This window comes from Streptomyces drozdowiczii (genome assembly GCF_026167665.1).
Classification (GTDB): Bacteria; Actinomycetota; Actinomycetes; order Streptomycetales; family Streptomycetaceae; genus Streptomyces; species Streptomyces drozdowiczii_A.
The window spans coordinates 2,698,488-2,755,717 of sequence record NZ_CP098740.1 but is presented as its reverse complement, the minus strand read 5'-3'; the positions used below and the strand labels follow the sequence as shown (position 1 = coordinate 2,755,717).

Below are 57,230 nucleotides of genomic sequence, written 5' to 3'. Positions count from 1 at the left end.
CCGCAAGGTGGTCGTCGCGGCGGGCACGTACGGCACCCAGACCCTGCTGCACACCATGAAGGACAAGGGGCTGCTGCCCCGGCTCTCCGCGAGGCTCGGTGAGCTGACCCGTACCAACTCCGAGGGCCTGGTCGGCGCCCAGACCTCCGACCGGCGCTACCGCAAGAGGCACGGTACGAAGCCCGACTTCACCAAGGGCGTCGCCATCACCTCGTCCATCCACCCGGACGCCAACACCCACATCGAGCCCGTCCGCTACGGCAAGGGCTCCAACGCCATGGGCGGCCTGACCATCGTCCAGGTCCCCTACAGCGCCCACCGGGTCCGCGCCTGGCTCGCCAACCTGGTCAAGCACCCCACGATCGCCGCCCGCTCGCTCTCCAACCGGCGCTGGTCGGAGCGGGTCATCATCGGGCTCGTCATGCAGTCGCTCGACAACTCCCTGACCGCCTACCGCAAGCCGCGCGGCATCGGCAAGGGCCTGCTCACCGCCCGCCAGGGCCACGGCGCGCCCAACCCCACGCAGATCGCGGAGGCGACGCAGAGCGCGACCCTGCTCGCGGAGGAGATCAACGGCTTCCCCGGGTCCAACATCGGTGAGCTGATGGGCACCCCGCTCACCGCCCACTTCCTCGGCGGCTGCCCGATCGGGGCCACCGCGGACGAGGGCGTCATCGACCCGTACCACCGGCTCTTCGGGCACCCGGGCATCTCGGTGGTCGACGGCTCCGCGGTCTCCGCGAACCTCGGGGTCAATCCGTCGCTGACGATCACCGCCCAGGCCGAGCGCGCCATGTCCTTCTGGCCGAACAAGGGCGAGCCGGACCCGCGCCCGGCGCAGGGTGAGGCATACGAGCGGCTGGCGGCGGTGGAGCCGCAGGCACCGGCGGTCCCGAAGGAGGCGTTCGGCGCGCTCAGGCTGCCGTTCCTGGGGATTCCGGCGGTGCCGCCGAAGGAGAAGGCGTAACGGCACGGGAACAGCAGAAGGGGCTGCACCCCCCTCCCAGTGCAGCCCCTCACGCTGTAACCGGTCCGTCGTTCAACAACCGACAACCGGTGTTCCGCATGCATGACCTGCCGGACCCCCGGATGGTTGTCCTCGTACTGATGAAATCCTTATGTGAGGTGGATCACTCCGCTTGTCGTGCCTGATCCGTGATCTGATTCCGGGCAACTTTTCCGGGTCGCCCCCGGTCGTACCCGCTGTCGCCGCCCCAGCGGTCACACAGCTCCCGACGACCCCGAAGGCCCAAGATGAGAAGCACGACCCCGTTCCGCCGTGCGGCGGGCATCGTCGCCTCGGCAGGCCTGCTGGCGGGCGGTCTGCTCACGCTGAGCAGCCCCGCGCAGGCCGCCGACCCCGAGTTCACGATCGGCGGCCCCGCCGAGACCGCCCTGCACCCGTATCCGGCCACGGGCTCCCCGCGGAAGTCGAGCCTGGACATCACGGTGACCAACCCGTCCGAGGACGAGGAGAACGGGGACTTCGCGGAGGAGTTCACCGTCCGCTTCGACTTCGGGAAGCTGGCGGGCGTCGCGGATGTCTCCTTCGACAAGGAGGGCAGCCCGGACTGCGAGCGGACCGGGACCACCGCCGTCTGCCACGACTACGGGATCCGGCCCGGCCTGAACACCCTCGCCGAACTCCAGGTCAGCGCCGCCGAGGGGAGCGAGGACGGCGACTGGGGCACCATCGAGGTCACCGCCGAGGCGGAGGGCGCCACCTTCCGCCCGTTCACCGCGCGGGTGTCGATCGGCGGGCCCGACCTGTCGATGAAGCCGCTGCCGCTGAAGACGGAGCTCAAGCCCGGCGACAGCCAGCCGGTCCCGGTCACCTTCACCAACAACGGCACCCGCGCCGCCCAGGGCGTCCTGCTCACCCTGCGCAACACGCGCGGCCTGGAATTCACCGAGCGCTACGAGAACTGCGAGTACAGCGAGGAGGACCTGGGCATGGGGCCCGGCACCTGGTCCACCGCGCTCTGCACCTTCCCCGGCAGCTACGAGCCCGGCGCCACGTACACGCTGGAGGTGCCGCCCACCCTGCGGGCCACGGAGCGCGCCTTCTACGACACCCTCCTCTACCGGATCAACGAGGACGGCACCGACGCCCGCGCGGCGCTGCGCTCCGGCGCCCGCTTCAGCCCCGGCAAGGGCGCGAAGCTGGCCCTGCGCGAGGCCCCTGCCGTCCGCTCGGCCGACCTGGACCCGACGGACAACCAGCAGGAAGCCGACTTCCGGACCGCCAACACCGCCGACTTCGCGGCCTACGGCGACAAGGCCGCGGGCAAGCCGGGCGACACCGTGGACGTGACCCTGGGCTTCCGTAACGAGGGCCCCGCCTGGATCGGGTACATCCGCTCCGGCGAGCCCGTCGCCACCGTCGACTTCACCGTGCCCCGCGGCAGCCAGGTCGTCTTCAAGCCGGACATCTGCCGGGGCGTGACCGCGACCGGCGAGTACCGCGAGAACCAGGAGGGGGCCCCGCGCTACTTCTGCTCCACGCCCATGTCCGTGCTGGAGGACGCCGACTTCGCCCTGCCCTTCCGGCTGAAGCTCGTCTCGGCCGACCCCGGCAGCAAGGGCGCGGTCGTCGTCCGCAACACCCACCTCCAGGCGCCCCCGCTGCCCTTCGACCCGGAGCCCGCCAACAACGCGGCATGGGTGGAGCTCAACGGCGAGGACACGGACGCCACGACGGGCGGCTCCGACAACGGCGGCTCGACGGCCACCGGCGGCTCGACCTCGTCGGGCACGAGCGGTACGAACGGCACGAGCGGTACGAGCGGCAGCACCGGTACCTCCGGCAGCACCGGCACCTCCGGTACCTCCGGCTCCGGTGGCGGCTCGCTCGCCTCCACCGGCACCGGCACGCTCGCCGCGTCCGGCGCGGCCCTCGTCGCGCTGCTCGCGGGCGGCGCCCTGTTCACGGTGTCCAGGCGGCGCGCGACGCGCTGACCCGTACAAGGAGAAAGCCGTACAAGGAGAAACGGCCGGCCCCGGGCGTCCCCGGAGCCGGCCGTTTCCCTGGAGAGACCTGGCGGTCCCTCCGAGTGACCGGGCTGCTGTCCCCTGCCGACCGGTCACGCACGCCGGTGCGTGGTCCCACGGCGTACACGCGGTACGCCACACACCCCGGCGGAGCCACGCGTGGTTCCCCTGACGATCCGCACCTGGCCGACGCGGACACCGGGACCAACGAAGCCGCGCGGGACCCGGTCACGCGCCGTACGGGTGAGACTCCGCCCGAACTGGGATACGGCGGGGGAGCGCCGTTCAGACCCGGCCCCGGCACAGCTCCAGGAGCGTCATCGCCAGCGAGGTGCCCGGCTTGCCCAGCGCCTCGCGGTAGCGGACCAGGATCTCCGTCTCGCGGGACAGGTTGACCCGGCGGCCGCCCGACGTCATGCGGGCCTCCTGGATCACCGCCGAGACCGCCATCCGTTCCTGGACCAGCCCGATGATCCGGTCGTCCAGGGAATCGATACGGGTACGGGCGTCGCCGATCAGGGACGCGGCCTCGTCGGTGCGGGCGCCGGTGATCTCGGTGCCGGTGGTGCTGCTCATGACGGTCTCCCGGTGAGATGCGGCACCCCGGGGCCGGACGGGCCCGGAACGCAGAACGCCCCGGGCCTTTCGGCCCGGGGCGCCTGGAACGTTGCTTGTCAGTTGCTCAAGCAGCACGACCATGGCAGCCGGCGGGCCGGATGCCATAGGTAAAGACGGAGGTCGTGTGCTGACGCATGGGGACAGTATGGCCCCCTCGCCCCGGTGGGCTCACACCCGGCCCGGATCGTGAGACGGCGCACACCCGGGGCGGCGGCCCCGGACCGGGGCAGGCCACTTCCGGCCGCCGGTAGAATTGGAGGACCGACCCCTCTCCACCGCCGGAAGGCCGCCCGTGCCAGCAGCACCCCCCGCCGCCCCCGACACCGCCACCGACGTGGTCCTGGTAGTCGACTTCGGCGCGCAGTACGCCCAGCTCATCGCCCGCCGCGTCCGTGAGGCCCGGGTCTACAGCGAGATCGTGCCGTCCACGATGCCGGTGGCCGAGATGCTGGCCAAGAACCCCCGCGCGATCATCCTCTCCGGCGGCCCCTCCTCCGTCTACGCCGAGGGCGCGCCCTCGCTCGACCGCGCGCTCTTCGAGGCCGGGGTCCCCGTCTTCGGCATGTGCTACGGCTTCCAGCTGATGGCGACCACGCTCGGCGGCACCGTGGACGACAACGGCGCCCGCGAGTACGGCCGCACCCCGCTGACCGTCTCCAAGTCCGGCTCCACCCTCTTCGAGGGCACCCCGGACGAGCAGTCGGTGTGGATGTCGCACGGCGACGCCTGCTCCGCCGCCCCCGAGGGCTTCACCGTCACCGCGTCCACGGACGTCGTCCCGGTCGCCGCCTTCGAGAACGACGAGAAGAAGCTCTACGGCGTCCAGTACCACCCCGAGGTCATGCACTCCACGCACGGCCAGCAGGTCCTGGAGCACTTCCTGTACCGGGGCGCGGGCATCGAGCCCACCTGGACCACGGGCAACGTGATCGAGGAGCAGGTCGCCGCGATCCGCGCCCAGGTCGGCGACAAGCGCGCCATCTGCGGCCTGTCCGGCGGTGTGGACTCCGCCGTCGCCGCCGCCCTCGTCCAGAAGGCCATCGGCTCGCAGCTCACCTGCGTGTACGTCGACCACGGCCTGATGCGCAAGGGCGAGACCGAGCAGGTCGAGAAGGACTTCGTCGCCGCGACCGGTGCCAAGCTCAAGGTGGTCGACGCGGAGAAGCGCTTCCTCGACGCCCTGGCCGGCGTCTCCGACCCGGAGCAGAAGCGGAAGATCATCGGCCGCGAGTTCATCCGCGTCTTCGAGCAGGCCCAGCTGGAGATCCTCCAGGAGGACGGCCCCGAGGTCGCCTTCCTCGTCCAGGGCACGCTCTACCCGGACGTCGTGGAGTCCGGCGGCGGCACCGGCACCGCCAACATCAAGTCCCACCACAACGTGGGCGGCCTCCCCGAGGACATCGAGTTCGAGCTCGTCGAGCCCCTGCGCCAGCTGTTCAAGGACGAGGTCCGGATGGTCGGCCAGGAGCTCGGCCTGCCGGACGAGATCGTCCAGCGCCAGCCCTTCCCCGGCCCCGGCCTCGGCATCCGCATCGTCGGCGAGGTCACCAAGGACCGCCTCGACCTGCTCCGCGAGGCCGACGCCATCGCCCGCGAGGAGCTGACCGCGGCCGGCCTGGACCGCGACATCTGGCAGTGCCCGGTGGTCCTGCTCGCGGACGTCCGCAGCGTCGGCGTCCAGGGCGACGGCCGCACCTACGGCCACCCGATCGTGCTGCGTCCGGTCTCCTCCGAGGACGCCATGACCGCGGACTGGTCGCGCCTGCCGTACGAGACCCTGGCGAAGATCTCCACCCGCATCACCAACGAGGTCGCCGACGTCAACCGCGTCGTGCTCGACGTGACGAGCAAGCCGCCGGGGACGATCGAGTGGGAGTGACCCTCCCCGCGAACCCCTGACGATGCCGCCGCCCGACGAACCGGGCGGCGGCATCGCCGTACCGGAGCTCCGCCGCAGGCGCATCACCCCCGCAGCCGCGCCCCCGAAAACGCGTGGCGCGCGCCGAGGCGCCCGTGGCAGGCTCCGCCCCCATGCCGTCCGAAGAGATCCGCGCCCTGATGTCCGCCGCCCACAACGACCGCCTGACCTGGAACACCCCGCTCTCCGACGAGCACGCCGCCCGGCTCGTCGCCGCCTGCGCACCCGCGCCCGGCGCGCGGATCGTGGACCTCGGCAGCGGCTGGGGCGAGCTGCTGACGCGCCTCGTGGAGTCGGCGCCCGGCAGCACGGGCGACGGCGTCGAGACCGATCCGGAGGCCGTCGCGCGCGGCCGGGCGCTCGCGGGGGAGCGGGGGCTCGCGGAGCGCGTACGGTTCCACGAGGTGCCGGCCGCCGAGTGGCCGAAGAAGGACTACGACCTGGCCGTGTCCATCGGCGCCTCGCACGCCTGGCCCGGCGGGACCGCCGAGGCGCTGGCCGCGCTGCGGGCGTCCGTACGGCCCGGGGGCCGGGTGCTGTTCGGCGAGGGCTTCTGGGAGCGGGAGCCGGACACGGCAGCGCTGGTCGGGCTCGGCGCCGAACCCGGCGACTTCGGCTCACTGCTCGACCTGATCCGGCAGGCCGAGACGGCGGGGCTGCGGGCGCTCCAGGTAACCGTCGCCGACCAGCGGGAATGGGACCTCTTCGAGTCGCACGCCAACATCGGCCGGGGCGAGCGCTGGGCACTGGCGCACCCGGACCACCCCCTGCACGACGGTGTCGTCGCCGCCGTCGATGAGCGGCGCACCGGCTACTACGGCGGCTACCGGGGCACGTTCGGGCTCGCCTACCTCGTCCTCGGGACCTGAGCGAAGCCCTCGGGGCCCGAGCGAATTTCGAACGCGCTGGCGAAGGCGCCCCTCCGGTGCGCCCCGATGCGGCAGCCCTCCGCCCCGTACGGCACAATTCGCAGCGTTCGCAGACGAGTTGGACCGCCGACGGCGGTAACAGGGGTGGGAAAGGGCGGCGTTCTCCGTGGCGTTGGACGAGGCACGACAGGGCGCGCACGGCGGCGGCTGCACCTGCGGGGACTGCCCGCACGGGGCGCGCCAGGGACACCGGCGCGCGGTGGCCGCCTTCCTGGCCAAGCGCGACGGGTTCGCCGCCGGACAGGGGCTGCCCGCCGGGGTCGCCCAGTCGGCGTCCGCGACCCGGCAGTGGGTCTCCGACGAGCTGACCGAGTCCGCCCGCGAGGTGGCCGACCGGGGCCGCGAGGCCGGGGACGCCTGGCTGTACCGGGTGTGGCAGCGCACCCTGGTCGTCGTCTGGGGCGGCCTCGCCGTCCTCGCCCTCGCCGAGGCCGCCACCGCGATCGGGGCCGGGTGGACCCATGCCCGTACCGCCGGACTCGTCGCCGGACTGGTCACCGCCGTGCTGCTGACCGCCGCCGCCCATGTCCACCGGGCCCGCGGCGGCCTCCTCGCCCCGCTGATCGGCGAGGACAACCGGCTCTCCACCTCACGCGCGGTCGCCGCCTCCTGGGTGCTGCTCGCCGTGTTCTCCGTGCTCGTCCTCGCCCTCGAACTGGCCGCGGCCTCCGGGCACGCCCGGCGCGACGAGCTGATCGAGGGCCTGGACCTGGCGCGCGGCGCGGGCATCGTGGCGGTGCTCGCGCTGGTGTGCGCCGTGGCGGTGGCCGTGCGCCGGGTGGTGAGCGTACGGGTGCTGTCCGGGCGGCTCCAGAAGCTGCGCGCCGACCGGCCGCGCGCGGCGGACCTGCTCACCGACGACTCGGGGCGCGGCGGCTTCACGGACGTGCAGTACGTGCTGGTGTCCACGGTCGCCGTGGTGTTCGCCGCCGTCCGCCTCGCCCGCAGGCCCGAGCAGCTGCCCGACCTGCCGTGGGGCCTCGCCCTCCTGGTGGCCGTCTCGGCGGCCGTCTACTTCACCGGCAAGTTCGGCGAGGGCGGCCGGCCCGTCGTGCTCTCGGTCGTCCGGGCCCGCGAGGCGGGCGACCTGGACGCGCCGATCCGGACCGGCGACGACATCGAGATCCGGGGCGCGGGATTCGTGCCGCCCGGCGCGGGGGCCCCGGACCGGCTGGCCCGGGTCGTGGTGCGGATCGGGACCGTGCACGTCCATGTCCCGCTGGTGCCGGTCCCCGGGGGCTTCGCGAACCCCTCCGACACGCTGCTGACCGTGCCGGTGCCGGTGGAGGTGGAGCCGGGCGTGGTCGAGGTGCAGGTGGTGACCGCCGCCGGGACGGAGACCGCCCCGGTGGCCATCGACGTCACGGACTGACCCGCTCCCCGCGAACCCGCACCGCGCTGAACGCCTTCGCCGCGTTCGTACGTAAGGTCGGGTGACGGGCCGTACGGTCCGGAGGCGCACGGCACGGCCGCGGAAGGCGGGAGCAGCATGTACGGGTACGGCGGTAACGGGCGGGGCCTGGGACGGGTCCAGGGCGAGGGCAGCAGCCTGCGGGACCTGGCGCGGGAGCACGCCCTGCTGCCGCTGCGGATCTTCCTCGGCATCACCTTCGTGTACGCGGGGCTCGACAAGCTCACCGACAGCGCGTTCTTCCACGCCTCCGGCCCGGGGTCGATCGGCGAGCAGATGCACGCCGTCCGCGACTCCGCCGCCATCCCCGGCCTGGTCGACCTGGCGCTGAACGGCCCGTCCGGCTTCGGCTACGCGATCGCGATCGGCGAGCTGGCCGTCGGCATCGGCACCCTCCTCGGCCTGTGGACGAGGATCGCCGCGCTCGGCGGCGCCCTCATCTCGCTGAGCCTGTGGCTCACCGTCAGCTGGCAGGTCTCCCCGTACTACCTCGGCAACGACCTGATCTACCTCATGGCGTGGCTGCCGCTGCTGCTGGGCGGGGCCCCGTCGCTCTCGCTCGACGCGCTCCTCGCCGCGCGCCGCCGCCGGATCCGGTAGCCGATCCACGTCGCCCACGCGGCCGTGAACAGCCCGCCGCAGAACAGCACGACGAAGAACTGCGGCGGGGCGTCCCAGGCGCCCGCCGCGTCCGCCGCGTATCCGGCGGCCAGGGCCAGCATCGCCAGGCCGGTGACGGCGCGCCCCGGCCGGAACTCATGACGCGGCACGGTTGACCTCCACCTGTCCGTAGTCCACTTCCAGATCCAGGTCGACCGTGCCGCCCGGGGTGCTGCCCTCGGCCGGTGACAGCGTCTTGCGCTGGTCCTGCGTGGCGCGGATGTCCAGATCGCCCTTGTGCCGCCCGTCCACCACCACGAGCGCCCCGAACCGGGTCCGCGCGTGCACCCGGACGGTGACCTCCGGCGGGACGTGCACCAGGACCCGGCCCGCCCGGGCCGCCACCCGGGTCCGCACGGTGTCGCCCTTGGGCACGGTGACCCGGGTCAGGTCCAGCTCGGCCTGGCCCGAGCCGATCGCGTACACCGGCCGGACCGCGGCGACGGACGCCGGGCGCCACTCCTCGCGCACCCAGTGCGTGCTGATGTCCTTGGGCAGCGAGGCGGCGCCCACCAGCAGCCCCGACGTGATCATCGCCAGCAGCAGCGTGCCGAACCCGGTCCGCCCGACGAACGCGCTCACCAGCATCGCCAGGCCGAACACCCCGAGCGCGGCGGCGAGCCCGACCTCCAGGCTGGTGCCCAGCGGCTGGGACCCCCAGGTCAGCCCCGTACCGAGACCGCCCGCGAGCAGGGCGCCGAGGAACGCGAGGCCGGCGATCGACCGCGGCCCCCGCACCTCCCGCGACCGGGGCGGCGGCGGGCGGAACGGCGCGTCGGGCGTCGCCCCGCGCGGCTCCCGCTCCCCGGCGACCACCACGTCCGGCGGCCCCCACAGATAGCCCAGGGCCACCGGCCCCGTGGTGCCGTCCTTGACGATCGGGTCGCGCCACCAGGAGGGGCCGGACGGGGTCGGCGGCGCCTTCACCTCGGGCGGTGCCTCCGACGCCGCCTGCGCGGCCGCCTGGTGCAGCGGGTCCTCCGGACCGGCCTTCTTGCGCGCCTGCGTCCACATGGAGAAGCCGAGGACCGCGACCGACAGCATCGCGGAGAACGCCAGCGTGCCGCCGTTCCCCAGCATCGACAGGAACAGACCGCAGCCGATCAGCGCGCACAGCACCGCGCTCAGCGACGCCAGCTCGACCCGTCCCGAGAGCAGCCGCCGCGCCTCGTTCTCGTCCTCGCCCTCCGCCGGGATCAGCAGCCAGGCGAAGCCGTAGAAGATCAGCCCGAAGCCGCCGGTCACCGAGAGCACCCCGAGCACGATCCGGAAGATCACCGGATCGACGTCGCAGTACCGGCCCATCCCGCCGCACACCCCGGCCACCACCTTGTGCCGCGGACTGCGGTGCAGACGCGGAGCGGGGTCCGGGGGAGGTGCGGCGCCGGGCGGCGCGTCCTGGGGAACGGTCATGGCTCCATGGTGACGGGCCCCGCACCCCACCGGCACCCGCCCCGACCCTGGCCGGTCCCTGATATTGGCCCGCCCGCCTCTCAGGGACGCCGGGCCCCGCACCGCCCTCGCGCCCCGGACGTCTCAGGGTCGAACCGGGGGCCGACCCTGATGCCCTCACCCGTACGCGCATGTGACGATCGGACCATGCCCGCCGCCACCGCCCGAGCCGCAAGCTCCCACGCCCCCGACCCGGAGGAGCCCCCGCTGCGCAAGCTGTACCGCAGCGCCGACGGCCGGCTCCTCGGCGGAGTGGCGCGCGGACTCGCCGGACACCTCGGACTCCCGGTCGCCTGGCTCCGCTTCGTCTTCCTCGGCCTGTTCTTCGCGGACGGCCTCGGCGCCCTGCTGTACGCGGTGTTCTGGATCGTGGTCCCGCTCGGCGTCGGCGGTGTGGACGGCCCCCGGTCCGTCTTCGAGACCGCCCCCGACGGCACCCGGCGCCTCCGCAAACCCGACAAGGGCCAGCTCTTCGCCCTCATCGCGCTGCTCATCGGCGCCTTCGTCTTCGTCGGCAACGTCGACATGGGCAGCAAGGCCGACCGCTACATCTGGCCCAGCCTCCTCATCGGCGCCGGCTCCGTCCTGGTCTGGCGCCAGGCCGACAACGCCCGCCGCGCCCGCTGGATGGAGGTCGGCCGCCGCCGCCGCGTCCTGCAACTGGCCCGCGCCCTGGCCGGAGTCGCCCTCGTCGGCCTGGGGCTCGCCGTCTTCATGGTCGTACGCGGCTCCGCCGCCCAGCTCGGCAACGTCATCACCGCCGCCATCGCCGTGCTCACCGGCATCGCCCTCCTCGCCGGCCCCTACCTCGTCCGCATGACCCAGGACCTCTCCGAGGAACGCCTCATGCGCATCCGGGCCCAGGAGCGCGCCGAGGTCGCCGCCCACGTCCACGACTCCGTGCTGCACACCCTCACCCTGATCCAGCGCAACGCCGACGACGCCGGCGAGGTCCGCCGGCTCGCCCGCGCCCAGGAGCGCGAGCTGCGCAACTGGCTGTACAACCCCGAGGGCACCGGCAAGGACGAGGACGACGAGCCGGAGACCCTGGCCGAGGCCGTCAAACGGGCCGCCGCCGAGGTCGAGGACAAGCACGGCGTCCCGCTGGAGGTCGTCGTGGTCGGCGACTGCCCGCTGGACGAGAAGCTGTCCGCGCAGCTGCAGGCCGCACGCGAGGCGATGGTCAACGCCGCCAAGTACGGTGGCGAGGGCGGCGCCGTCCAGGTCTACGCGGAGGTCGAGGGCCGCACGGTCTTCGTCTCCGTTCGGGACCGGGGCCCGGGGTTCGACCTGGACTCCGTACCGGGGGACAGAATGGGCGTACGAGAATCGATCATCGGCCGGATGCAGCGCAACGGCGGCACGGCCCGGCTGCGTTCGGTGCCCGGCGGGGGCACCGAGGTCGAGCTTGAGATGGAGAGGACGAGCGATGAACGGGACCAGTGAGGCGGCCGGGGGCCAGGAGAACCCGCAGCGCCGGGTACGAGTCGTGCTCGTCGACGACCACCGGATGTTCCGCACCGGCGTCCAGGCCGAGATCGGCCGCACCGAGGAGACCGGCGTCGAGGTCGTCGGCGAGGCGGCCGACGTCGACCAGGCGGTCACCGTCATCACGGCGACCCGCCCCGAGGTCGTCCTCCTCGACGTCCACCTCCCCGGCGGCGGCGGCGTCGAGGTGCTGCGCCGCTGCGCGCCCCTGATGGGCGCCGCCGAGAACCCGGTGCGCTTCCTCGCGCTCTCCGTGTCCGACGCCGCCGAGGACGTCATCGGCGTCATCCGGGGCGGCGCCCGGGGGTACGTCACCAAGACGATCACCGGCACCGACCTGGTCGACTCGGTCTTCCGGGTCCAGGACGGCGACGCCGTCTTCTCGCCCCGCCTGGCCGGCTTCGTCCTCGACGCCTTCGCCTCCACGGACGCGCCCCCGGTCGACGAGGACCTGGACCGGCTGACCCAGCGCGAGCGCGAGGTGCTGCGCCTGATCGCCCGGGGCTACGCGTACAAGGAGATCGCCAAGCAGCTGTTCATCTCGGTGAAGACGGTCGAGTCCCACGTCTCGGCGGTGCTCCGCAAACTCCAGCTCTCCAACCGCCACGAACTCACCCGCTGGGCGACGGCGCGACGGCTGGTCTAGGGGCCTTTTCGGATCAGGCCGGGTCCAGCGAGATGTTCAACTTCTCGCCGATCCTGCGGTAGCCGATGGAGACGTAGATCCGCTCCACGTCGGCGTCGCCCGGCTCCAGCCACACCACCCGGCAGCCCCGCGCGAACGCGGTGCGCGTCAGGTGGGCGGAGAGCGCGGCGCCGATGCCCCGGCGGCGGAAGTCCGCGCCGACCGCCAGGCCCGCCAGCTCGCTCAGCCCGTCCACCGGGACCGAGCAGCCGCCCGCGCCCGCCGGTACGCCGCCGACCGTCGCGAGCGCGGCGACCCCGCCGCCGGCGACCGCGTCGCGCAGCCACTCGACCGTGCCGTCCTCGGGCTCGCCCTCCCCGCCGTAGCCCAGGTGCTGGACGAGCGCGGCGGCGGCGAACTCCGCGTCGGACGCGGGCTCGGCCATGACCAGGCCCGCGACCGGCTTCGGGTCCACGAGGCCGCCGGGGGCGCAGGCGAGGATCGGGGCGCGGTTCTCGACGGTGAACCCGGCGGCGAGCAGCGCCGGTTCGACGGCGGGCGCCCAGCCGGGCAGGAACTCCAGGCGGGGCATCCGGTCCCGCTCGCGGAACGCCGCTATGAGTGCGTCGAGTTCGCCGGGGGTGGGCTCGGCGTCCTGGTCCGGGATCGCGTAGTTGGCGTACTTCAGCGACCAGTTCGGGTTGTAGCGGATCACGAACGGCCCGACGCGGACATGGTCCGGGGAGCGCAGCGTGAGCGTACGGGCATGGGTCTGGACGTCGGCGTCCATCGGCATGTGCGGGTGTCCTTCGGGCCGTTGGCTTCGGAGGGCCGGAGCCTATGCCACCCGGGTCGCCCCCGCGAAGGGCATTTCGTCGAGGGGCGCGATCCGGACCGGGGCCCCGGGACGCGGCGCGTGGATCATCCGGCCGTTCCCGATGTACAGGCCGACATGGCTGATGCCCGAGTAGAAGAAGACCAGGTCCCCGGGGGCCAGCTGGGAGCGCGGCACCCGCTGCCCGGCGTTGATCTGGGTGTACGTGGTCCGGGGCAGCGACACCCCGGCGGCGCGCCAGGCGGCCTGGGTGAGCCCGGAGCAGTCGAAGGAGTTCGGCCCGGTCGCGCCCCATACGTACGGCTTGCCCAGGGCGTTGTACGCGAAGGCGACCGCCTGAGCGGCGCGGGAGTTGGGCGCGGCGACGGGGGAGCGCGGGGCGCTGCGGTCGGCGTGGCCGGCCCCGCGGCCCTCCTCGGAGGCGTCGTAGGAGGCGCGCTCGGCCGGGGTGAGGCGGGCGAGCAGGCGGCGGGCCTCGGCCAGCTTGGCGCGGACGGTCGCCCGGTGCTCCTTCAGGGCGGCCTGCCGGGAGGCCAGCTCGGTGAGCTTCCCGGCCGCCTCGGCGCGTACCTGGGCGATCTCCGCGACCTGGCGGCGCACCGAGCGCACCTCGGCGGCCCGGCGCTCTCCGGCCCGCTCCGCGTAGGTGGCGCGGCGCAGGTACTGGTCGGGGTCGGAGGAGAGCGCCAGCTGCACGGAGGGGTCGATGCCGCCGGACCGGTACTGCGCGGCGGCGTACGCGCCGAGCACGTCGCGGGCGGTGTTGAGGCGGGCGGTCCTGCGGGCGGCCTCGTCGCGCAGGGCGTCGACCGACTTGGCGGCGGCGGTCGCCTCGGACTTCGCGCCGTTGTACTTCTCGGTGGCGACCTCCGCCTCCCGGTACAGCCGGTCCACCTGGGCCTTGACCTGCTTCGCGGTGGGCGCGGGGTCCGCGTGCGCGGCTCCCGGCAGCACGGCGGCCGTCGCGGCTCCGGCGACGGCGAGGGTCGCCGCGGCGCGGGCCGCGGAGGCGGTGGTGAGGCGCTGCCTGGGTTTGCGATGCGCTGCCACGGGGGCGGGCGTCCTTCCGTGCGACGGCCCGGCGGGGTATACCGGCGGGCTTCTCCGGTGGCCGGGGAGGACGGTTCCTGGTCCACGGCCACCGGGAAGGGACGCTAATCCCAGGTCACGGGAAGGTGTCGTTATGACGGTTATTGCCCGCTCTTGGCGTGGCATTGTCACTGCGTGATCGCTCTTGCAGCCCTGCTGACCGGGAAAAGGGTCGCAGAATCAGGCAAAAAGTGCATTCATCATTCAAGCGGCCCGTAGGCCCCACCCTGCCCGGAGCGGTACGGGAAGAGGGTTCTAGGGTGCGGAACCATGCGTGTACTCATCGATTTCGTCGTCGCCCTGCACATCATCGGCATCGCCGCCCTGCTCGGCGGCTTCCTCGGCCAGATGAAGGCGATGAAGGCCGGCACCGCCCGGTTCGTCCCCGGCATGCTGCACGGTGCGCTGACCATGCTCGTCACCGGCGTCGCCCTCGTCGGCCTGGACCAGGCCGACGACCACCCCGTGAACAACGTCAAGATCGGCATCAAGCTGCTGTTCCTGGTCGTGATCCTGGGGCTCGTCTACATCAAGCGGGACGAGGAGAAGGTGGAGAAGGGCGCCTTCGCGGCGGTCGGCGCGCTGACCCTGGCGAACATCTTCATCGCCACGCTCTGGACCTGAGCGGCGGACGCGCCCCGGAAGAGCGGGCCGGTCCGCGCGGACCGGCCCTCTTCCCCGGTCAGGCCGGGCGCACACTCCCGTAGATCGGCATGTAGTAGATCGACTCCTCGCGCACGTTCGCCCCGGGCTTCGGCGCGTGGATCATCATCCCGTCGCCCTTGTAGATCCCGACGTGGCTGATGTCGTCGTAGAAGAAGACCAGGTCACCGGGTTGCAGATCGGCCGTCGCGACCCGGGTCCCGACGTTCACCTGGTCCCAGGTGGTCCGCGGGAGGTCGACGCCCGCCGCCTTCCAGGCCGCCTGCGTCAGTCCCGAGCAGTCGTACGAGGCGGGGCCGGTCGCCCCCCAGACGTACGGCTTGCCGATCTGGGCGCGGGCGAACGCGAGGACCTTCTCCGCCTTCGTGGAGGCGCTGCTCCCGGAGCCGGTGTCCGAGCCGGAGCCCGAGCCCGTCTCCGTACCGCCGCTCCCCGACTCCTTGGCCTTCTGCTCGGCCTCCTTACGGGCGGCGGCCTGCTTCTTCGCCAGCTCCGCCGCCTTCCGCTTCGCCTCCGCCTCCTTCTTGCGCTCCAGCTCCGCCAGGCGCGCCTTCTCCTCGGCGGTCAGCTTCGACAGCAGTGTCCGGGCCTCGGTCAGCTTCGTCTGGACGTTCTGCTTGCTGGTGCGCAGATCGGCCTGCGACTCGGTCAGCGTCTCCAGGCTCTCCACGGCCTCGGCCCGCTGCTTGGACACCTTCGCCTGCTGCGTACGGAACTCCGTGACCGCCTGCTGCTGGCGCTCGGCCATCCGGTCCATGAGGTGCGTCTGGTCGAAGAACGACTGCGGGTCGTCGGCCAGGAAGAAGGTCGCGGTCGGCGCGAGGCCGCCGTTGCGGTACTGGGCGGCGGCGTAGTTGCCCAGCGTCCTGCGGGCGTCGTTCAGCTTCTCGGTGCGCTCGGCCACGCTGTCCAGGAGCGTGTCGACCTTGGACTTCTGCCGGTCCGTGGCCTCCTTGGCCTGGTTGTACTTCTGGGTGGCGGTCCCGGCCTGCCGGTACAGGTCGTCGACCCTCTTCTGGACTTCCTCGATGCTCGGCTTCGGCGCGGGCGCGGCCATCGCGCTCTGGGAGGACAGCAGCGTCACCGAGGCCAGCGCGGCCGAGGTCAGCCCGACGGCGGGGACGGTGGAGCGCATCCGGGTGCGCGGTTTGCGATGCGACGCCAAGGCCGGCATCTCCTTCCGTGGACCGCCTACCGGGTTAGCTGTCGGGTTCGGGCGGAACGGAAGGCTGCCCTACGGTCCGGTGGGGAAGGACCGATTCACCCCGGTACTACGTGTGGGTCCCCGGTTCCGGGCGGGCCCGGATTCGGCGTGGCGGCACGCTCGGCGTAGGTCGCCTCTGGGGGTACGGGCCGTCCGAACGTGCACGCTAGCCAACTGATGGGGCCGCTGTGAAGGTTGGTGTGCGATATGCCCGATACATTTCCGTGACCTTTTCGGACCGGGGCCGGGTGTCAGTCGGGCGCCTTAGACTCGGACAGCGATGAGCAGCCTCTTTGACGACAGTTTCCTGGCCGGCCTCCAGCAGGAGGAGGACGCGCCCCCGCCGCCCCCCGAGGACCCCGCACCCGAAGCGGTGCCGGAGGACCTGTTCGCGGGCGTGTTCGAAGGCCCCCGCCGCCCCGTGACGCGTACTACCGCGACGGCGCGCACCGCCCCGTCATCGACCCCGAGGCGCTGCTCGACGGGCTGAACACCGAGCAGCGCGCCGCCGTCGTGCACGCCGGGTCGCCCCTGCTCATCGTGGCCGGCGCGGGCTCCGGCAAGACCAGGGTGCTCACCCACCGCATCGCCCACCTGCTGGCCGAGCGGGGCGTCCACCCCGGCCAGATCCTGGCGATCACCTTCACCAACAAGGCCGCCGGCGAGATGAAGGAGCGCGTCGAGCAGCTGGTCGGGCCCCGGGCCAACGCGATGTGGGTGATGACCTTCCACAGCGCCTGCGTCCGCATCCTGCGCCGCGAGTCCAAGCGGCTCGGCTTCACGTCCTCGTTCTCGATCTACGACGCCGCCGACTCCAAGCGGCTCATGGCCCTGGTCTGCCGCGATCTGGAGCTGGACCCGAAGCGGTACCCGCCGAAGTCCTTCACCGCCAAGGTCTCCAACCTCAAGAACGAGCTGATCGACGAGGAGACCTTCGCGGGCCAGGCGGCCGACGGCTTCGAGAAGACGCTCGCCCAGGCGTACGCGATGTACCAGGCCCGGCTGCGCGAGGCCAACGCGCTGGACTTCGACGACATCATCATGACGACGGTCCACCTGCTCCAGGCGTTCCCGGACGTCGCCGAGCACTACCGCCGCCGCTTCCGGCACGTCCTCGTCGACGAGTACCAGGACACCAACCACGCCCAGTACACGCTGGTACGCGAGCTGGTCGGCCCGGCCGGCCCGGAGAACGCCCCCGCCGAGCTGTGCGTCGTGGGTGACGCGGACCAGTCGATCTACGCCTTCCGGGGCGCGACCATCCGCAACATCCTCCAGTTCGAGGAGGACTACCCGGACGCGACGACGATCCTCCTGGAGCAGAACTACCGCTCCACGCAGACGATCCTGTCCGCCGCCAACGCGGTCATCGAGCGCAACGAGAGCCGCCGCCCCAAGAACCTCTGGACCAACGCCGGTACCGGCGCCCGCATCACGGGCTACGTCGCGGACACCGAGCACGACGAGGCGCAGTTCGTCGCCGAGGAGATCGACCGCCTCACCGACGCGGGCGACGCGAAGGCCGGCGACGTCGCCGTCTTCTACCGGACGAACGCGCAGTCCCGTGTCTTCGAGGAGATCTTCATCCGCGTCGGCCTGCCCTACAAGGTCGTCGGCGGCGTCCGCTTCTACGAGCGCAAGGAGGTCCGGGACGTCCTGGCCTACCTGCGGGTCCTCGCCAACCCCGAGGACAACGTCCCGCTCCGCCGCATCCTCAACGTGCCCAAGCGCGGCATCGGAGAGCGCGCCGAGGCCATGATCGACGCGCTCTCGCTGCGCGAGAAGATCACCTTCCCGCAGGCGCTGCGCCGGGTGGACGAGGCGTACGGCATGGCCGCCCGCTCGGCCAACGCCGTGAAGCGGTTCAACACGCTGATGGAGGAGCTGCGCACGGTCGTGGAGTCCGGCGCCGGTCCCGCCGTGGTGCTGGAAGCGGTCCTGGAGCGTACGGGCTATCTCGCCGAGCTCCAGGCGTCCACCGACCCCCAGGACGAGACCCGCATCGAGAACCTCCAGGAGCTCGCCGCCGTCGCCCTCGAATTCGAGCAGGACCGGGGCGAGGAGGAGGGGTCGGGCACGCTCGCGGAGTTCCTGGAGCAGGTCGCGCTCGTCGCCGACTCCGACCAGATCCCGGACGAGGACACCGACGGCTCCGGCGTCATCACGCTGATGACCCTGCACACCGCGAAGGGCCTCGAATTCCCGGTCGTCTTCCTGACCGGCATGGAGGACGGCGTCTTCCCGCACATGCGGGCGCTCGGCCAGGTCAAGGAGCTGGAGGAGGAGCGCCGCCTCGCCTACGTCGGCATCACCCGCGCCCGCGAGCGGTTGTATCTGACCCGCGCCGCCATGCGCAGCGCCTGGGGCCAGCCCTCGTACAACCCGCCGTCGCGGTTCCTGGAGGAGATCCCGGACCAGCACCTGGACTGGAAGCGCAAGGGCCCGATGGCCGCCCCGGCGGGCCCCACCTCGGGGATCACCTCGTCGCTCTCCGCCTCCCGGGCCCGCTCCGGCCCCTCCGGCTTCGCGACCCGGCGGACCTCGGACAAGCCGACGATCACCCTGGTCGCGGGCGACCGGGTCACGCACGACCAGTTCGGCCTGGGCACGGTGACGGCGGTCGAGGGCGTCGGAGACCAGGCGAAGGCCACGGTCGACTTCGGCGACGACCGCCCCAAGAAGCTGCTCCTGCGGTACGCGCCGGTGCAGAAGCTCTGAGACACGCGTCACGGCCGGAGCCCCCGAGGCCCCGGCCGTGACGACGTCTCCCGCTGCCTCAGGTCGGGTTGATCCCGTGGCCGCGCAGCCACGGCAGCGGGTCGATCGCCGCGCCGCCGCCCGGCCGCACCTCGAAGTGCATGTGCGGGCCGGTCGAGTTCCCGGAGTTCCCGGAGTACGCGATGACATCGCCGGCCTTGACCGGGCCCGAGCGGATACGGGTGCTGCTGAGGTGGCAGTACCAGGTCTCCGTGCCGTCGGCCATGGTCACGATGGCCATGTTGCCGTAGGCGGTGTTGTACTGCGTACGGACCGTGCCGTCGGTCGCCGCCATCACCGGGGTGCCGTACTGGACGGGGAAGTCGATGCCCGTGTGCACGGACATCCAGTTGACGCCCGCCTGCCCGAAGTAGGCGCTCAGCCCGTGCTGCTTGACCGGCATCACGAACTTGGGGCGCAGGGCCTCCTTGCGGGCGGCCTCGGCCGCGCGCTTCTTCTTCTCGGCATCCTGCCGCTGCTTCAGGTCGATGCGTTCCTGGGTGCGGCTGGCGCGGTCCGCGAAGTTCTCGGCGTCGGCGCTGAGGTTGGCGAGCTGGGTGTCCAGCGCGTTGTTGGCCGCGACCGGCTTGACCGTGCCGGGGTCGGCGGCGGCCATGGTGGTGGTCGCGTCCGCCTTCGTCTCGTCCCCGCCCATGCCGCTCACGGAGGCGGCGGCGATCCCGGCCACGCTCATCACGCAGGCGGAGGGAACGGCGACGGTGAGGAGTGCGGAGCGCTTCGCGGGGGAACGCCTGCGGCTGCGGCCGCCGCGGCGGGGCTCCGTGGGGGCGAGATCGGGGTGCGGCTCGGCGGCCTCGTCCGGCTCGCCGCCGTCGTCGGCCCGGCGGTGGGCCTCGTAGGGGTCGTAGTCGTAGGAGTCGTGCCCGTCGTAGGACTCGTAGGTCTCGTACGTCTCCGAGGGGGCGGCCTGTTCGGCTTCGTTCGAGGCGGCCGGGCTTTGCACATTTTGCTCTTCGTGCCCGGGCGTGGCGCCGGTGTTCCAGGCGGTGGCGTCGTACACGCCGGTGTCGTACGTCCCCGTGTCGTCCGAGGGCCACGCGGTCGCCGCGGCGGTCCAGGTGGTGGTGTCCCACTGGCCGGAGTCGTAGCCCTCCGCCGGCAGCCAGGTCGTGGCGGTGTCGTACTGCGGCTGCTGCTGGGCCTGATAGCCGTGGTGCGCGCCGGTGTCCCACTGGGTGGTGTCGTACGAGCCGCCGTATCCGGTCTCACCGCCGGTGTACGGGATGCCGTAGCCCTGCGAGGTGTCGTACGAGGCGTCGTAGGCGCCGTCGTAGGTGACGCCGGTGCCGGGGAGGGAGCCGAAGAGCGGGTCCGTCTCGAAGCTGCCCGTGGTGTAGCCGTCGTATCCGGCATACCCGGCGTGGGGGTGCTGGTCGTTCACCAACTTCTCTCTCGCCTCGGCAGCAGGACCAGGTTCCGGGGGCGTGGGGTACCCCGGGAGAACTGGCGGCGACTGTACCCGGCGGTATCCGCCATCGACAATCTTCGACGGCGCCGGGGCGCGCGGGAAAACGGGCAATCGGCCGTCTTTCGACGGCGCCCGCACAGAGCCTTGGCTCTATGTTCGAAGTTTGTTCGGTTTAGGCGGCGGGGGTGGGGCGGGTGGTTCCGGGGGCGGTGCGAGGCGTGGTGCCGGGCGCCTCCTGTACGGGCTCCGCCTCCTCCAGCGCCTGGCGCACGGCCGCCGCCACGGCCGGGTGCACCGGCAGCGCGAGGTGTCCGATGCCGGTCACGCGCACGTTGACCGCGTCCAGGTCCGGGTGGTCGACGCAGGCCGCCTCGGCGGGGACGATCACCCGGTCGAGTTCGCTCCAGAAGCTGACGAACCGGGTCCGGCAGCCGGGCGCGGGCAGCCGCAACTCCTCGACGGGGGCCGAGCCCCGGCGCATCTGCCGCACGATGGGCAGCGCCCCGGCCAGCGGGGCGACGGCGGTCCCGGAGTGCGGGGTGCCGAGCGTGACGAGGGTGCGCACCCGGCGGTCACCGGCCAGCCGCTGTACGTAATAGCGGGCGATGAGGCCGCCGAGGCTGTGGCCCACGATGTCCACCCGGTGGTGTCCGGTGCGGGCGCAGATCTCCTCGATGTGCCGGTCCAGCAACTCGGCGGCCGTACGGATGTCGCTGGTCAACGGGGAGTAGTTGAGCGATTCCAGATGCGGCCAGCCGTGCCGGGCCAGGGAGCGGCGCAGCAGGACGAAGACGGAGCGGTTGTCGATGAAACCGTGAAGAAATACGACGGGTGGCCGGTCGGTGGGCGCGATGTCCGGGCGGTCGGCGGGCTCGGGCCCTTCACCGGCGGCCTGGTCGCGGTTTGGGCGGCGGTCCGGGTGGCGCTCACCGGCGATCCCGGTCGGATACAGCAGGGCGTGCCCGGCGAGCACGAACAGCTCCAGTGCGGTCGCTCTGAGCAGTGCGGTCGGCGGGGCGGGGAACGGCAGGCTGGGGGTCTTCATGGTCGGCCTCCTGCTCCGGACGGGCGCCGCGCCGGCGGAGGTCCGGGCGGGCCGCGGCCCGTGCGGACGGAGGCCCGTACCACCGTGCCGTGCGGCTGACGGCGCGGTGATACGGCGACCCGATGCGGCTCCCCGGGCAGTCGGCTCCGCACGGCGAAAGCGCCGTGGGCTCCGGGGCCGGTGCCCGTGAACAATGTCCCATGTGTGATTTCCCCCTCCCGGCTCACCGCGAAACGGCGGCTTGCGGGATGCTGTGGATAACGTTCGTTCACATCCCCGGCCCTTCAGGCACGGGAGACGCATGTGGAGGCAGTGATGGGTGTGACCGGTCCGATCCGTGTGGTGGTGGCCAAGCCGGGCCTCGACGGCCATGACCGCGGGGCGAAGGTGATCGCGCGGGCCCTGCGCGACGCGGGTATGGAGGTCATCTACACCGGCCTGCACCAGACACCCGAGCAGATCGTGGACACGGCGATCCAGGAGGACGCCGACGCGATCGGCCTCTCGATCCTCTCCGGCGCACACAACACGCTCTTCGCCAAGGTGATCGAACTCCTGAAGGACCGCGACGCGGCGGACATCAAGGTCTTCGGCGGCGGCATCATCCCGGAGGCCGACATCGCGCCCCTGAAGGACCAGGGCGTCGCGGAAATCTTCACCCCGGGCGCGACGACGACGGCGATCGTCGACTGGGTCAACGCGAACGTCCGCCAGGCGGCGGAGGCGTAGGGCGTCGGAGACGCCGGGGTCCGAGGCGCTGCGGTCCGGGGCGACCGGGTAGGCGGTGCGCCGGGTCCGGGGCGCGTGAATGTGCCCGGGACCGGCGTACAGGGGCGCCGCGCGTCGGGCGCGGGGCGCGTGAATGTGCCCGGGTCCGGCGTACAGGGGCGCCGCGGGTCGGGTCCGGCCGCGTGAGCGTCCCGGGCCGCGACCTCCGCGCATGTTGCGCCGGGCGGGTGGTCCGTGTCGGCCCCGCGCGACCGGGTCCGTTGGGCGGCCCTTCTGCGTTGCCGCCCCCCCTCTGGCGCCCCGCGCACTCGCGGGGCGGTCCGTGTCGGCTCCGTGCCCGGGCGGAGCCGGCGGGGGCGCCCGGGGAAACGGCGGTCCGTGTCGGGTCGTGACCCGTGTGCACGCCGCCGCCGGGGCGGGCCGGGGCCCCGGACGCAGCCGCATGTACGTGGGCCGGGTGTCCGCCTCTCTTCCGCGCGGGCGCCCCGCGCACGGGGGCCGCCCGGGAGTGGGGTCACCCCATCGGGGACCCGGACAGCTCGCTGTCCATCGTCGCGCGTAGGCGGAGCGTCGAGACCAGGCGTTGGAACGCCTCCGTCCAGTAGCCGTTCGCGCCGGGGGAGGCGTCCGCCGGTTCGGCGGGGGTGGTGGTCAGGACCTCCAGGCGGGCCGCCTCGGCCGGGTCGAGACAGCGTTCGGCCAGGCCCATGACGCCGCTGAAGCTCCACGGGTAGCTGCCCGCGTCCCGCGCGATGTCGAGCGCGTCGACAACGGCCCGGCCGAGCGGCGGCGCCCACGGGACCGGGCAGACCCCCAGCAGCTGGAACGCCTCCGACAAACCGTGCGCGGCGACGAAATCCGCCACCCAGACGGCCCGTTCCGCCGGGGGCAGCACCGCCAGGAGCTTCGCCCGCTCGGCGAGCGACGCCGTACCGGGGGCGTTCGACGGGGGCGTCGACGGCGGTCCCAGCAGCGCCCGCGCCCACCCGGCATCGCGCTGCCGCACGGCAGCCCGGCACCAGGCCGCGTGCAGCTCCTCGCCCCAGCCGTCCGCCACGGGCAGGCCCACGATCTCCGCCGCGCCTCGCCCGCCGAACCGCGCCGGCCAGACGGAGAGCGGGGCCGCCTCCACCAACTGGCCGAGCCACCAGGACCTTTCGCCCCGGCCGGACGGCGGGAGCGGCGCCACCCCGTCGCGCTGCATCGCCTCGTCGCACTCGTGCGGCGCCTCCACCGCGACGAACGGCTCGTCGCCGGTGAGCCCCGGGCTCACGCAGGACAGCGCCCGGTCCGCCATCCGCCGGGCCAGCGCCGAGCCGGGCAGCGCGGACAGCAACTCGGCCGCCGTCGCCCGGACATTGCGGCTCCGGTCCGCGAGCGCCTGCTCAAGGAACTCCTCGTCGTCGGCGGACAGCCCGGTGCGCAGCGAGTCCACGAACATCAGCCGGTCCTCGGCCCGTTCCGTCTTCCATGTGGTGGCAAGCAGCGCGCGGGCCGCCTCCGCGTCATGCGCCCGTACGGTCCCGAGCAGCGCGATCCGCTCCGCGAACAGGCCCTCCTCCCAGAGCCGTCGCACCGCCTCCGCGTCGTCCGGCGAGGGCAGCAGTGCGCTGCCGGACGCGCCGCGCAGCGCGAACTTCCACTCCGGATTCAGCCCGGCCAGCCACAGGCCGCGCGGCCCGGCGAACTCCAGGGTCTGCGGGCGCAGATCGGTGCGGGCCCGGGCCGCGTCCAGCAGCGCGGGCAGTGCGGAGTCCGGTGCCCGGTAGCCGTGCAGGTTGGCCGCGGCCAGCCACTGCGGGATCAGCTCCGTCAGGTCCGGGGCCGTGCCCCGCCTGCCGCCGGAGCCGGCGGCCCGGTCCGCCAGGAGCTGGGCCAGCCGGCCGCGGGCCGCTTCCGGCAGGGGCGGCCGGGGGTCGTCGGGCGCCACGGCGGGGCGCGGGGACGCGGCGGCGGGCAGCAGCCCCGCCCGCCGCCGCACGGTGTGCAGCGCGGCGGCGTCCAGCAGCGCGGCGGCGGTGCCGTCCGGGCCTGCGCCGGACAGGTCCTCGGGCGGCCGCCGGTCCGTGCCGAGCAGGGCCGAGGTGACCAGCTCCTCCCACGGCACGGACGCCGCAGGCGCGGCGGCTTTCGGGGTGGCGGCTGGTGTGGTCGTACGGGACATCGCCCCTCCTTCGGAGCCGGACTACGGGGTCAGATGAGCGTGACGGTCTCGATGCCGCCGGGCGGGATCGGCACGGATACGCCGGTCCCGGCCCGCGAGAGCGAGGCGTCGACGGCCGTGGGCGCAGCGGCCACGCTTCCGGCGGACGCGCCGGAGGCCCCCCGGCCCGCGGACCCGGCCACCACCGCCCCGCCCGCCGCGGCCCCCGAGGTCCACGCCGCCAGCGGGTCGAAGCCCCGGTGGCCGCACTCGCCGAAGACCGTGAGCGGGTTGCCGCCCGAGACCGCGACGAGCTTCCAGAGCGACGGGCGGTTCAGCGCGGCGGGGGCCACCGGCAGGGCCTCGCGGCCCTCCGCGTCCACCAGTTGCCAGCCGTCCGGGGACGGCACCGGTATGACGTCGCGCAGGACCACCGGCCAGGACTCCGCCCACGGGTCGTCGCCCAGGGCCCGCCCGTACGCGGCGATCGCCTCGGTGACCGTGACACCCGGCGGGGGCGCGACGGCGGGCTCGGGCACGCCGAAGCATTCGCCCAGCTCGGCCCTGAGCTGCCCCGACCCCGGATGGGGCGTCAGCCCGGCGTCGATCGTGACGCCCACGGGCAGGGCCTGGGCGGGGGAGCGGCCGGCCGCCCCGAAGGACAGCAGCAGCGCGGTGCGCCCCGACTCCTCCCCGTACAGCCAGATGCGGCGGGTGACGATCTTGCCCTCGGGGGTGTCGTACTGGGCGAGGACCAGCCACCGGTCGCGGACCGGCGGACCCTCCGGGGAGGCCGGCAGCCCCACCCGCGTACGGACCGTGGCCGCCAGCGCGGGCGGCAGCCGGTCGCGGCCCAGCCAGGCGGAGTCCAGCAGATGGAGCAGCGCGCACTCCTCCAGGAGCCGCACCGGCCAGCCCGGACCGGACGCCGGGACGGCACCCAGCTCCCGCACCCGGCCCGCGAGGCCCGGCGCCTGCGCGTCGACCATCCGGGCCGCCGTCTCCTCCCACAGCCCGTACCCCGCCTGCTCGGCCGCCGCGAGACCGCCCCGCAGCAGATCCGTGAGCCGCTGCTCCAACTCCCGGGCTCCGCCGCCGATCCGCTCGGCGCGCTTCTCGGCCCGCTTCCGCGCGGCCTCCGGATCGGCGGGGCCCGACGTGCCGTCACCCCCGGCGGGCCGCGCCTTCGCCTCCGCGCGGGCGCGGCGGCCGGTCAGCCACTCCCGCGCCCAGTCCGGCGGGGACCCGGCGGGCACCGCCGCTTCGTCGGCGGCACGGAGCAGCAGCAGCCCCAGCGCGTGCTTGCACGGGAACTTCCGGCTGGGGCAACTGCACTTGTACGCGGGGCCGGTGGTGTCGACCACCGTCCGGTACGGCTTGCTCCCACTGCCCTTGCACAGCCCCCACACCGCACCCGTCGCCTCGCACCCGGTCTCCGACCAGGAGCCGGCCGCACCGAGCTTGTTCCCCGCCTTGCGTGAGGCGTCGTCAGGAGCCAGTGCCAGCACCTGCTCCACCGTCCAGCGCGCGGCCGAAGCAGCGTCGGCCAAGGGTTCTCCCCCGTCAGTCAGCAGCATGCCAACGACGTTAGGCGGCCCCACTGACAATCGCCCTGACCTGCGCAAAGGCCGATTGTCAGTGCCATGGTGCACGGTGGGAACCACATCCGGCCGACCGACCTGGCGACCGATCCGGAGGGGGATCCATGACCGTGTCCGCAACTACCCAGACGAGCTCAGCCGAGGCCCTGCGCCCGCATGCCGAGGACGCCTTCGCCGACGAGCTGAAGGCGCTCGCGGCGGCCGACGACCGCCCCAGGCCCGAGCGTTGGCGCCTGTCGCCCTGGGCCGTCGCGACGTATCTGCTCGGCGGCACCCTGCCCGACGGCACCGTCATCACACCCAAGTACGTGGGCCCGCGCCGCCTCGTCGAGGTCGCCGTCACCACGCTCGCCACCGACCGCGCGCTGCTGCTCCTCGGCGTCCCCGGCACCGCGAAGACCTGGGTGTCCGAGCATCTGGCCGCCGCCGTCAGCGGGGACTCGACTCTGCTCGTCCAGGGCACCGCGGGTACCCCGGAGGAGGCCGTCCGCTACGGGTGGAACTACGCGCAGCTGCTCGCCAACGGCCCCAGCCGCGACGCGCTCGTGCCCAGCCCGCTGATGCGCGCCATGGCCCAGGGCATGACCGCCCGCATCGAGGAACTGACCCGCATCCCCGCCGATGTGCAGGACTCGCTGATCACGATCCTCTCCGAGAAGACCCTGCCCCTGCCCGAGCTGGGCCAGGAGGTCCAGGCGGTGCGCGGGTTCAACGTCATCGCGACCGCCAACGACCGCGACCGGGGCGTCAACGAGCTGTCCAGCGCGCTGCGCCGCCGGTTCAACACCGTGGTGCTGCCGCTGCCCGCGACCCCGGAGGCGGAGGTCGAGATCGTCTCCCGCCGCGTCGACCAGGTCGGCCGCTCGCTGGACCTGCCGCCCGCGCCCGACGGCCTCGCCGAGATCCGCCGCGTCGTCACGGTCTTCCGCGAACTGCGCGACGGCGTCACCACCGACGGCCGCACCAAGCTCAAGTCCCCCTCGGGGACGCTCTCCACGGCCGAGGCCATCTCCGTCGTCACCAACGGCCTCGCGCTCGCCGCCCACTTCGGGGACGGCGTGCTCCGCCCCGGCGACGTCGCGGCCGGCATCCTCGGCGCCGTCGTCCGCGACCCGGCGGCGGACCGGGTCATCTGGCAGGAGTACCTGGAGACCGTGGTGCGCGAGCGGGACGGCTGGAAGGACTTCTACCGCGCCTGCCGGGAGGCGTCCGCATGACCGAGACCCGTGGAGCGGGGCCGCTGCTGCTGGGGGTGCGGCACCACGGCCCCGGCTCGGCCCGCGCCGTCCGCGCCGCCCTCGACACGGCGAACCCGCGCGCGGTCCTCATCGAGGGCCCGCCCGAGGGCGACGCGCTGCTGCCGCTCGCCGCCGACGAGGAGATGCGGCCTCCGGTCGCCCTGCTCGCCCACGCGGTGGACGACCCCGGCCGGGCCGCGTTCTGGCCGTTCGCCGAGTTCTCCCCCGAGTGGGTCGCGATCCGCTGGGCCCTGGCCCGGGACGTGCCCGTCCGCTTCATCGACCTGCCCGCCGCGCACTCGCTGGCGATGGAGGCCGACGACGCCTCCCAGGAGGAGCCCGACGCACGGCCCGTCCCCGTCGACCCGATCCGCGTGCTCGCCGAGACCGCCGGGTACGACGACCCCGAGCGCTGGTGGGAGGACGTGGTCGAGCACCGCGTCCCCGGCAGCGGCGAGGCGGCCGGACCGCTCGCCGCGTTCGCCGCGCTCGGCGAGGCGATGACCGCGCTCCGCGAGGCGTACGGGGACGGCGGGCATCCCAGGGACGCGGTGCGCGAGGCGTACATGCGCATCCGGATCCGGACGGCGAAGAAGGAGTTCAGCGACGACTTCGCCGTGGTCTGCGGTGCCTGGCACGTCCCCGCCCTCCTCACCCGGACGACGCTCACCGCCGACCGGGCCCTGCTCAAGGGCCTGCCCAAGGCCAAGGCCGAACTGACCTGGGTGCCCTGGACCCACCGCCGGCTCGCCCGGCACAGCGGATACGGCGCGGGCATCGAGTCCCCCGGCTGGTACGAGCACCTCTTCGCCGCCCCGGACCGCCCCATCGCCCGGTGGATGACCAAGGTCGCCGGACTCCTGCGCGACGAGGACCGGTTCGTCTCGTCCGCCCACGCCATCGAGGCCGTCCGGCTCGCCGAGACGCTCGCCGCGATGCGCGGCCGCCCGCTCGCCGGGCTGAGCGAGACGACCGACGCGATCCGGGCCGTCATGTGCGAGGGCTCCGACGTGCCCCTCGCGCTCGTCCACGACCGCCTCGTCGTCGGCACCAAGCTCGGCGAGGTCCCCGACACCGCCCCCGCCGTCCCGCTCCAGCGCGACCTGACCCGGCAGCAGCGCACCCTGCGGCTCAAGCCGGAGGCCGATGAACGGGAGATCGACCTCGACCTCCGCAAGGAGACCGACGCCTCCCGCAGCCGCCTGCTGCACCGGCTCCGCCTCCTCGGCATCGCCTGGGGTGAACCGGCCACCGGCCGGGGGAGCACCGGCACCTTCCGGGAGAGCTGGCGGCTGCGCTGGGAGCCGGAGCTGTATGTGCGCGTCGCGGAGGCGGGCGTCTGGGGCACCACCGTGCTCTCCGCCGCCACCGCCCGCGCCGAGTCCGACGCCCTGGCCGCCACCGCGCTCGCGGAGGTCACCGCGCTGGCCGAGCGCTGTCTGCTCGCCGATCTGCCGGACGCCCTGCCGGTCGTGATGCGGGCCCTCGCCGACCGCGCCGCGCTCGACTCCGACGTCGGCCATCTCGCGGACGCCCTCCCGGCCCTGGCCCGCACCCTGCGCTACGGAGACGTCCGCGCCACGGACACCACCGCGCTCGGGGAGGTCGCGGCCGGCCTCGCGGAGCGGATCTGCGTCGGGCTGCCCCCCGCCTGCACCGGGCTGGACGCGGACGGGGCCGAGGCGCTGCGCCGCCAGGTGGACGGCGTCCACACCGCCATCGGGCTGCTCGCCGGTGCCGTCCCTTCGAGCGCGGACGGGCTGCGGACGCGGTGGCGCGCGGTGCTGCACAAGCTCACCGTCCGGGACACCGTCGCGGGCGTCATCCGGGGCCGGGCCGCCCGGCTGCTCCTGGACGACGGCCACCTCGACCAGGACGCCGCCGCCCGGCTGATGGGCCTCGCCCTCTCCCCGGGCACCCCGCCCGCCGACGCCGCCGCCTGGATCGAGGGCTTCGTCGGCGGGGCGGCGGGCGGCGGCATGCTCCTCGTCCACGACGAACGGCTGCTCGCCCTGGTCGACGCCTGGCTCACCGCGGTCCCCGCCGACACGTTCACCGATGTGCTGCCCCTGCTGCGGCGCACGTTCTCCGCGTACGAGGCGGGCGTCCGGCGCACCCTGGGCGACCTCGTCCGGCGCGGCCCGGCCCCGGCCGGGGCACCGGGTGCCGGCTCCCCGGCGGGCGCCGGTGCCACGGCTCCGGGCTTCGGTCCGGTCCTGGACACCGCCCGCGCGGACGCGGTGGTCCCGGTCCTCCGCCTGCTCCTCGGCCTGGACGACCGCCCCGCGACGGCCCACGACGACCCACCCCTGGGGGAAACGGCATGACGACCAAGGACACCGCCCACGACGAGCGGCTGCGCCGCTGGCGCCTGGTGCTGGGGGCCGACAGCGAGGAGAGCACCGGCCGGAAGCTCACCGGCCGCGACGCCGCGATGGACCAGGCGCTCGCCGCGCTCTACGAGAGCGGCGGGCGCCCCGGCGGCCGGGGCGGGGGGAGCCGTTCCGCCGGGCTCGGCGCCTCCGCGCCCTCCGTGGCCCGCTGGCTCGGTGACATCCGGACGTACTTCCCCAGCTCCGTCGTCCAGGTCATGCAGCGCGACGCGATCGACCGCCTCGGCCTCTCCGCGCTCCTGCTGGAACCGGAGATGCTGGAGGCCGTCGAGGCGGACGTGCATCTCGTCGGCACCCTGCTCTCGCTCAACAAGGCCATGCCCGAGACGACGAAGGAAACCGCCCGGGCCGTGGTCCGCAAGGTGGTCGAGCAGTTGGAGAAGCGGCTCACCACCCGCACCCGGGCCACGCTCACCGGCGCGCTCGACCGGTCGGCGAAGGTCACCCGCCCCCGCCACCACGACATCGACTGGGACCGCACCATCCGGGCCAACCTCAAGAACTACCTGGAGCTGCCCGGCCGGGACGGCGCCGGCACGATCGTCCCCGAACGGCTCATCGGCTACGGCCGCGCCGCCCAGTCCGTGAAGAAGGACGTCATCCTCTGCATCGACCAGTCGGGCTCGATGGCCGCCTCCGTGGTCTACGCGTCGGTGTTCGGCGCCGTGCTCGCCTCGATGCGCTCGCTCCGGACGCGGCTGGTCGTCTTCGACACGGCGGTGGTCGACCTCACCGACCAGCTGGACGACCCCGTGGACGTCCTGTTCGGCACCCAGCTCGGCGGCGGCACCGACATCAACCGCGCCCTCGCCTACTGCCAGTCCCGGATCACCCGGCCTGCCGACACCGTCGTCGTGCTCATCAGCGACCTGTACGAGGGCGGCATCCGCAACGAGATGCTGAAGCGGGTCGCCGCGATGAAGGCGTCGGGCGTGCAGTTCGTGACCCTGCTCGCGCTCTCCGACGAGGGCGCCCCGGCCTACGACCGCGACCACGCGGCGGCGCTGTCCGCTCTCGGCGCTCCCGCCTTCGCCTGTACGCCGGACCTCTTCCCCGACGTGATGGCCGCCGCGATCGAGAAGCGGCCCCTGCCGATACCGGACCCGGAGAACGCCCCCACCAGTGGGATTCTGTGACCGTAATCACCGCCCAGGTGTGATCTGCGATTTAGGGTCACACCGGCCTCGGGGATAACCTGCGAGATGGACATGCCGCGTATCCGGTCACCGTGTGCGCCTTCCTAGTGACACCGCAGTCACGTTGCCCCTCGCGGCACGCCCACGCAGAAAACCAACCGCGAGACCATTGATAAGGGACGGACGCGCGTGGACCTGTTCGAGTACCAGGCGAGGGACCTCTTCGCCAAGCACGGTGTACCGGTGCTGGCCGGTGAAGTCATCGACACGCCTGAGGCAGCCCGCGAGGCGACCGAGCGGCTGGGCGGCAAGTCGGTCGTCAAGGCGCAGGTGAAGGTCGGCGGCCGCGGCAAGGCCGGCGGCGTCAAGCTGGCGGCGAACGCCGACGAGGCGGTCGCCCGCGCGACCGACATCCTCGGCATGGACATCAAGGGCCACACGGTCCACAAGGTGATGATCGCCGAGCTGTCGCCGGAGATCGAGGCGGAGTACTACGTCTCGTACCTGCTCGACCGCACCAACCGCACCTTCCTGGCCATGGCCTCGGTGCAGGGCGGCATGGACATCGAGGAGGTCGCGGAGAAGACCCCCGAGGCCCTCGCGAAGGTCCCCGTCAACGCCGTCGACGGCGTCGACATCGCCAAGGCCCGCGAGATCGTGGCCCAGGCGAAGTTCCCGGCCGACGTGGCCGAGGGCGTCGCCGAGGCCCTGGTCACCCTGTGGGAGACCTTCGTCGCCGAGGACGCGCTCCTCGTCGAGGTCAACCCGCTGGTGAAGACCAAGGACGGCCGCATCCTGGCCCTGGACGGCAAGGTCTCGCTCGACGAGAACGCCGACTTCCGCCAGCCGGAGCACGAGGCCCTCGAGGACAAGGCCGCGGCCAACCCGCTCGAGGCCGCCGCCAAGGCCAAGAACCTCAACTACGTCAAGCTCGACGGCGAGGTCGGCATCATCGGCAACGGCGCCGGTCTGGTCATGTCGACCCTGGACGTCGTCGCGTACGCCGGTGAGAAGCACGGCAACGTGAAGCCCGCCAACTTCCTCGACATCGGTGGCGGCGCCTCCGCCGAGGTCATGGCGAACGGCCTGGAGATCATCCTCGGCGACTCGGACGTCAAGTCCGTCTTCGTCAACGTCTTCGGCGGCATCACCGCCTGCGACGAGGTCGCCAACGGCATCGTCCAGGCCCTGGAGCTGCTCAAGTCGAAGGGCGAGGACGTCACCAAGCCCCTCGTCGTCCGCCTCGACGGCAACAACGCGGAGCTGGGTCGCAAGATCCTCTCCGACGCCAACCACCCGCTGGTCCAGCGCGTGGACACCATGGACGGCGCGGCCGACAAGGCCGCCGAGCTCGCCGCGGCTGCGAAGTAAGGAAGAGGGACTCAGACCACCATGGCTATCTTCCTCACCAAGGACAGCAAGGTCATCGTCCAGGGGATGACCGGCGCCACCGGCATGAAGCACACCAAGCTCATGCTCGGCGACGGCACCAACATCGTCGGCGGCGTCAACCCGCGCAAGGCCGGCACGACCGTCGACTTCGACGGCACCGAGGTCCCCGTCTTCGGCTCCGTCGCCGAGGCGATGGAGAAGACCGGCGCCGACGTGTCCGTCCTCTTCGTGCCGCCAGCCTTCGCGAAGGCCGCCGTCATCGAGGCGATCGACGCCGAGATCCCGCTCGCCGTCGTGATCACCGAGGGCATCGCCGTCCACGACTCGGCCGCCTTCTGGGCGTACGCCGGCTCGAAGGGCAACAAGACCCGGATCATCGGTCCGAACTGCCCCGGCCTGATCACCCCCGGCCAGTCCAACGCCGGCATCATCCCGGGCGACATCACCAAGCCCGGCCGCATCGGTCTCGTGTCCAAGTCCGGCACGCTGACCTACCAGATGATGTACGAGCTCCGCGACATCGGCTTCTCGTCCGCCGTCGGCATCGGTGGCGACCCGGTCATCGGTACGACGCACATCGACGCCCTCGCGGCGTTCGAGGCGGACCCCGAGACCGACCTGATCGTCATGATCGGCGAGATCGGCGGCGACGCCGAGGAGCGTGCGGCGGACTTCATCGCGAAGAACGTCACCAAGCCGGTCGTCGGTTACGTCGCGGGCTTCACCGCCCCGAGGGCAAGACCATGGGCCACGCCGGCGCCATCGTCTCCGGCTCCTCCGGCACCGCCGCCGCGAAGAAGGAGGCCCTTGAGGCCGCCGGCGTGAAGGTCGGCAAGACGCCGACCGAGACCGCCAAGCTGGCGCGCGAGATCCTCGGCGCCTGACCCCGCCGCCGCGCTCGCGCGGCCGGGTGTCACCGTACGCACGACGCGGGCCCGTCCCCCTCACCCGGGGGACGGGCCCGCGTCGTCGTGCGGGACCGGTTCAGCCGGCCTCGGGCACCAGCCGGGCCGGGCCGTGGAAGACCTCGTCGCCGAGCTTCTTCCGCAGCTTGACGTCCTGCGGGGTCAGCTTCTGCGGGCCCCCGACCGGCGGCACCCCGCCGACCTGCTGGGCGGGCGCCGGGGGCGTCTCGTACCTCCGGGGAGCCGTCGCCAGCGTGATCAGCGTGAGCCCCACGATCAGTACGGTGAACGCGACGGCCGTCCGGGCCCACAGCTGCGCCTTGCGTTCGCTGCCGGTACGGATCAGCTCCGGCACGGGCAGCGAGGCGACGGGGCGGCTGCGGGCGAGGGTGCCCAGATGCTCGTGGATCAGCGCGGCCTGCCCGTCCGGTGCGTCCGGCTCAGCGATCTCGGGCAGCCGCTCGGCGACCGCCGCCCGCGCCGTCACCAGCCGCCCGGCCGCCGCCCGGGTGCTCGCCTCGGTCTCCGCCGCCGTCTCCGGCAGCCCGAGCCCCACCCCGTCGTGCAGCACCAGCGTGCGCCGGTACGAGGGGGGCAGCGCCAGGAGCGCGTCGAGCAGCGCACGCGAGGCCGGGGCCTCGGGCGGCGGGTCGAGGCGGCGGTGCTCCCGGTTCAGCCGTCGCCACGGGGACATCGCGTACTCGTACGCGGCGGCGCGCACCCAGCCGACCGGGTCCCGGTCCACCGCGACCTCCGGCCACCGCTCCCAGGCCAGCTCGAACGCCTTGGTCACGGCCGCGCGGGACAGGGCGCGCTGCCCGGTCAGCAGATAGGTCTGCTGGAAGAGGGCCGAGGCGGCGTACCGGTACAACGCGTCGAACGCGGCAGCGGGCGCGTCCGGCGCGTGCTCGGTGTCGGCCTCAACAGCCTCGTCCGGCTCAGCGGCCTCGTCCGGCTCAACAGCCTCGACGGTCTCGATGGCCTCAGCGGCCTCGTCCGGTTCGGTGGCGGCCACGGCTGCGCTCCCGGGGGCTTCGTCAGGAACCGGCGGAGCCGGCGGAGGGGGCGCCTGAGGCGCCGGGTCGGGCGCGACCACCCCGATCAGCCGGGCGTACGCCTCGCGCTTGCGGCCGCGCGGACTGCTGCGGCCGGTCTCCCAGGCGCGCACCGTCGCCCGGGTCACGCCGACGGCCGACGCGACCTGGTCCTCCGTCAGCGACAGGGCCTCCCGCAGCCTGCGCCGCTCCTTCGGCGAGGGCAGCGGAGGGGCGGCGGCCTTCTCGGACGTGCTCTGCGTCATGAGGGCCGCCCACACGGCCTGCACCGGGTGAAAAAGTACATAAACGTATATTGATCGACACCCCGGCTGTTCGCCCGTTACACGAAATAAGCGCGTGTCGTTGGCAGCATGACCGCGTGACCCAAGTGACCGAACGCAGCCCCTTGTTGTCGCAGGGCGAGCGGGGACGGCCCGCCGTGCTGGTCTCCGCGGTGCTGCGCGGGGCCCTCGCCGCCGGGCTCGGCCTGGGCTCCCTCACCGTCCTCGTCATCGCGCTCTGGATCAGCTCACCGGCCCCGGACAGCGGACCAGGCGAGGCGTTCCACACGGCAGCCGCCCTCTGGCTCCTCGCGCACGGCGCCGAACTGGTCAGGACCGAGACGCTGACCGGGGCCCCGGCACCGATGGGTGTCGTCCCGCTGCTGCTCTCCGTGCTGCCGATGTGGCTCGTGCACCGGGCGGCCAGGGACGTGCTGGAGCCCGAGGAGGGGCACGGCGCCCCGTCGCCCGGGGCCGCGTTCGCCCTGGTGACGGGCGGATATCTGCTGGTCGGCGGGGCGGTCGCCCTCTACGCGCGCGGCGCCTCGCTGTCCGCGCGCCCGCTCTCCCTGCTCCTTCCCGGCGCCCTCGTGGTGGCGGGCGCGGCGGCGGCCGGGGTGTGGACGGCGCGCGGGCGCCCGCTCGGCCCGCCGCCCTCCTGGGCACCGGTGCGGCTGCACGAGGCGATGGCGCGCACCCGGTTCCTGCGGCGGGCCGACGCGGTGGGCCGGGCGGCGCTGGCCGGGACCGCGGTGCTGCTGGGCGGCGGCGCGCTGGTCGTCGCGTCGGCCCTGGTGTGGCACGGCGCACCGGTCCAGGAGTCGTTCCTCCGGCTCTCCGGCGACTGGGGCGGCCGCATCGCCGTACTCCTGCTGGCGCTGGGGCTCGTGCCGAACGCGGCGGCGTGGGGCGCGGCGTACGGGCTCGGCCCCGGGTTCGCCCTCGGCTCGGCGTCGACGGTCACCCCGCTGGCCTTCACCGGCCCCCGGCCGTCCCCGACTTCCCGCTGCTGGCCGCGATGCCCGCGCACGGCCCGGGCGCGCCGCTGAACTGGGCGGCCGGCGCGGTCCCGGTGGCGGCGGCGCTGACGGTGGCCTGGTTCACCGCACGGAGGGCCGTGCCCGCCGAGGGCGGCCGGGATGAAGCGTGGGGCCCGGGGGAGACCGCGCTCACCACCGCACTGGGGGCGGTCGGCTGCGCGCTCGGCGCGACGCTGCTGGCGGCAGCCGCCGGGGGACCGCTCGGCACCCACGCCCTGGCGGACTTCGGCCCGGTGTGGTGGCTCACCGGCGCGGCGGCGCTGGCGTGGACGACGGTCATCGGCGTCCCCACGGCCCTGCTGCTACGGGCCTGGCGACTGCGCGGGCGCAAGAAGGAGGACGCCGAGCCGGCGGAGCCGGAAACCACGGCGCCCCCGGTCAGCACGCCCAAGGCCCCCAGCCGCCCGCACCCGCGAAGGACGCGAAGAACGCGAAGAACGCGAAGGACGAGAAGGAGGCGAAGAACGCAAAGGGCGAGGACGGAGGTCGGGGCCGGGACGGAGGTGACGACGAGGACGACCTCGACGCGTACGACTTCCTCCCCACCGACCCCTGGCACGCCCGGGAGACCGAGCACGAGACCGAGCGCGAGACCGAGCGCGAGACCGACGCGTCCCCCGGCCCGCCGGCCGCTAGCGCTTGACGCCGAAGAACGGCTCCAGCGGCTTCGGGAGCAGGTCGTTGCAGGTCAGCTGACCCGACTTGGTCAGGGCGTCGTTCACACAGGTGTAGTAGTCGCGGTAGACCATCTGCACCGTGAACGTCGTCGCGACGATCGCCAGCGCGACCACGCCCGTCACCAGCCCGCTCACCGCGGCCGTGGTCTGCTGCCGGCCCCCGCGCTGCGCGGCGAGCGTGTCCGGCCCGGGAGCGGTCCCGTCCGCCCCGGGGCCCTCCGCCCGGGCAGGCGCCCCGGCACCCGGCACCGGCGGCTTCGGCTTGGCACGCAGCGCGCTGACCGCCCAGTACGTGGCGAGCGCGCCGAGCAGCAGGGCGATCTCCGAGAAGTCGAAGATCGCGAAGAAGAAGGCCCACATGCCGGAGAGCAGCGCATAGCGGGCGCGGCGCTGGACGGGGTCGGTCGGGTCCCAGCGCGGACCGGCCGGGGGCCTCTCCGTACCGCCGGGGCCGGAGGGGCGCCCGCCGAAGGAGCCGTCCTCGCGGCCGGGCTGCCGGCTGCTCCACTGGCTGCCCCACACGGGCCGGTCGTCGGACGGCTCGCCCTCGGGCCGGTTCTCGCCGTTGTCCTGGGACGAGCCGGACGGGTGGCGCGGCTGCCAGGGCTGGTCGGGCCGGCCCTCGGGCGGCGGCGCGAAGGGGTTGTCGTCGTCCCGGCCCCCGAGGAACCGGAGGAACCGGAGGAGCCGGACGAGGACGAGGAGGAGCGCTCGCGCATCAGCACGGTGGCCCGCTCGGGCAGCGGCTGGCGGAAGGCGGTGCGGCGTCGGTCCGGCATGTGGTGAACGTCTTCCCCATCTCGTCGTTTCCGCCCGGCGGACGGTTCGCTGCCCCTGACGCTACCTTCCGGTGAGGAAGGGTCGAAAGCGGGGAGCGCGGGGGCCCGTCACCCCCGTCAGCCAGGGGTGCGGTGAGGTGCCGGTATCGTTGCTGACGGTCGGCCCGTTCGTATAGTTCCCCGTATGGGGGAGCGCGCTTCTTTCGTACGACCGTACAAATCGCAGGCCGCCGCCCCGGTGCCGTGGCGGCGGGCCGGCCGCTTCGAACCGCTCGCACGCGAGAAAGGGCCCAGCCGTGGCCTCCCCGCTTCCCTCCGCCGCCCCGGCCCGTGTGGTCGTCCTGGTCTCCGGTTCCGGTACGAACCTTCAGGCGCTGCTCGACGCGATCGGTGACGATTCCGAGGGCTTCGGCGCCCGGATCGTCGCGGTCGGCGCCGACCGCGACGGCATCGCCGGCCTGGAACGGGCCGAGCGCGCCGGGCTCCCCACCTTCATGTGCCGGGTCAAGGACCACGCCACCCGCGAGGAGTGGGACGCCGCGCTCGCCGAGGCGACCGCCGCGCACCGGCCGGACCTCGTGGTGTCCGCCGGGTTCATGAAGATCGTGGGCAAGGAGTTCCTGGCCCGGTTCGGCGGCCGGTTCATCAACACCCACCCCGCCCTGCTCCCCAGCTTTCCCGGTGCCCACGGCGTGCGTGACGCGCTCGCGTACGGCGTGAAGGTGACCGGGTGCACCGTCCACTTCGTCGACGACGGCGTCGACACCGGTCCGATCATCGCGCAGGGCGTGGTCGAGGTGACCGAAGAGGACACCCCGGAGGGCGAAGCGGCCCTCCATGAACGCATCAAGGAAGTCGAGCGCAAGCTGCTCGTCGAGGCCGTGGGGCGGCTCGCCCGCGACGGCTATCGCATTGAGGGACGAAAGGTTCATCTCGGTCATGTCGGAGAATAAGCCCATCCGCCGCGCCCTGGTCAGCGTCTACGACAAGACGGGCCTCGAAGACCTCGCCCGCGGCCTGCACGAGGCGGGTGTCGAGCTGGTCTCCACCGGCTCCACCGCCGGAAAGATCGCCGCCGCCGGTGTCCCGGTCACCAAGGTCGAGGAGCTGACCGGCTTCCCCGAGTGCCTCGACGGCCGCGTCAAGACGCTGCACCCCCGCGTCCACGCCGGCATCCTCGCCGACCTGCGCCTCGACGCGCACCGCGAGCAGCTGGCCGAGCTGGGCGTCGAGCCGTTCGACCTGGTGGTCGTCAACCTGTACCCGTTCAAGGAGACCGTCGCCTCCGGCGCGTCCGACGACGAGTGCGTCGAGCAGATCGACATCGGCGGCCCGTCGATGGTGCGCGCCGCCGCCAAGAACCACCCGTCCGTGGCCGTCGTCACCAGCCCGGAGCGTTACGCCGACGTGCTCGCCGCGGTGAAGGCGGGCGGCTTCGACCTGACCGCCCGCAAGCGGCTCGCCGCCGAGGCGTTCCAGCACACTGCCGCGTACGACGTGGCCGTCGCCGGCTGGTTCGCCGACGACTACGCCGCCGCCGACGACTCGGGCTTCCCGGACTTCTTCGGTACGACGTACGAGCGCCAGGACGTCCTGCGCTACGGCGAGAACCCGCACCAGCCCGCCGCCCTCTACACCTCGGGCACCGGCGGCCTGGCCGGCGCCGAGCAGCTGCACGGCAAGGCGATGTCGTACAACAACTACACGGACACCGACGCCGCCCGGCGCGCCGCGTACGACCACGACGAGCCGTGCGTCGCGATCATCAAGCACGCCAACCCCTGCGGCATCGCGATCGCCGACGATGTCGCCACGGCACACCGCAACGCGCACGACTGCGACCCGCTCTCCGCGTTCGGCGGCGTCATCGCCGTCAACCGCCCCGTGACCGTCGCCATGGCCGAGCAGGTCGCGGAGATCTTCACCGAGGTCATCGTCGCCCCGGCGTACGAGGACGGCGCGGTCGAGGTCCTGGCCCGCAAGAAGAACATCCGCGTGCTGCGCGCCCCCGAGGCCCCGTCCGCCGAGGTCGAGGTCAAGCAGATCGACGGCGGCGCGCTGCTCCAGGTCACCGACCGCCTCCAGGCCGAGGGCGACGACCCGGCCAACTGGACGCTCGCCACGGGCGACGCGCTCTCCGCCGACGAGCTGAAGGAACTCGCCTTCGCGTGGAAGGCGTGCCGGGCGGTCAAGTCCAACGCCATCCTGCTCGCCAAGGACGGCGCCTCGGTCGGCGTCGGCATGGGCCAGGTCAACCGGGTCGACTCCGCGAAGCTGGCCGTCGAGCGCGCGGGCGAGGAGCGGGCCACCGGTTCCTACGCCGCGTCCGACGCCTTCTTCCCCTTCCCGGACGGGCTGGAGATCCTGACCGCCGCCGGCGTCAAGGCCGTGGTCCAGCCGGGCGGTTCGGTCCGCGACGAGCTGGTGGTCGAGGCCGCGAAGAAGGCCGGCGTGACGATGTACTTCACGGGCACCCGGCACTTCTTCCACTGAGCCGGTTCCTCCCCGTACGACCGAGGGCCGCAACCCCACGCGATACGCGCGGGGTTGCGGCCCTCGGGCCTGTCTGAGGAGCGGTCAGCCGACGCGCACCACGACGCTGGAGCAGACCTTGTCCGCGAACGTCTGGTTCTTGTCGTCCCAGAGCGGCCACAGCCAGCCGATGTAGCAGGCGATGCTGTCCAGGAAGTGCGCGATCGTGCGGACGAAGGCCATGCCGAAGCCGAGCGGCCGGCCGTCCGCCTCGCGCAGCAGGCTGATGCCGAGGGCCTTCTTGCCGATGAACTGGCCCGTCGTGCCCTCCTTGTACAGCTTGAAGAGGGCGCCGCCGATGCCGACGGCGATGCCGAGGAACATGATCGCGGCGCCCGCGCCGCCGCCCACGCCGCCGCCGATGGCCATGAGGATCCCGTAGGGGAGGCCGATGCAGATGACGTCGATCAAGTACGCGCCGACGCGCCGCCACCAGCCGGACAGCGGCGGGCGGGCACCGTAACCGGGCTGCTGGCCGTAGTCGCCGCCCGGCACCGGCGGGGCGGTCGGGTAGCCGTAGCCCTGCTGCGGCACGCCCTGCGGGGCCTGCGGGTAGCCGTAGCCCGGCTGCTGCGGCTGACCGGGCTGCTGCCCGTAGGGGTTGTTCGGGTTCGGGTCGCCGAAGCTCATGGGCGTTCCTCCAACAGACGTACGGGGACGGTGCGGCCGCACGAGGAGAGAGAAAACGTCAGCGGTCCAGCCCCCCGGTTACTGCTGCGGCACAGCGGCCTTCATCGTTATAAGCCGTTAGTACGTTTGTCCAGCCGCTGCCCAAGAAGTTGTCCAAGTGCAACCTTGCGTCCACGCCTGGTACCTGATTGGTCCGAGGGCGGGGTCATCCGGGAGTATGGGGACCATGACTGCCCAGATTCTCGATGGCAAGGCCACCGCAGCCGCGATCAAGTCCGATCTGACCGCCCGCGTGGCGGCCCTCAAGGCCCGGGGCGTCACGCCCGGCCTGGGAACCCTGCTGGTCGGGGACGACCCGGGCAGCAGGTGGTACGTGAACGGCAAGCACAAGGACTGCGCGCAGGTCGGCATCGGCTCCATCCAGCGCGAACTGCCGGACACCGCCACCCAGGAGGAGATCGAGGCCGTCGTCCGCGAGCTCAACGCCGACCCCGCCTGCACGGGTTACATCGTGCAGCTTCCCCTCCCCAAGGGGATCGACACCAACCGCGTCCTGGAACTGATGGATCCGGCCAAGGACGCCGACGGCCTGCACCCCATGAACCTCGGCCGCCTGGTGCTCAACGAGACCGGCCCGCTGCCCTGCACCCCGCAGGGCGTCGTCCAGCTCCTGCGCCACCACGGCGTCGAGATCAACGGCGCCCACGTCGTGGTCGTCGGACGCGGTGTCACCATCGGGCGGTCCATCCCGCTGCTGCTCACCCGCAAGTCGGAGAACGCCACGGTGACCCAGTGCCACACCGGCACCCGGGACCTGGCCGCCCACCTGAAGCAGGCCGACATCATCGTCGCCGCCGCGGGCGTGCCGCACATCGTCAAGCCCGAGCACGTCAAGCCGGGCGCGGCCGTCCTGGACGTCGGCGTCAGCCGCGACGAGAACGGCAAGATCGTCGGCGACGTCCACCCGGGCGTGGCCGAGGTCGCCGCCTGGATCTCGCCGAACCCGGGCGGTGTCGGCCCGATGACCCGCGCCCAGCTGCTCGTCAACGTGGTCGAGGCCGCCGAGCGCGACGCGGCTGCCGTCTCCGCCGGCTGACCCCGTGGGTGCTGGTACGAGTCCGGACACCGGGTCCACGGAGGCGGCGGCTCCCGCCGCGACCCGGCGGTCCCGGCGGTTCTCGCTGACCCGGGACACCGCGCGGCCCGAGGGCGGCGGGCGGGCGGCCGGCGGGGACGCGCCGGCCCCGGCCCGGCAGTGGCCGCTGCTCGCGGTGCTCTGCACGGCCGGTGTCGGGCTGCTGATCGTGGCGGCCGATCCCTTCGACGAGGCGTTCCGCGTCGGCACGATACTGATCGGCGTCGGCCTCGTCCTGGGCGCGGTCCTGCGCGTGACCGTCCGGTCGGTGGGCATGCTCGCGGTGCGGTCCCGCTTCACCGATCTGGTGACGTACGGCCTGCTCGGCGTCCTCATCGTGCTGCTCGCGCTGGTCGCGCAGCCGAAGCCGTGGCTGGACATCCCGTTCCTGGAGGACGCGGTCCACTTCACGGTCCGCTGACCCGCGCTCCGAAGAGCGGAAGAACCGGTGGCCGTCCCCTCCCCCGAGAAGGGACGGACACCGGAGTCCGGGGCAACCTCGGAGCGCGAAGCTCCCGAAGCGGCGGTTGAGCGGCCTTGCCCCGTCCTGCGTCCAGCCTTGTTGACGGCCCTCACCCGTTCAAGGGATGGCTGTTGCCTGTGGCACGGAAGTGACCATTCCGCCACCGTGTGATCGACAGGCAACGGGGGCCGGGCGGCTGTGGGGTTCCGGGTCGGATAGCCTGGCCGACGGATATCTCTTCACATCAAGATTCAGGGAGATGTCCCGCACCAGGGGCCAGGAGCCCGGACCGCCAGCTGTCTAACGGAGATCGCCATGACCCGCACTCCCGTGAATGTCACCGTGACCGGCGCAGCCGGCCAGATCGGCTACGCGCTGCTCTTCCGCATCGCCTCCGGCCACCTGCTCGGCCCGGACGTGCCGGTCAACCTGCGTCTCCTGGAGATCCCCCAGGGGCTGAAGGCCGCCGAGGGCACCGCGATGGAGCTCGACGACTGCGCCTTCCCGCTGCTGCGCAACATCGAGATCACCGACGACGCGAACGTCGGCTTCGACGGTGCGAACGTCGCCCTCCTCGTCGGCGCCCGCCCCCGCACCAAGGGCATGGAGCGCGGCGACCTGCTCTCCGCCAACGGCGGCATCTTCAAGCCGCAGGGCAAGGCGATCAACGACAACGCCGCGGACGACATCAAGGTCCTCGTCGTCGGCAACCCGGCCAACACCAACGCGCTCATCGCGCAGGCCGCCGCCCCGGACGTCCCGGCCGAGCGCTTCACCGCGATGACCCGCCTGGACCACAACCGCGCGATCTCGCAGCTGGCCGCCAAGACCGGTGCCGCCGTCTCCGACATCAAGAAGCTGACGATCTGGGGCAACCACTCGGCCACCCAGTACCCGGACATCTTCCACGCCGAGGTCGCCGGCAAGAACGCCGCCGAGCTGGTCAACGACGAGGCGTGGCTCGCCGACTCCTTCATCCCGACCGTCGCCAAGCGCGGCGCGGCGATCATCGAGGCCCGTGGCGCGTCCTCCGCCGCCTCCGCCGCCAACGCCGCCATCGACCACGTCTTCACCTGGGTCAACGGCACCGCCCAGGGCGACTGGACCTCGATGGGCATCCCGTCGGACGGCTCCTACGGCGTGCCCGAGGGCATCATCTCGTCCTTCCCGGTCACCACGAAGAACGGCACGTACGAGATCGTCCAGGGCCTGGACATCAACGAGTTCTCCCGTGCGCGCATCGACGCCTCGGTGAAGGAGCTCACCGAGGAGCGCGACGCGGTCCGCGAGCTCGGCCTCATCTGATCCACCACGCACCACGCCCCCCGGCAGCCGCAGAGCTGCCGGGGGCGTGGTGCGTGCGTTACGTGGTCAGAGTCCGGCCGCGATCTCCCGCACCGCCGCCATGGCCCGCCGCTGGAGCCCCGGCCCGAAGGTGATCCGGGTCGCCCCCAGCTCACCGAGGCGGCGCGGCCCCGGTCCGTCCGGCACGGCCAGCGCGTTCAGCGGCAGCCCGGGCAGGGCATCGGCCAGCGGGCCGAACACCTCGGGCGGGGCCAGGATCGGGTACAGGCAGTCCGCCCCCGCCGCCGCGTACAGCCGCGCCCGGCGCAGCGTCTCCGCCGCCGGGTCCACCCCGTCCGGGACGCCCGTGACGTACGTGTCGATCCGGGCGTTCACGAAGAGCGCGTCCCCGGCCGCCGCCCGGACCGCGGCCAGCCGGTCCGCCTGCCGTCCGGCGTCCAGCAGTACCCCGTCCACCGTGTCCTCCAGGTTGCAGCCGACGGCCCCCGCCGCGAGCAGCCGCTCCACCAGTTCGGCGGGCGGCAGCCCGTACCCGGCCTCGATGTCGGCGGAGACCGGTACGGGGACGGCCCGGGCGATCCGGGCCACCGCCGCGAACATCTCGTCGGCGGGCGTCTCGCCGTCCTCGTAACCCAGCGACGCGGCGACCCCCGCGCTCGGCAGCGCGAGCGCGGGGAAGCCGGCGTCCGCGAGGGCACGGGCGCTCGCGGCGTCCCACGGGCCGGGGAGGACCAGCGGGTCGCCGGGGGCGCGGCCGTGGTGCAGGGCCCGCAGGCCCGACGCGGTCACCGGGCCGCTCAGCCGTGGTCGCCGGGCGTGTAGTGGCCCGGCACCATGCGGGTGGACACGGCGAACCGGTTCCAGGCGTTGATCGTGATGATCGCGGCGATGAGGTGGGCCAGCTCCTCCTCGCCGAAGTGCTTCGCGGCCCGCGCGTACACCTCGTCCGGGACGAAGCCGTCGGTCAGCACGGTCACCGCCTCGGTCAGCTCGATCGCGGCGATCTCCTTCGGCGTGTAGAAGTGCTGCGACTCCTCCCACGCGCTGAGCTGGATGATCCGCTCCAGCGACTCGCCCGCCGCGAGGGCGTCCTTGGTGTGCATGTCCAGGCAGAACGCGCAGTGGTTGAGCTGCGAGGCGCGGATCTTCACCAGCTCGCCGATCACCGGGTCGATGCCCCGGCGGGAGGCGGCGTCCAGCCGGGCCATCGCCTTGTAGACGTCGGGGGCGTGCTGCGACCAGGCCAGGCGCGGGGTGTGCTCGGGGCAGTAGCCGGAGGTGCTGTTGCTGTTCTCGTTCGTCGTCATGCCCCTAACGCTACGGGGGGAGTGGCGCAGCGCTATGGTCCATTTCCATGACAGATGCCTGGGCCACTTTCGGCGCCGACCTCCACATCGACCCGACCGGCTCGACCGGTCTGCGGGCCGGCCTGATGGACGCCCTGCGCGAGGCCGTCCGCACCGGCCGGCTGACCCCCGGCACCCGCCTGCCGTCCTCCCGCACCCTCGCCGCCGACCTCGGCATCGCCCGCAACACCGTCGCCGACGCCTACGCGGAGCTGGTCGCCGAGGGCTGGCTCACCGCCCGGCAGGGCTCCGGCACCCGGGTGGCCCGCCGCGCCGACCCCCGCCCCCGGCGGCGGCCGCGCCGCCCCGCGCGAAGCCGCCGCGCGGCGCACCCGCGTACAGCCTGAAGTCGGGCACCCCCGACCTCGCCACCTTCCCGCGCGCCGAGTGGCTGAAGGCCGCCCGGCGCGCCCTGTCCGACGCGCCCAACGACGCCTTCGGCTACGGCGACCCGCGCGGCCGGATCGAGCTGCGCACCGTCCTCGCCGAATACCTGGCCCGGGCGCGCGGGGTGTACGCCGACCCGGACCGGATCATCGTCTGCTCCGGATTCGTGCACGCCCTGATGCTGCTCGGCAAGGTGCTGCGCAGGCGCCGGGCCCGGGACGTGGCCGTGGAGTCGTACTGCCTCGGCATCCACACCCGCCTGCTCACCGAGGCCGGGCTGCGCATCCCGTGCCTGCCGGTCGACGAGCACGGCACCCGGACCGGCGAACTGCACACCCTGCGCCACGCGGGCGCGGTCCTGCTGACCCCGGCGCACCAGTTCCCCACGGGCGTCCCGCTCCACCCGGACCGGCGGGCGGCGGCCGTCGACTGGGCGCGGGCCACCGGCGGGCTGATCCTGGAGGACGACTACGACGGCGAGTTCCGGTACGACCGCCAGCCGGTCGGCGCCCTCCAGGGCCTGGACCCGGAACGCGTCGTCTACCTGGGCACCGCCAGCAAGTCCCTGGCACCGGGGCTGCGGCTCGGCTGGATGGTGGTGCCGCGCGCCCTGGCCGCCGAGATCGCCGAGGCGAAGGGGGCGAGCGACTGGGCGCCGGGCGCGCTGGACCAGCTGACGCTCGCGGAGTTCATGGCCTCGGGGGCGTACGACCGGCATGTGCGGTCCATGCGGCTGCGCTACCGCAACCGGCGCGACCAGCTCGTCGCGGCGCTGGCGGAGCGCGCCCCGCACATCCGGGTCAGCGGGATCGCCGCCGGGCTGCACGCCGTCCTCGAACTGCCGGAGGGCGGCGAGGCCGAGGTGATCCGGGCGGCGGCCTGGCAGGGCCTCGCGGTGGAGGGCCTGGCCTTCTACCGCCACCCGGACGCCGACCTGAAGCGCGAGGCGCTGGTCATCGGCTACGGCACCCCGACGGACAGCGCCTGGACGGGGGCGCTGGAGGCGCTGCTACGGGTGCTGGCCTGAGCCCGCTCAGCCCCGCAGGACCTCCCGCAGCTGTTCGAGGCCCCAGTCCAGGTCCTCCTTGCCGATCACCAGCGGCGGTGCGATCCGGATCGTGGAGCCGTGGGTGTCCTTCACCAGGACCCGGCGCTCCATCAGCCGTTCGGAGATCTCGCGGCCCGTGCCCAGCTCCGGTTCGACGTCCACGCCCGCCCACAGCCCGCGTCCCCGGACGGCCCGCACCGCGCCCCCGCCCACCAGGAGACCCAGCTCGTGGTGGAGGTGGTCGCCCAACTCGGCGGCGCGCTGCTGGTACTCGCCGGTGCTCAGCATCGCGATGACCTCCAGCGCCACCGCGCAGGCCAGCGGGTTGCCGCCGAACGTCGAGCCGTGCTCCCCGGGGCGGTAGACACCGAGCACCGCCGCCGACGACACCACGGCCGACACCGGCACCACACCGCCGCCGAGCGCCTTGCCCAGGAGGTACATGTCGGGGACGACGCCCTCGTGCTCGCAGGCGAAGGTCTTCCCGGTCCGGCCCAGACCGGACTGGATCTCGTCCGCGATGAACAGCACGTCCCGCTCGCGGGTCAGCTCCCGCACCCCGGCGAGATAGCCGGGCGGCGGCACCAGCACGCCCGCCTCGCCCTGGATCGGCTCGATCAGCACCGCCACGGTGTTCTCCGTCATGGCCTCGCGCATCGCGGTGAGGTCCCCGTACGGCACGATCTCGAAGCCGGGGGTGTACGGGCCGAAGTCGGCGCGGGCCTCCGGGTCCGTGGAGAAGCTGATCACCGTGGTCGTGCGGCCGTGGAAGTTGTCGGCGGCCACGATGATCTTCGCCATGCCGTCCGGGACGCCCTTGACCCGGTAGCCCCACTTCCGGGCGGTCTTCACCGCCGTCTCGACGGCCTCCGCCCCGGTGTTCATCGGGAGCACCATCTCCATGCCGCACAGCTCCGCGAGGCGCGTACAGAAGTCGGCGAACCGGTCGTGGTGGAAGGCCCGGGAGGTGAGCGTGACCCGTTCCAGCTGGGCCCGCGCCGCGTCGATCAGCCGGCGGTTGCCGTGGCCGAAATTGAGCGCCGAGTATCCGGCGAGCATGTCGAGGTAGCGGCGGCCCTCGACATCGGTCATCCAGGCCCCGTCCGCCGTGGCGACGACGACGGGCAGCGGGTGGTAGTTGTGCGCGCTGTGCGCCTCGGCGGAGGCGATGGCGTTTTCCGTGGTCGACACGGGATCTCCGATCGTCGTGCGGCGTGGCCTGAGGTTGGGCCCACTTTGTATCGTCGGTCGGTTCCTCCGCGAGGAAACCTTCGGTTCGCGGCGCGCCCGCGATTTCCGCCGCGCGGGCCCGGCGGGCGATTCCTCCACCGGCTGCCCGGGAAGGGCCGCACACCTGAGACAATGAGCCCATGGCCTCTGAACGTCCCCGCGTGCTCTCCGGAATCCAGCCCACCTCCGGCTCGTTCCACCTCGGCAACTACCTCGGCGCCGTCCGCCAGTGGGTGGCCCTGCAGGAGTCCCACGACGCCTTCTACATGGTGGTCGACCTGCACGCCATCACCGTCGCGCAGGACCCGGCGGAGCTGCGGGCCAACACCCGGTTCGCCGTGGCCCAGCTGCTGGCCGCCGGGGTCGACCCCGAGCGCTGCACGGTGTTCATCCAGAGCCATGTGCCCGAGCACGCCCAGCTGGGCTGGGTCATGAACTGCCTGGCCGGGTTCGGCGAGGCGTCCCGCATGACGCAGTTCAAGGACAAGTCCGCCCGGCACGGCGCCGACCGCACCACGGTCGGCCTGTTCACCTACCCGATGCTGATGGTCGCCGACATCCTGCTCTACCAGGCCGACCAGGTCCCGGTGGGCGAGGACCAGCGCCAGCACCTGGAGCTCACCCGTAATCTCGCCGAGCGGTTCAACAGCACCTACGGCGAGACCTTCACCGTCCCGGACCCGTACATCCTCAAGGAGACGGCGAAGATCTACGACCTCCAGGACCCGTCCTCGAAGATGAGCAAGTCGACGGCGAACCCGAAGGGTCTGATCAACCTCCTGGACGAGCCGAAGACCACCGCCAAGAAGGTGAAGAGCGCCGTCACGGACACCGACACGGTGATCCGCTTCGACCGGGCCGAGAAGCCCGGCGTCAGCAACCTGCTGACCATCTACTCGACGCTCACCGGAGCCTCGGTGCCGGAGCTGGAGCAGAAGTACGAGGGCAAGGGCTACGGCGCGCTGAAGACGGACCTCGCCGAGGTCATGGTCGACTTCGTCACACCGTTCCGCACACGGACGCAGGAATACCTGGACGACCCCGAGACGCTGGACTCCATCCTGGCCGCGGGCGCCGAGAAGGCGCGGGCCGTGGCCGCCGAGACCCTGGCGCTCACCTACGACCGGATGGGCCTTCTGCCCGCGAAGCACTGAGTCCAAGGACCCTGGCGGCGGAGGGCCCGCAGGCGGCACACTTGCGGCGTGATGCTTGCGGCCGTCAGTGGCTGAAAACAGACCACCGAGGATTGAGGAGAACGACGTGGGGACCGTAACGCTCGGCGTTTCGATCGCGGTCCCGGAGCCCTACGGCAGCCTGCTCCAGGAGCGCCGCGCGAGCTTCGGGGACCCTGCCGCACACGGCATTCCCACCCACGTCACCCTCCTGCCGCCGACCGAGGCCGAGGCGGCCGACCTGCCCGCGATCGAGGCGCACCTCGCCTCGATCGCGGTCGCCGGCCGCCCCTTCCCGATGCGGCTCTCCGGCACGGGCACCTTCCGGCCGCTCTCGCCGGTCGTCTTCGTCCAGGTGGTCGAGGGCGCCTCGGCCTGCTCCTGGCTCCAGAAGCGGGTACGGGACGCCTCCGGGCCGCTGGTGCGCGAGCTCCAGTTCCCGTACCACCCGCATGTGACCGTCGCCCACGACATCTCCGAAGCGGCGATGGACCGGGCGTACGAGGAGCTGGCCGACTACGAGGCGTCCTGGATCTGCGGCTCCTTCGCGCTGTACGAGCAGGGCCGGCTGGACCGCGTCTGGCGCAAGATCAACGAGTTCCCGTTCGGCGCCGGCGGCACCGGCCCCGCCGTCCCCGCGCAGAGCGGCAGCACCCTGGACGCCCCTCCCTGCACCCGTAGCGCGCCGGGTCACACCGGCAGCCGCCGGAACAGCGGCCGGGGTACGTGCCGCAGCGCGGACATCACCGCGCGCAGCGCCCCCGGCACCCACACCGTCTCCTGGCGCCTCCGCAGCCCGGTCACGATCGCGTCCGCCACCGCACCCGGCGTCGTCACCAGCGGCGTCCGGGTGAACGGGATCGTCGCCAGCGGCCCCCCGGCCTCCCGCACCCCCGCCGCGTCCGGCACCACCAGCCCCGGGCGCACCACCATGACGTGCACCCCCGTGCCGTGCAGCGCGTCGCCGAGGCCCTGCGTGAAGACGTCCAGGCCCGCCTTGCTCGACCCGTAGATGAAGTCCGCCCGCCGGGCCCGCTCACCGGCCACCGAGGACAGCACCACCAGCGAACCGTGCCCCTGCGCCTGGAGCGCGCCCGCGCACACCAGACCGGCGGAGACCGCGCCGGTGTAGTTCGTCTGCGCCACCCGGACCGCCGCGAGCGGTTCCTCCTCGTCGCGCCCCTGGTCGCCCGGGATGCCGAAGGCGAGCAGCACCATGTCGATGTCGCCCTCGGCGAAGACCTTGCCGAGGACCGTCTCGTGGGACTCGGTGTCCAGCGCGTCGAACGCCACGGTCTGTACGTACGCCCCCGGTGGCGCAGGTCCTCCGCCGCCGCCTCCAGGGCGGGCGAGGGGCGGCCGGCCAGCCAGACCGTCCGGGTGCGGTGGGCGATCAGCCGGCGTGCGGTGGCGAGCCCGATCTCCGACGTGCCGCCGAGGACGAGCAGGGACTGCGGGGCACCGAAGGCATCCTTCACGGGAACGCTCCTTGCAGGGGAAGAGGGGGTCTACAGCGACAGCCGGCGGGACAGGTCCGAGCGGAACGCCCCGGTCGGGTCCAGTTCGGCCCGCAGCGCCCGGAACTCGGGCAGCCGCGGGTACATCGCGGCGAGCGCGCCGGGGCGCAGCCGGGCGTCCTCGGTCAGGGAGACCCGGCCGCCCGCCGCCGCCACCTCCTCGTCCAGCGAGTCGAGGAAGCGGGCGAGCCCCGGCAGGCCGGCCGGTAGATCGAGGGAGAGGTGCCAGCCGGGCGCCGGGAAGGACAGCCAGCCCGGGCCGCCCTCGCCGCACCGCCTGAGCACCGCCCGGAAGGACGGACAGCGGCTGCGGGCGATGCGCCCGACGATCCGGCGCAGCGTCTCCTCCTGCCCGTGCCCGACCAGGAACGCGTAGTGGATGCGGCCGCCGGTGGGGGAGACCCGGTTGCTGTGCGGCCGCGCGTCCAGGGCGCGGAAGAAGGCGCCGACCGGCTGGAGTTCGCCGGTGCGGGACCGGGGCGCGGTGCGGTAGCCGAGTTCGTTGAGCGCGGTGGCGGAGAGCCGGCCGAAGAGGCGGGGCAGCAGCGGCGGCGCGGCGGGGCGGCGCGCCGGGCCGAGGGCGAGCGCGGTGCGCCGGGCGTGCGCCGGGAGCGCCCGGACCGGGACGTGGTCCGCGCGGACCAGGACGCCGCGCCCGGTGGCCCGGCCCCGGGCGGTCAGGTCGATCCGGGCGTACTCGTAGGGGCGGTGGCCGCGCGCCATTCGGCTCAGCAGGTCGTCCAGACCGGCCGCCCGCTCGGTGTCGACGGACATCAGGGCCGTGGTCACGGGCCGGAACCGGAGCGTGGCCGAGAGGATCACCCCGGTCAGGCCGAGGCCGCCGGCGGTCGCGTCGAAGAGCGGGGTGCCCGGGCGCACCGTACGCGCCTCGCCGTCCGCCGTGAGCAGCGTGAACTCCGTGACGTGGCGGGAGAAGGAGCCGGCCGCGCGGTGGTTGTCGCCGTGCCCGTCCGAGCCGATCGCGCCGCCCACCGTGACGTAACGCCCGCCGGGCACCACCGGCGGGAACCAACCGAGCGGGAGCATCACCTCGCGCAGCCGGTGCAGCGTGGTGCCCGCGTCGCAGACCACCAGCCCGGCCGCCGCGTCGATGGTGCGGACGCGGTCCAGGGCGGTCATGTCGAGCACCGAACCCCCGGCGTTCTGCGCCGCGTCGCCGTGCGTCCGGCCCAGGCCCCGGGCGATCGAGCCGCGCGGCCCGCAGCCGAGCACGGTCGCCGCGGCCTCCTCGTAACTACGGGGGCGGAAACGCAGCGCGGTCGTCGGGGCGGTGCGGCCCCAGCCGGTCAGGGACACGGTGTCGACAGACATGAGGGTGACCGTATCGCCCGGGATAACACCTTTGAGGGATTTGTTACAACACTCACCGAAATGGGTGATTGAGGGTCCGTCATCCTCTCCACCCCGCACCGGACTTCGGTTTTCACGCGCCGGAGGGGTAGTCGTGACCTATGGACTGGCTGAAAAAACTCCCCGTCATCGGGCCACTCGTCTCCCGGCTGATGGAGACGCACGCGTGGCGCAGTTACGAGACGCTGGTGCGGGTCCACTGGACCCGGCTGGCCGCGGCCATCACGTTCATCAGCTTCCTCGCGCTCTTCCCGCTGATCGCGGTCGGCGCGGCGATCGGCGCCGCGCTGCTCAGCGACAAGCAGCTGGACAAGATCGAGGACAAGATCGCCGAGCAGGTGCCCGGCATCTCCGACCAGCTCGGCATCGACAGCCTGGTCGCCCACGCGGGGACGGTCGGTCTGGTGGCCGGTGCGCTGCTGCTCTTCACCGGCGTCGGCTGGATCGGCTCGATGCGGGACTGCCTGCGCGCGGTCTGGGAGATGGACGACCTGGACGAGGGCAATCCGGTCCTGCGCAAGCTCAAGGACGCCGGGGTGCTGTTCGGCCTGGGCGGCGCGGCGCTGGTGACGCTCGCGATCTCCTCGGTCGGCTCGGTGGCCGTCGGCTGGATCGCCGACCTGCTCAACATCCCGGAGAACGGGGCGGGCGGGGTGCTGCTGCGGATCGCCGCGCTGCTGGTGGCCGTCGTCGCCGACTTCCTGCTGCTGCTCTATCTGCTGACGCTGCTGCCCGGGGTCGAACCGCCGCGCCGCCGGCTGATGGTGGCCGCGCTGCTCGGCGCGGTCGGGTTCGAACTGCTCAAGCTGCTGCTCGGGAGCTATATGCGGGGCGTCGCGTCCAAGAGCATGTACGGCGCCTTCGGGGTGCCGATCGCCCTGCTGCTGTGGATCAACTTCACGGCGAAGCTGCTGCTGTTCTGCGCCGCCTGGACGGCGACGCCGAGCAAGGAGGACGAGCCGGCGGCGGACGCGGAGGAGGACTCCACGCCCGCCGCCCGGCGCGTCACGGGCGAGGACGGCGACGCATCAGGTCCGGCAGCGGCCAGCGCCGGTTGACCAGGAACACCCCGCCGGCCAGCAGGACCAGGACGCCGCCGACGATGCCCAGCGCGATCCCGACCCCGCCGGAGCCGTCGGTGGCGGCCGCCGCCCGCGCCGCCTTGTCCGCTCCGTGGCCGCCCTTGTCCGAGGCCGCCGTGTCCGCCTCGGCGCCCTTGCCTGCCCCGGCGGTGTCCGAGCCGTCGCCGGTGACCGCGGACTTCGGCGGGACCAGCTCACCGACCGGGGTCACCTTGCCGGTCGCGGCGAACCCCCAGTCCAGGAGCCGGGCCGCCTCCTTGTACACCGCGTGCGTCTCGTCGTCGGCCGGGTGCATGACGGTGACGAGGAGGACCTTGCCGTTGCGTTCGGCGACACCGGTGAAGGTGTTGCCGGCGTGCGTGGTGTAGCCGTTCTTGACGCCCGCGATGCCCTTGTACGCGGTCACGCCGTCGGCACCGGTGAGCAGCCGGTTGGTGTTCTGGATGCCGAAGGTCTCGCGCTTCTTGCCCTTCTTCTGCTCCCCGGGGAACTGCGCGTCGGCGGTCGAGCAGTACTCCCGGAAGTCCGCGTTCTGGAGCCCGTCGCGGGCGAAGAGCGAGAGGTCGTACGCGCTGGAGACCTGCTCGGGCGCGTCGTACCCGTCGGGCGACACCACGTTGGTGTCGAGCGCCTGGAGCTCCTCCGCGCGGTCCCGCATGGCCTGGACGGCCTTCGGCACCCCGCCGTACATCGAGGACAGGACGTGCACGGCGTCGTTCCCCGAGCGAAGGAAGACCCCGAGCCACAGGTCGTGCACCGTGTAGCTGTGGTCCTCCTTGATGCCGACGAGGCTGCTGCCCTCGCCCATGCCGGCGAGGTCCTCGTCCTTCACCGTGTACTCCCGCGTCTTGGGCAGGAGCGCCGGGTCGTCGAGGAGGGTGTCCGCGAAGAGCATCTTCAGCGTGGACGCCGGGGGCAGCCGCCAGTGCGCGTTGTGTGCGGCGAGCACCTCGCCGGTCTCCGCGTCCGAGACCATCCACGACCGGCCCGTCAGCTTCTTGGGCAGCACCGGGGCGCCGGGCCCGAGGCTGACCTGGGTGCCGGACCGCCCCAGCTGGGCGCCGCCGATCTGCGACATGGTCGCCGGCGGCTTGGGAGCGTCGTCGTCCCCGTCGGCCGCCGAGGCGGGCGTGACGACAAAAGCGGACAGCAGGGCGGCAGAGGTGACCGCCAACGCGGCCTTCTTGAGAGCTGGCACGGTCGAAAACGTACATGCAGTTGATGTGAATATATGTACTGGCGCTGTGACCCGCCGGGCGGACCGCCGGGACGGACCACCCCGCCCGAGCCACCCGGAACGCGGCGGCGATACTGAATCCATGAAGCTCAGCCGCCCGGTCTCCTGGTTCCTGCTCGCCTTCGGGGCGTGGTCGTGGGTCATCTGGGTCACCTTCGTAAAGAATCTCTGGAAGGACGGCAGCGGCCTCGCCTTCGACGACGCCGGTGACCCGACCGCGTACTTCTGGGTGCATCTGCTGCTCGCCATCACGTCCTTTCTTCTGGGGACGGGTGTGGGCTGGATCGGGTTCCGGGGCGTCAGGGCCCTGCGCGCCGAGAAGGCTTGAAACCACTGGTCCCGGCCGGGACGTGAATCGGGTGTTACCGGGACGAACGGGGCGGGGGAGTAGGCATGCGGATCGTGGACGCCGGGCTGGCGGTACTCGCCGTGACAGCTGTGCTCGCCCTGCTCGTGGCCGTGCACCGCTATGTGTGGTGCCGGCTCGTCGGTGACACGACGCGCCAGGGCAGCCCGTGGCGCAGGGCCGGCACGATCGCCGCGTACGCGCTGCCGCTGCTCAGCCTCGGCGCCCTGGTCGCCGGGCCGGCGGGCGCGCCCTTCCCGGTCCAGCGGGTGCTGGCCTGGCCCGGCTACCTCTGGCTCGCCGCGCTCCTCTATCTGACCCTCGCCCTGCTCGTCGGCGAGGCCGTACGGCCCCTGCTGCGCCGGTGGCTCGCGCGCCGGGCGGCGGCCGGGGCGGCACCCGTGCGGGCACCCGAACCCGAGCCCGTCCCCGTACCGGCGTCGGCGCCGGAGGTCGCGCCCGCGCCGGAGTCCGGGGCGCCCGCCCTCCCCGCCCCGTCGCGGCGGCTGTTCGTGGCGCGCGCGGTCGGGGGCGCCGCCGCCGTCGCCGGGCTCGGGACCGTGGGCTACGGGACGTACGGCGTGCTGCGCGGGCCCCGGGTGAAGCGGGTCACCGTACCGCTCGCCCGGCTGCCCCGCTCCGCGCACGGTTTCCGCATCGCCGTCGTCAGCGATATCCACCTGGGCCCGATCCTGGGCCGCTCCCATACCCAACGGGTGGTGGACGCGGTCAACCGGACCCAGCCCGATCTCATCGCGGTCGTCGGTGATCTGGTGGACGGATCGGTCGCGGATCTCGGCCCGGCCGCCGAACCGCTCGCCGGTCTCCGCGCCCGGCACGGGGCGTTCTTTGTCACCGGCAATCACGAGTACTACTCCGGTGCGGCCCAATGGGTGGATCATGTAAGGGAATTGGGGCTGCATCCACTGGAGAACGCACGGGTGGAGACCGGCGGTTTCGATCTGGCCGGGGTCAATGACATCGCCGGCGAGAGCGAAGGGCAGGGCCCCGATTTCGCCCGCGCCCTCTGCGACCGCGACCCCGCCCGCGCGGTCGTGCTCATGGCCCACCAGCCCGTGGTCATCGACGAGGCCGTCGAGCACGGCGTGGACCTGCAACTCTCCGGGCACACCCACGGCGGCCAGCTGTGGCCGGGCAACTACGTTGCGGAGCTGTCCAATCCGACCGTCGCCGGGCTCGAACGCTACGGCGACACCCAGCTCTACGTCACCCGGGGCGCCGGCGCCTGGGGCCCGCCCGTGCGGGTCGGCGCGCCCTCCGACATCACCGTTGTCGAGCTCGCATCCCGGCAGGCGTAATCACCCGCGTACACACGCGAAATGGCGAAACGGGTGACCGTTCGGGAACCCTCTGTATTCGGCGTAAGCGCCAAAGGTTTCGACTGACAAACAATTGGCTATGAGCCTCTGATCTCCCCTTCCAGATGTGAAAATCGTGTGATTTGCTTGGCGCGAACGTGCGGTGATCTGCGTATCTGAGCGCGACACCGAGGTGGGGCAGTTAAGGGAGAGCACGTCAATGCGGTCGATCCGGCTACGGATTCTCGCGATTTTCGCGGTATTGGTCATCGCAGGCGTGGTCGCCTGGCAACTGCTTCCCTCGGACGAGGGGAACTCCGATCCGGTCGTCGTCGGGACGACCGACGCGGTGACCTCGCTCGACCCGGCGGGCGCCTACGACGCCGGTTCCTGGGCGATGTACAGCAACGTCTACCAGTCCCTGATGACGTTCAAGTCCGGCGGCATCGTCCCCGAGCCGGACGCGGCCGAGAGCTGCGGCTTCATCGGCGCCAAGCTCCAGACGTACCAGTGCAAGCTCCGTGACGACCTGACGTTCTCCAACGGCGACAAGATCACCGCCGAGGACGTCAAGTACTCGTTCGACCGGATGCTGGAGATCAAGACGGACGTCGGTCCCTCGGTCCTCTTCCCCAGCCTGAAGAACGTGGTCACCGAGGGCCGGGTCATCACCTTCAACCTCTCCTCGCGTGACGCGACCTTCCCGCAGAAGATCGCCACGGGCGCCGGCGCCATCGTGGAGAAGGACGCCTACGCGGAGCGCAAGCTGCGCAACGACGGCCAGGTGACCGGCTCGGGGCCGTACGTCCTGAAGTCCTACGAGGCCGGGGTGAAGGCCGAACTCGTGCCGAACTCGCGGTACAAGGGCGCGGTCACCAAGACCGGCGGACCGATCACCGTGCGGTACTACAAGGACTCCGAGGACCTTCTCTCGGCGTGGAAGTCCGGCCAGGTGGACGTCACGCACCGTCAGCTGCCGCCGTCCACGCTCGCCGCGCTGAACCCGGGCGACAGCGACAAGCGCGTCACCGAGGCGGACAGCGCCGAGATCCGCAACCTGGTCTTCAACGTCCGCAAGGGCGCCCCGCTCGCCGACCGCAAGGTCCGCCAGGCCATCGCCTCGGTCATCGACCGCGGCCCGCTGGTGAGCAAGGTCTACAAGGGCACCGTCGAACCGCTCTACTCGCTGATCCCGCAGGGCACGATCGGGCACAGCACCCCGTTCTTCGACGCCTATCCCACGCCGGACGCCAAGCGCGCGAAGGCGCTCATGCAGGAGGCCGGCGTCCAGACCCCGCTGGCCGTCACCTTCGCCTACCGCGAGGGCGACCAGTACACCGACGAGACCAAGGAGATCCAGCGGCAGCTGAACGCCACCGGGCTCTTCAAGGTCACGATCAAGGCCGTCGAGTGGACCCGGTTCCAGAAGGGCTACGCGGCCGGTGAGTACGACATGTACACCGTCGGCTGGCTCCCGGACTACCCGGACCCCGACACCTTCAGCCAGCCGCTCGTCGGCCGCGACAGCAGCCTCCACAACGGCTACACCAGCAAGAAGATGGACGACCTGATCAGCGCCACGCTGCAGTACAGCGACCGCAGCCGGGCCTCGGGGGACTTCAAGGAACTCCAGAAGCTGGTCGGCGAGGACGTGCCGCTGGTGCCGCTGTGGCAGAAGAAGGACTACGTCATCGCCAAGGCGGACGTCTCCGGCTCGCAGTACCTCTCCGACGGCACGGGCGTGTGGCGCCTGTGGGAGCTGGGCTGGATCTGATCCCGGATCAGATCGACGCGGGCGGCGCGGACTTCACCGGTCCGGCCGCCCGCGCTGTCGTCTCCGGCAGGAACTCCTCCAGCACTTCGGCCACTTGGCGCACCAGCGGCCGCACCACCCGGAACCGGGACAGGCTCAGTGCCCGGGCCGCGATCGGGACCGTACGCGTGACCAGGCGGCGGCTGCGGGCGGCGCCGTCCGTCCGGTCGTACACCCAGAACAGCACCAGGCCCATGTGCGCCAGCCACATCAACCGCGGCAGCAACGGGGCCAGTTCGGGGTCCGTCCGGGTGCTGGAGCCGGTCAGGCAGCGCTCGTGGATGGCGATGACCGCCTCGCGCGCGGAGACCGACTCCGGCGAGAACGGACTGAGCGGGCTCTCCGGATCGGCCGCGTTCTTGAAGAACTGCGTGGCGAAGGGGCGGTACGGCTCCGCCACGTCCAGCCAGGTCAGCAGCACCCCGCGCAGCCGTGCCGCGAGCTCCTTCTCGCCGTCCAGGACCGGGCGCACCGCCTCCGCGTGCTCGGCCGCGAGCCGGTCGTAGAAGCCCTGGACCAGGTGCTCCTTGGACGAGAAGTAGTAGTAGGCGTTCCCTACGGAGACGCCCGCCTCCTGGGCGATGGCCCGCATGGTCGTCCGGTCGTAGCCGCGTTCCTGGAAGAGCCGGAGCGCGGTTTCGAGGATCAGCGCACGCGTCTGCTCGCTCCGGGGGCCTTCTTCTCTACCTTCACCACGGCCCGAGCGTATCCGGGCCGCGCCCGCTACCCCGCCGCGGGCGTCGTCCCGGCCGGCGCCCCGGTCTCCCGCACCGCGCCACCACCGGCGGCCGGCACCCCGAAGCGCCGTACGCCCGGCACCAGGGCGGTGCCC

General features: G+C 72.9%; 43 protein-coding genes, 7 pseudogenes and 1 riboswitch (2 of these 51 cut by a window edge). Of the genes and pseudogenes, 29 read left to right on the top strand and 21 right to left on the bottom strand.

The annotated features are described in order from the left end of the window. Together NEH16_RS12250 and NEH16_RS12245 are read left to right on the top strand one after the other, a co-directional pair. Window positions 1-967, top strand: the 3' portion of a protein-coding gene (locus NEH16_RS12250) for a GMC oxidoreductase (protein ID WP_265542011.1). It extends 857 nt beyond the left edge of the window; 967 of the gene's 1,824 nt are visible here — the last part of the coding sequence; its start codon lies off the left edge, out of view; its stop codon occupies window positions 965-967. A 287-nt stretch (window positions 968-1,254) separates the two neighbouring features. Beyond that, window positions 1,255-2,958 carry a peptidase gene (locus tag NEH16_RS12245; RefSeq protein ID WP_265542008.1) on the top strand — a complete coding sequence of 568 codons (1,704 nt, stop codon included), beginning with the start codon at window positions 1,255-1,257 and terminating at the stop codon, window positions 2,956-2,958. 318 nt (window positions 2,959-3,276) lie between these two features. Here the strand turns inward: NEH16_RS12245 and NEH16_RS12240 are convergent, their stop codons facing one another. Further along, complete coding sequence (locus tag NEH16_RS12240; RefSeq protein ID WP_073964376.1) at window positions 3,277-3,567, bottom strand: chorismate mutase; 291 nt, start codon at window positions 3,565-3,567, stop codon at window positions 3,277-3,279. 334 nt (window positions 3,568-3,901) lie between these two features. Here NEH16_RS12240 and guaA point away from each other — a divergent pair, with 334 nt between their 5' ends. The 4 genes from guaA (at window position 3,902) to NEH16_RS12220 (ending at window position 8,467) form a co-directional block, all read left to right on the top strand. After that, window positions 3,902-5,488, top strand: coding sequence for a glutamine-hydrolyzing GMP synthase (gene guaA, locus NEH16_RS12235; protein ID WP_073964375.1), 1,587 nt, complete (start codon window positions 3,902-3,904; stop codon window positions 5,486-5,488). Window positions 5,489-5,640: 152 nt separating this feature from the next. Next, entirely contained in the window at window positions 5,641-6,396 is a 756-nt protein-coding gene (locus NEH16_RS12230; RefSeq protein ID WP_265542005.1) for an SAM-dependent methyltransferase, read from the top strand. Window positions 6,397-6,562: 166 nt separating this feature from the next. Continuing rightward, entirely contained in the window at window positions 6,563-7,828 is a 1,266-nt protein-coding gene (locus NEH16_RS12225; RefSeq protein WP_265542003.1) for a hypothetical protein, read from the top strand. Between the two features lie 117 nt (window positions 7,829-7,945). Beyond that, window positions 7,946-8,467: a DoxX family protein gene (locus NEH16_RS12220; RefSeq protein WP_265542002.1), complete on the top strand. Its 522-nt coding sequence runs from the start codon at window positions 7,946-7,948 to the stop codon at window positions 8,465-8,467. On the opposite strand, the gene NEH16_RS12215 is transcribed toward NEH16_RS12220, so the two are convergent. Beyond that, window positions 8,374-8,637: a hypothetical protein gene (locus NEH16_RS12215; protein ID WP_265542000.1), complete on the bottom strand. Its 264-nt coding sequence runs from the start codon at window positions 8,635-8,637 to the stop codon at window positions 8,374-8,376. The two genes, NEH16_RS12220 and NEH16_RS12215, sit on opposite strands and share 94 nt — an antisense overlap. Further along, window positions 8,624-9,940 carry a PspC domain-containing protein gene (locus tag NEH16_RS12210; RefSeq protein WP_265541998.1) on the bottom strand — a complete coding sequence of 439 codons (1,317 nt, stop codon included), beginning with the start codon at window positions 9,938-9,940 and terminating at the stop codon, window positions 8,624-8,626. The genes NEH16_RS12215 and NEH16_RS12210 overlap by 14 nt, the downstream gene beginning before the upstream one ends. Window positions 9,941-10,126: 186 nt before the next feature. On the opposite strand from NEH16_RS12210, the gene NEH16_RS12205 reads away from it, so the two are divergent. Then, window positions 10,127-11,425, top strand: coding sequence for an ATP-binding protein (locus NEH16_RS12205; protein WP_265541996.1), 1,299 nt, complete (start codon window positions 10,127-10,129; stop codon window positions 11,423-11,425). Then, window positions 11,409-12,113: a LuxR C-terminal-related transcriptional regulator gene (locus tag NEH16_RS12200; RefSeq protein ID WP_265541994.1), complete on the top strand. Its 705-nt coding sequence runs from the start codon at window positions 11,409-11,411 to the stop codon at window positions 12,111-12,113. Before NEH16_RS12205 ends, NEH16_RS12200 begins: the two co-directional genes overlap by 17 nt. A gap of 13 nt (window positions 12,114-12,126) precedes the next feature. Here the strand turns inward: NEH16_RS12200 and NEH16_RS12195 are convergent, their stop codons facing one another. Then, entirely contained in the window at window positions 12,127-12,888 is a 762-nt protein-coding gene (locus NEH16_RS12195) for a GNAT family N-acetyltransferase (RefSeq protein WP_073964368.1), read from the bottom strand. 42 nt (window positions 12,889-12,930) lie between these two features. After that, on the bottom strand, window positions 12,931-13,977 hold the full coding sequence (locus tag NEH16_RS12190) for a C40 family peptidase (protein WP_265541992.1): 1,047 nt from the start codon (window positions 13,975-13,977) through the stop codon (window positions 12,931-12,933). 309 nt (window positions 13,978-14,286) lie between these two features. On the opposite strand from NEH16_RS12190, the gene NEH16_RS12185 reads away from it, so the two are divergent. Further along, window positions 14,287-14,640, top strand: a complete 354-nt coding sequence (locus NEH16_RS12185) for a hypothetical protein (protein WP_073964366.1) — start codon at window positions 14,287-14,289, stop codon at window positions 14,638-14,640. 58 nt (window positions 14,641-14,698) lie between these two features. Here the strand turns inward: NEH16_RS12185 and NEH16_RS12180 are convergent, their stop codons facing one another. After that, on the bottom strand, window positions 14,699-15,853 hold the full coding sequence (locus NEH16_RS12180; RefSeq protein ID WP_265541990.1) for a C40 family peptidase: 1,155 nt from the start codon (window positions 15,851-15,853) through the stop codon (window positions 14,699-14,701). Continuing rightward, a riboswitch (cyclic di-AMP (ydaO/yuaA leader) is annotated at window positions 15,852-16,002 on the bottom strand. Its footprint overlaps the gene before it by 2 nt. 161 nt (window positions 16,003-16,163) lie before the next feature. Between NEH16_RS12180 and pcrA the strand changes: the two are divergent. Continuing rightward, window positions 16,164-18,601, top strand: a pseudogene (gene pcrA / locus NEH16_RS12175) (DNA helicase PcrA). A gap of 58 nt (window positions 18,602-18,659) precedes the next feature. Here pcrA and NEH16_RS12170 read toward each other — a convergent pair. Then, a complete protein-coding gene (locus NEH16_RS12170; RefSeq protein WP_265541988.1) occupies window positions 18,660-20,042 on the bottom strand; it encodes a M23 family metallopeptidase in 1,383 nt (460 codons plus the stop codon). 199 nt (window positions 20,043-20,241) lie between these two features. After that, complete coding sequence (locus NEH16_RS12165) at window positions 20,242-21,114, bottom strand: esterase/lipase family protein (RefSeq protein ID WP_265541986.1); 873 nt, start codon at window positions 21,112-21,114, stop codon at window positions 20,242-20,244. A gap of 315 nt (window positions 21,115-21,429) precedes the next feature. Here NEH16_RS12165 and NEH16_RS12160 point away from each other — a divergent pair, with 315 nt between their 5' ends. Next, window positions 21,430-21,843: a cobalamin B12-binding domain-containing protein gene (locus tag NEH16_RS12160; protein ID WP_073964361.1), complete on the top strand. Its 414-nt coding sequence runs from the start codon at window positions 21,430-21,432 to the stop codon at window positions 21,841-21,843. Between the two features lie 514 nt (window positions 21,844-22,357). Here NEH16_RS12160 and NEH16_RS12155 read toward each other — a convergent pair. Together NEH16_RS12155 and NEH16_RS12150 are read right to left on the bottom strand one after the other, a co-directional pair. Further along, window positions 22,358-24,007 (bottom strand): DUF5691 domain-containing protein, encoded by a 1,650-nt coding sequence (locus NEH16_RS12155; protein ID WP_265541983.1) that lies wholly within the window; start codon window positions 24,005-24,007, stop codon window positions 22,358-22,360. Between the two features lie 29 nt (window positions 24,008-24,036). After that, window positions 24,037-25,563, bottom strand: a complete 1,527-nt coding sequence (locus tag NEH16_RS12150) for an SWIM zinc finger family protein (RefSeq protein WP_265541981.1) — start codon at window positions 25,561-25,563, stop codon at window positions 24,037-24,039. A gap of 128 nt (window positions 25,564-25,691) precedes the next feature. On the opposite strand from NEH16_RS12150, the gene NEH16_RS12145 reads away from it, so the two are divergent. The 5 genes and pseudogenes from NEH16_RS12145 (at window position 25,692) to sucD (ending at window position 32,630) form a co-directional block, all read left to right on the top strand. Continuing rightward, the gene (locus NEH16_RS12145) at window positions 25,692-26,804 is read left to right on the top strand and encodes an ATP-binding protein (protein WP_073964359.1); all 1,113 of its coding nucleotides are present in this window, start codon (window positions 25,692-25,694) and stop codon (window positions 26,802-26,804) included. Next, entirely contained in the window at window positions 26,801-29,152 is a 2,352-nt protein-coding gene (locus NEH16_RS12140) for a DUF5682 family protein (protein WP_265541977.1), read from the top strand. Before NEH16_RS12145 ends, NEH16_RS12140 begins: the two co-directional genes overlap by 4 nt. After that, on the top strand, window positions 29,149-30,354 hold the full coding sequence (locus NEH16_RS12135) for a VWA domain-containing protein (protein ID WP_265541975.1): 1,206 nt from the start codon (window positions 29,149-29,151) through the stop codon (window positions 30,352-30,354). The genes NEH16_RS12140 and NEH16_RS12135 overlap by 4 nt, the downstream gene beginning before the upstream one ends. Before the next feature lie 189 nt (window positions 30,355-30,543). Beyond that, on the top strand, window positions 30,544-31,725 hold the full coding sequence (sucC, locus tag NEH16_RS12130) for an ADP-forming succinate--CoA ligase subunit beta (protein ID WP_073964356.1): 1,182 nt from the start codon (window positions 30,544-30,546) through the stop codon (window positions 31,723-31,725). A 21-nt stretch (window positions 31,726-31,746) separates the two neighbouring features. Further along, a pseudogene (gene sucD, locus NEH16_RS12125) lies at window positions 31,747-32,630 on the top strand (succinate--CoA ligase subunit alpha). A gap of 100 nt (window positions 32,631-32,730) precedes the next feature. Here sucD and NEH16_RS12120 read toward each other — a convergent pair. Next, window positions 32,731-33,951, bottom strand: a complete 1,221-nt coding sequence (locus NEH16_RS12120; protein ID WP_265541972.1) for a helix-turn-helix domain-containing protein — start codon at window positions 33,949-33,951, stop codon at window positions 32,731-32,733. A gap of 125 nt (window positions 33,952-34,076) precedes the next feature. Between NEH16_RS12120 and NEH16_RS12115 the strand changes: the two are divergent. Next, a pseudogene (locus tag NEH16_RS12115) lies at window positions 34,077-35,652 on the top strand (cell division protein PerM). Here NEH16_RS12115 and NEH16_RS12110 read toward each other — a convergent pair. Continuing rightward, a pseudogene (locus NEH16_RS12110) lies at window positions 35,642-36,465 on the bottom strand (hypothetical protein). The pseudogenes NEH16_RS12115 and NEH16_RS12110 overlap by 11 nt on opposite strands. A gap of 296 nt (window positions 36,466-36,761) precedes the next feature. Here NEH16_RS12110 and purN point away from each other — a divergent pair. Together purN and purH are read left to right on the top strand one after the other, a co-directional pair. Next, window positions 36,762-37,418 (top strand): phosphoribosylglycinamide formyltransferase, encoded by a 657-nt coding sequence (gene purN / locus NEH16_RS12105; protein ID WP_265541969.1) that lies wholly within the window; start codon window positions 36,762-36,764, stop codon window positions 37,416-37,418. Then, window positions 37,405-38,958 carry a bifunctional phosphoribosylaminoimidazolecarboxamide formyltransferase/IMP cyclohydrolase gene (purH, locus tag NEH16_RS12100; protein ID WP_265541967.1) on the top strand — a complete coding sequence of 518 codons (1,554 nt, stop codon included), beginning with the start codon at window positions 37,405-37,407 and terminating at the stop codon, window positions 38,956-38,958. Before purN ends, purH begins: the two co-directional genes overlap by 14 nt. A gap of 84 nt (window positions 38,959-39,042) precedes the next feature. Here the strand turns inward: purH and NEH16_RS12095 are convergent, their stop codons facing one another. Further along, window positions 39,043-39,627 (bottom strand): RDD family protein, encoded by a 585-nt coding sequence (locus NEH16_RS12095; protein WP_265541965.1) that lies wholly within the window; start codon window positions 39,625-39,627, stop codon window positions 39,043-39,045. A 226-nt stretch (window positions 39,628-39,853) separates the two neighbouring features. Between NEH16_RS12095 and NEH16_RS12090 the strand changes: the two genes are divergently transcribed. From NEH16_RS12090 to NEH16_RS12080, 3 genes are all read left to right on the top strand, one after another. After that, a complete protein-coding gene (locus tag NEH16_RS12090; protein ID WP_073964349.1) occupies window positions 39,854-40,723 on the top strand; it encodes a bifunctional methylenetetrahydrofolate dehydrogenase/methenyltetrahydrofolate cyclohydrolase in 870 nt (289 codons plus the stop codon). Beyond that, window positions 40,704-41,183 carry a DUF3017 domain-containing protein gene (locus NEH16_RS12085; protein WP_374215700.1) on the top strand — a complete coding sequence of 160 codons (480 nt, stop codon included), beginning with the start codon at window positions 40,704-40,706 and terminating at the stop codon, window positions 41,181-41,183. The genes NEH16_RS12090 and NEH16_RS12085 overlap by 20 nt, the downstream gene beginning before the upstream one ends. A 357-nt stretch (window positions 41,184-41,540) precedes the next feature. Next, window positions 41,541-42,530 carry a malate dehydrogenase gene (locus NEH16_RS12080; protein WP_265541963.1) on the top strand — a complete coding sequence of 330 codons (990 nt, stop codon included), beginning with the start codon at window positions 41,541-41,543 and terminating at the stop codon, window positions 42,528-42,530. 66 nt (window positions 42,531-42,596) lie between these two features. Here the strand turns inward: NEH16_RS12080 and NEH16_RS12075 are convergent, their stop codons facing one another. Further along, entirely contained in the window at window positions 42,597-43,319 is a 723-nt protein-coding gene (locus tag NEH16_RS12075; protein ID WP_265541961.1) for an isocitrate lyase/PEP mutase family protein, read from the bottom strand. Between the two features lie 8 nt (window positions 43,320-43,327). After that, entirely contained in the window at window positions 43,328-43,837 is a 510-nt protein-coding gene (locus NEH16_RS12070) for a carboxymuconolactone decarboxylase family protein (RefSeq protein ID WP_265541959.1), read from the bottom strand. A gap of 47 nt (window positions 43,838-43,884) precedes the next feature. Between NEH16_RS12070 and NEH16_RS12065 the strand changes: the two are divergent. After that, window positions 43,885-45,290, top strand: a pseudogene (locus NEH16_RS12065) (PLP-dependent aminotransferase family protein). A 6-nt stretch (window positions 45,291-45,296) separates the two neighbouring features. Here the strand turns inward: NEH16_RS12065 and rocD are convergent. Further along, on the bottom strand, window positions 45,297-46,502 hold the full coding sequence (gene rocD / locus NEH16_RS12060; RefSeq protein ID WP_265541957.1) for an ornithine--oxo-acid transaminase: 1,206 nt from the start codon (window positions 46,500-46,502) through the stop codon (window positions 45,297-45,299). A 179-nt stretch (window positions 46,503-46,681) separates the two neighbouring features. Here rocD and trpS point away from each other — a divergent pair, with 179 nt between their 5' ends. After that, window positions 46,682-47,695, top strand: a complete 1,014-nt coding sequence (gene trpS, locus NEH16_RS12055; RefSeq protein ID WP_073964342.1) for a tryptophan--tRNA ligase — start codon at window positions 46,682-46,684, stop codon at window positions 47,693-47,695. A gap of 106 nt (window positions 47,696-47,801) precedes the next feature. Further along, a pseudogene (locus NEH16_RS12050) lies at window positions 47,802-48,380 on the top strand (2'-5' RNA ligase family protein); the annotation flags it as partial. 23 nt (window positions 48,381-48,403) lie between these two features. Here NEH16_RS12050 and NEH16_RS12045 read toward each other — a convergent pair. After that, a pseudogene (locus tag NEH16_RS12045) lies at window positions 48,404-49,191 on the bottom strand (decaprenylphospho-beta-D-erythro-pentofuranosid-2-ulose 2-reductase). A 30-nt stretch (window positions 49,192-49,221) separates the two neighbouring features. Beyond that, on the bottom strand, window positions 49,222-50,562 hold the full coding sequence (locus NEH16_RS12040) for an FAD-binding oxidoreductase (protein ID WP_265541954.1): 1,341 nt from the start codon (window positions 50,560-50,562) through the stop codon (window positions 49,222-49,224). A gap of 140 nt (window positions 50,563-50,702) precedes the next feature. On the opposite strand from NEH16_RS12040, the gene NEH16_RS12035 reads away from it, so the two are divergent. Continuing rightward, window positions 50,703-51,659 (top strand): YihY/virulence factor BrkB family protein, encoded by a 957-nt coding sequence (locus NEH16_RS12035; RefSeq protein ID WP_265541951.1) that lies wholly within the window; start codon window positions 50,703-50,705, stop codon window positions 51,657-51,659. Here the strand turns inward: NEH16_RS12035 and NEH16_RS12030 are convergent. Further along, window positions 51,607-52,881 (bottom strand): D-alanyl-D-alanine carboxypeptidase family protein, encoded by a 1,275-nt coding sequence (locus NEH16_RS12030; protein ID WP_265871387.1) that lies wholly within the window; start codon window positions 52,879-52,881, stop codon window positions 51,607-51,609. The two genes, NEH16_RS12035 and NEH16_RS12030, sit on opposite strands and share 53 nt — an antisense overlap. A gap of 121 nt (window positions 52,882-53,002) precedes the next feature. Here NEH16_RS12030 and NEH16_RS12025 point away from each other — a divergent pair, with 121 nt between their 5' ends. The 3 genes from NEH16_RS12025 to NEH16_RS12015 all read left to right on the top strand — a co-directional run bounded on the left by NEH16_RS12025 (window position 53,003) and on the right by NEH16_RS12015 (window position 56,359). After that, complete coding sequence (locus NEH16_RS12025) at window positions 53,003-53,248, top strand: SCO4848 family membrane protein (RefSeq protein ID WP_265541947.1); 246 nt, start codon at window positions 53,003-53,005, stop codon at window positions 53,246-53,248. A gap of 65 nt (window positions 53,249-53,313) precedes the next feature. After that, window positions 53,314-54,585 (top strand): metallophosphoesterase, encoded by a 1,272-nt coding sequence (locus NEH16_RS12020; RefSeq protein ID WP_265541945.1) that lies wholly within the window; start codon window positions 53,314-53,316, stop codon window positions 54,583-54,585. A gap of 220 nt (window positions 54,586-54,805) precedes the next feature. Next, window positions 54,806-56,359, top strand: coding sequence for an ABC transporter substrate-binding protein (locus NEH16_RS12015; RefSeq protein WP_073964335.1), 1,554 nt, complete (start codon window positions 54,806-54,808; stop codon window positions 56,357-56,359). A 7-nt stretch (window positions 56,360-56,366) separates the two neighbouring features. Here NEH16_RS12015 and NEH16_RS12010 read toward each other — a convergent pair whose 3' ends face one another. Both NEH16_RS12010 and NEH16_RS12005 read right to left on the bottom strand, forming a co-directional pair. Continuing rightward, window positions 56,367-57,107, bottom strand: a complete 741-nt coding sequence (locus tag NEH16_RS12010) for a TetR/AcrR family transcriptional regulator (RefSeq protein WP_265547160.1) — start codon at window positions 57,105-57,107, stop codon at window positions 56,367-56,369. Between the two features lie 14 nt (window positions 57,108-57,121). After that, window positions 57,122-57,230: the end of an MFS transporter gene (locus NEH16_RS12005; protein WP_265541943.1), read on the bottom strand. 1,166 nt of this gene lie beyond the right edge of the window; the window shows 109 of its 1,275 coding nt (coding positions 1,167-1,275); its start codon lies off the right edge, out of view — the gene reads right to left on this strand; it ends in the stop codon at window positions 57,122-57,124.

What these genes read in the sequence shown, in the direction of transcription:
- NEH16_RS12015 (WP_073964335.1), top strand. Translation starts at nt 54,806, where the DNA reads ATGCGGTCGATCCGGCTACGGATTCTCGCGATTTTCGCGGTATTGGTC.
- NEH16_RS12210 (WP_265541998.1), bottom strand. Translation starts at nt 9,940, where the DNA reads ATGACCGTTCCCCAGGACGCGCCGCCCGGCGCCGCACCTCCCCCGGAC.
- purH (WP_265541967.1), top strand. Translation starts at nt 37,405, where the DNA reads ATGTCGGAGAATAAGCCCATCCGCCGCGCCCTGGTCAGCGTCTACGAC.
- NEH16_RS12165 (WP_265541986.1), bottom strand. Translation starts at nt 21,114, where the DNA reads ATGAAGACCCCCAGCCTGCCGTTCCCCGCCCCGCCGACCGCACTGCTC.
- NEH16_RS12095 (WP_265541965.1), bottom strand. Translation starts at nt 39,627, where the DNA reads ATGAGCTTCGGCGACCCGAACCCGAACAACCCCTACGGGCAGCAGCCC.
- NEH16_RS12205 (WP_265541996.1), top strand. Translation starts at nt 10,127, where the DNA reads ATGCCCGCCGCCACCGCCCGAGCCGCAAGCTCCCACGCCCCCGACCCG.
- NEH16_RS12195 (WP_073964368.1), bottom strand. Translation starts at nt 12,888, where the DNA reads ATGCCGATGGACGCCGACGTCCAGACCCATGCCCGTACGCTCACGCTG.
- NEH16_RS12145 (WP_073964359.1), top strand. Translation starts at nt 25,692, where the DNA reads ATGACCGTGTCCGCAACTACCCAGACGAGCTCAGCCGAGGCCCTGCGC.
- NEH16_RS12230 (WP_265542005.1), top strand. Translation starts at nt 5,641, where the DNA reads ATGCCGTCCGAAGAGATCCGCGCCCTGATGTCCGCCGCCCACAACGAC.
- NEH16_RS12025 (WP_265541947.1), top strand. Translation starts at nt 53,003, where the DNA reads ATGAAGCTCAGCCGCCCGGTCTCCTGGTTCCTGCTCGCCTTCGGGGCG.
- NEH16_RS12245 (WP_265542008.1), top strand. Translation starts at nt 1,255, where the DNA reads ATGAGAAGCACGACCCCGTTCCGCCGTGCGGCGGGCATCGTCGCCTCG.
- NEH16_RS12180 (WP_265541990.1), bottom strand. Translation starts at nt 15,853, where the DNA reads ATGCCGGCCTTGGCGTCGCATCGCAAACCGCGCACCCGGATGCGCTCC.
- NEH16_RS12080 (WP_265541963.1), top strand. Translation starts at nt 41,541, where the DNA reads ATGACCCGCACTCCCGTGAATGTCACCGTGACCGGCGCAGCCGGCCAG.
- NEH16_RS12040 (WP_265541954.1), bottom strand. Translation starts at nt 50,562, where the DNA reads ATGTCTGTCGACACCGTGTCCCTGACCGGCTGGGGCCGCACCGCCCCG.
- NEH16_RS12035 (WP_265541951.1), top strand. Translation starts at nt 50,703, where the DNA reads ATGGACTGGCTGAAAAAACTCCCCGTCATCGGGCCACTCGTCTCCCGG.
- NEH16_RS12240 (WP_073964376.1), bottom strand. Translation starts at nt 3,567, where the DNA reads ATGAGCAGCACCACCGGCACCGAGATCACCGGCGCCCGCACCGACGAG.
- NEH16_RS12220 (WP_265542002.1), top strand. Translation starts at nt 7,946, where the DNA reads ATGTACGGGTACGGCGGTAACGGGCGGGGCCTGGGACGGGTCCAGGGC.
- NEH16_RS12090 (WP_073964349.1), top strand. Translation starts at nt 39,854, where the DNA reads ATGACTGCCCAGATTCTCGATGGCAAGGCCACCGCAGCCGCGATCAAG.
- trpS (WP_073964342.1), top strand. Translation starts at nt 46,682, where the DNA reads ATGGCCTCTGAACGTCCCCGCGTGCTCTCCGGAATCCAGCCCACCTCC.
- NEH16_RS12020 (WP_265541945.1), top strand. Translation starts at nt 53,314, where the DNA reads ATGCGGATCGTGGACGCCGGGCTGGCGGTACTCGCCGTGACAGCTGTG.
- NEH16_RS12185 (WP_073964366.1), top strand. Translation starts at nt 14,287, where the DNA reads ATGCGTGTACTCATCGATTTCGTCGTCGCCCTGCACATCATCGGCATC.
- NEH16_RS12120 (WP_265541972.1), bottom strand. Translation starts at nt 33,951, where the DNA reads ATGACGCAGAGCACGTCCGAGAAGGCCGCCGCCCCTCCGCTGCCCTCG.
- NEH16_RS12070 (WP_265541959.1), bottom strand. Translation starts at nt 43,837, where the DNA reads ATGACGACGAACGAGAACAGCAACAGCACCTCCGGCTACTGCCCCGAG.
- NEH16_RS12150 (WP_265541981.1), bottom strand. Translation starts at nt 25,563, where the DNA reads ATGCTGCTGACTGACGGGGGAGAACCCTTGGCCGACGCTGCTTCGGCC.
- NEH16_RS12135 (WP_265541975.1), top strand. Translation starts at nt 29,149, where the DNA reads ATGACGACCAAGGACACCGCCCACGACGAGCGGCTGCGCCGCTGGCGC.
- NEH16_RS12155 (WP_265541983.1), bottom strand. Translation starts at nt 24,007, where the DNA reads ATGTCCCGTACGACCACACCAGCCGCCACCCCGAAAGCCGCCGCGCCT.
- NEH16_RS12140 (WP_265541977.1), top strand. Translation starts at nt 26,801, where the DNA reads ATGACCGAGACCCGTGGAGCGGGGCCGCTGCTGCTGGGGGTGCGGCAC.
- NEH16_RS12160 (WP_073964361.1), top strand. Translation starts at nt 21,430, where the DNA reads ATGGGTGTGACCGGTCCGATCCGTGTGGTGGTGGCCAAGCCGGGCCTC.
- NEH16_RS12200 (WP_265541994.1), top strand. Translation starts at nt 11,409, where the DNA reads ATGAACGGGACCAGTGAGGCGGCCGGGGGCCAGGAGAACCCGCAGCGC.